The 57,671-nt window shown below is 45.3% G+C and carries 47 protein-coding genes (2 of these 47 only partly in view); 8 read left to right on the top strand and 39 right to left on the bottom strand.

Annotated features, from left to right (window positions below):
- The 5 genes from LX99_RS08105 to LX99_RS08085 all read right to left on the bottom strand — a co-directional run.
- Window positions 1–985, bottom strand: partial view of an ATP-binding protein gene (locus LX99_RS08105; protein WP_109607394.1) — the start only. It extends 1,964 nt beyond the left edge of the window; 985 of the gene's 2,949 nt are visible here — the first part of the coding sequence; it begins with the start codon at window positions 983–985; its stop codon lies off the left edge, out of view.
- A gap of 129 nt (window positions 986–1,114) precedes the next feature.
- On the bottom strand, window positions 1,115–1,936 hold the full coding sequence (locus tag LX99_RS08100) for a class I SAM-dependent methyltransferase (protein WP_109607393.1): 822 nt from the start codon (window positions 1,934–1,936) through the stop codon (window positions 1,115–1,117).
- On the bottom strand, window positions 1,933–3,396 hold the full coding sequence (locus LX99_RS08095) for a B12-binding domain-containing radical SAM protein (RefSeq protein ID WP_109607392.1): 1,464 nt from the start codon (window positions 3,394–3,396) through the stop codon (window positions 1,933–1,935). The genes LX99_RS08100 and LX99_RS08095 overlap by 4 nt, the downstream gene beginning before the upstream one ends.
- A 110-nt stretch (window positions 3,397–3,506) precedes the next feature.
- Window positions 3,507–4,559 (bottom strand): radical SAM protein, encoded by a 1,053-nt coding sequence (locus LX99_RS08090; protein WP_109607391.1) that lies wholly within the window; start codon window positions 4,557–4,559, stop codon window positions 3,507–3,509.
- Window positions 4,560–4,562: 3 nt separating this feature from the next.
- Window positions 4,563–6,065 carry a B12-binding domain-containing radical SAM protein gene (locus tag LX99_RS08085; protein WP_109607607.1) on the bottom strand — a complete coding sequence of 501 codons (1,503 nt, stop codon included), beginning with the start codon at window positions 6,063–6,065 and terminating at the stop codon, window positions 4,563–4,565.
- 195 nt (window positions 6,066–6,260) lie between these two features.
- Here LX99_RS08085 and LX99_RS08080 point away from each other — a divergent pair, with 195 nt between their 5' ends.
- From LX99_RS08080 to LX99_RS08055, 6 genes are all read left to right on the top strand, one after another.
- Window positions 6,261–6,497: a hypothetical protein gene (locus LX99_RS08080; RefSeq protein ID WP_109607390.1), complete on the top strand. Its 237-nt coding sequence runs from the start codon at window positions 6,261–6,263 to the stop codon at window positions 6,495–6,497.
- 61 nt (window positions 6,498–6,558) lie between these two features.
- On the top strand, window positions 6,559–7,311 hold the full coding sequence (locus tag LX99_RS08075; RefSeq protein ID WP_109607389.1) for a class I SAM-dependent methyltransferase: 753 nt from the start codon (window positions 6,559–6,561) through the stop codon (window positions 7,309–7,311).
- A complete protein-coding gene (locus LX99_RS08070) occupies window positions 7,298–8,455 on the top strand; it encodes an amidohydrolase family protein (RefSeq protein ID WP_109607388.1) in 1,158 nt (385 codons plus the stop codon). Before LX99_RS08075 ends, LX99_RS08070 begins: the two co-directional genes overlap by 14 nt.
- The gene (locus tag LX99_RS08065) at window positions 8,452–9,456 is read left to right on the top strand and encodes a polysaccharide deacetylase family protein (RefSeq protein WP_109607387.1); all 1,005 of its coding nucleotides are present in this window, start codon (window positions 8,452–8,454) and stop codon (window positions 9,454–9,456) included. The genes LX99_RS08070 and LX99_RS08065 overlap by 4 nt, the downstream gene beginning before the upstream one ends.
- A complete protein-coding gene (locus LX99_RS08060) occupies window positions 9,449–10,387 on the top strand; it encodes a GNAT family N-acetyltransferase (RefSeq protein ID WP_109607386.1) in 939 nt (312 codons plus the stop codon). Before LX99_RS08065 ends, LX99_RS08060 begins: the two co-directional genes overlap by 8 nt.
- Window positions 10,388–11,488: a glycosyltransferase family 4 protein gene (locus LX99_RS08055; RefSeq protein WP_109607385.1), complete on the top strand. Its 1,101-nt coding sequence runs from the start codon at window positions 10,388–10,390 to the stop codon at window positions 11,486–11,488. It begins immediately after the preceding gene.
- Between the two features lie 50 nt (window positions 11,489–11,538).
- Here the strand turns inward: LX99_RS08055 and LX99_RS08050 are convergent, their stop codons facing one another.
- From LX99_RS08050 to LX99_RS07895, 32 genes are all read right to left on the bottom strand, one after another.
- A complete protein-coding gene (locus LX99_RS08050) occupies window positions 11,539–12,594 on the bottom strand; it encodes a glycosyltransferase family 4 protein (protein ID WP_109607384.1) in 1,056 nt (351 codons plus the stop codon).
- The gene (locus LX99_RS08045) at window positions 12,587–14,248 is read right to left on the bottom strand and encodes an ATP-binding cassette domain-containing protein (RefSeq protein WP_109607383.1); all 1,662 of its coding nucleotides are present in this window, start codon (window positions 14,246–14,248) and stop codon (window positions 12,587–12,589) included. Before LX99_RS08045 ends, LX99_RS08050 begins: the two co-directional genes overlap by 8 nt.
- A 122-nt stretch (window positions 14,249–14,370) precedes the next feature.
- On the bottom strand, window positions 14,371–16,041 hold the full coding sequence (locus tag LX99_RS08040) for an alpha-amylase family protein (protein ID WP_146203078.1): 1,671 nt from the start codon (window positions 16,039–16,041) through the stop codon (window positions 14,371–14,373).
- Window positions 16,042–16,170: 129 nt separating this feature from the next.
- Window positions 16,171–17,469, bottom strand: a complete 1,299-nt coding sequence (locus tag LX99_RS08035; RefSeq protein ID WP_109607381.1) for a sensor histidine kinase — start codon at window positions 17,467–17,469, stop codon at window positions 16,171–16,173.
- On the bottom strand, window positions 17,453–18,826 hold the full coding sequence (locus LX99_RS08030; RefSeq protein ID WP_109607380.1) for a sigma-54-dependent transcriptional regulator: 1,374 nt from the start codon (window positions 18,824–18,826) through the stop codon (window positions 17,453–17,455). Before LX99_RS08030 ends, LX99_RS08035 begins: the two co-directional genes overlap by 17 nt.
- A 21-nt stretch (window positions 18,827–18,847) precedes the next feature.
- Window positions 18,848–20,032, bottom strand: coding sequence for an ABC transporter permease (locus LX99_RS08025; protein ID WP_109607379.1), 1,185 nt, complete (start codon window positions 20,030–20,032; stop codon window positions 18,848–18,850).
- A 25-nt stretch (window positions 20,033–20,057) separates the two neighbouring features.
- Entirely contained in the window at window positions 20,058–21,284 is a 1,227-nt protein-coding gene (locus LX99_RS08020) for an ABC transporter permease (RefSeq protein WP_109607378.1), read from the bottom strand.
- Between the two features lie 25 nt (window positions 21,285–21,309).
- Complete coding sequence (locus LX99_RS08015; protein WP_109607377.1) at window positions 21,310–21,975, bottom strand: ABC transporter ATP-binding protein; 666 nt, start codon at window positions 21,973–21,975, stop codon at window positions 21,310–21,312.
- Window positions 21,976–22,015: 40 nt separating this feature from the next.
- Window positions 22,016–23,473, bottom strand: a complete 1,458-nt coding sequence (locus tag LX99_RS08010) for a TolC family protein (protein WP_109607606.1) — start codon at window positions 23,471–23,473, stop codon at window positions 22,016–22,018.
- 330 nt (window positions 23,474–23,803) lie between these two features.
- Window positions 23,804–25,048, bottom strand: coding sequence for an efflux RND transporter periplasmic adaptor subunit (locus LX99_RS08005; protein ID WP_109607376.1), 1,245 nt, complete (start codon window positions 25,046–25,048; stop codon window positions 23,804–23,806).
- A 163-nt stretch (window positions 25,049–25,211) separates the two neighbouring features.
- On the bottom strand, window positions 25,212–25,991 hold the full coding sequence (locus tag LX99_RS08000; protein ID WP_109607375.1) for an NIPSNAP family protein: 780 nt from the start codon (window positions 25,989–25,991) through the stop codon (window positions 25,212–25,214).
- A gap of 31 nt (window positions 25,992–26,022) precedes the next feature.
- On the bottom strand, window positions 26,023–30,237 hold the full coding sequence (locus LX99_RS07995; RefSeq protein WP_109607374.1) for a hybrid sensor histidine kinase/response regulator: 4,215 nt from the start codon (window positions 30,235–30,237) through the stop codon (window positions 26,023–26,025).
- Window positions 30,238–30,444: 207 nt separating this feature from the next.
- Window positions 30,445–31,215: a 3-keto-disaccharide hydrolase gene (locus LX99_RS07990; protein WP_022831794.1), complete on the bottom strand. Its 771-nt coding sequence runs from the start codon at window positions 31,213–31,215 to the stop codon at window positions 30,445–30,447.
- 21 nt (window positions 31,216–31,236) lie between these two features.
- Window positions 31,237–32,112 (bottom strand): sugar phosphate isomerase/epimerase family protein, encoded by an 876-nt coding sequence (locus LX99_RS07985; protein WP_109607373.1) that lies wholly within the window; start codon window positions 32,110–32,112, stop codon window positions 31,237–31,239.
- A gap of 51 nt (window positions 32,113–32,163) precedes the next feature.
- Window positions 32,164–33,063, bottom strand: coding sequence for a hydroxypyruvate isomerase family protein (locus LX99_RS07980; RefSeq protein WP_109607372.1), 900 nt, complete (start codon window positions 33,061–33,063; stop codon window positions 32,164–32,166).
- 25 nt (window positions 33,064–33,088) lie between these two features.
- A complete protein-coding gene (locus tag LX99_RS07975; RefSeq protein WP_022831797.1) occupies window positions 33,089–34,312 on the bottom strand; it encodes a nucleoside permease in 1,224 nt (407 codons plus the stop codon).
- Window positions 34,313–34,326: 14 nt separating this feature from the next.
- A complete protein-coding gene (locus LX99_RS07970; RefSeq protein WP_022831798.1) occupies window positions 34,327–34,767 on the bottom strand; it encodes a c-type cytochrome in 441 nt (146 codons plus the stop codon).
- A 142-nt stretch (window positions 34,768–34,909) separates the two neighbouring features.
- A complete protein-coding gene (locus tag LX99_RS07965) occupies window positions 34,910–36,217 on the bottom strand; it encodes an MFS transporter (protein ID WP_109607371.1) in 1,308 nt (435 codons plus the stop codon).
- Between the two features lie 493 nt (window positions 36,218–36,710).
- Complete coding sequence (locus tag LX99_RS07960) at window positions 36,711–37,763, bottom strand: sugar phosphate isomerase/epimerase family protein (protein ID WP_109607370.1); 1,053 nt, start codon at window positions 37,761–37,763, stop codon at window positions 36,711–36,713.
- Window positions 37,764–37,790: 27 nt separating this feature from the next.
- On the bottom strand, window positions 37,791–38,942 hold the full coding sequence (locus LX99_RS07955) for a Gfo/Idh/MocA family protein (protein ID WP_245927871.1): 1,152 nt from the start codon (window positions 38,940–38,942) through the stop codon (window positions 37,791–37,793).
- Between the two features lie 142 nt (window positions 38,943–39,084).
- A complete protein-coding gene (locus tag LX99_RS07950) occupies window positions 39,085–39,651 on the bottom strand; it encodes a gluconate 2-dehydrogenase subunit 3 family protein (RefSeq protein WP_109607368.1) in 567 nt (188 codons plus the stop codon).
- Window positions 39,652–39,775: 124 nt separating this feature from the next.
- Window positions 39,776–41,203, bottom strand: a complete 1,428-nt coding sequence (locus LX99_RS07945; protein ID WP_022831803.1) for a Gfo/Idh/MocA family oxidoreductase — start codon at window positions 41,201–41,203, stop codon at window positions 39,776–39,778.
- 34 nt (window positions 41,204–41,237) lie between these two features.
- Complete coding sequence (locus tag LX99_RS07940; protein WP_109607367.1) at window positions 41,238–42,917, bottom strand: GMC oxidoreductase; 1,680 nt, start codon at window positions 42,915–42,917, stop codon at window positions 41,238–41,240.
- 165 nt (window positions 42,918–43,082) lie between these two features.
- Window positions 43,083–44,798, bottom strand: a complete 1,716-nt coding sequence (locus LX99_RS07935; RefSeq protein WP_109607366.1) for a GMC oxidoreductase — start codon at window positions 44,796–44,798, stop codon at window positions 43,083–43,085.
- 3 nt (window positions 44,799–44,801) lie between these two features.
- Entirely contained in the window at window positions 44,802–45,401 is a 600-nt protein-coding gene (locus LX99_RS07930) for a gluconate 2-dehydrogenase subunit 3 family protein (RefSeq protein WP_109607365.1), read from the bottom strand.
- Window positions 45,402–45,587: 186 nt separating this feature from the next.
- Window positions 45,588–46,502, bottom strand: coding sequence for a sugar phosphate isomerase/epimerase family protein (locus tag LX99_RS07925; protein WP_109607605.1), 915 nt, complete (start codon window positions 46,500–46,502; stop codon window positions 45,588–45,590).
- A 492-nt stretch (window positions 46,503–46,994) separates the two neighbouring features.
- Window positions 46,995–48,026: a hemin-degrading factor gene (locus tag LX99_RS07920; RefSeq protein WP_109607364.1), complete on the bottom strand. Its 1,032-nt coding sequence runs from the start codon at window positions 48,024–48,026 to the stop codon at window positions 46,995–46,997.
- Window positions 48,027–48,037: 11 nt separating this feature from the next.
- Window positions 48,038–48,829, bottom strand: coding sequence for a heme ABC transporter ATP-binding protein (locus tag LX99_RS07915; protein WP_109607363.1), 792 nt, complete (start codon window positions 48,827–48,829; stop codon window positions 48,038–48,040).
- Entirely contained in the window at window positions 48,826–49,875 is a 1,050-nt protein-coding gene (locus LX99_RS07910) for a FecCD family ABC transporter permease (protein WP_109607362.1), read from the bottom strand. The genes LX99_RS07915 and LX99_RS07910 overlap by 4 nt, the downstream gene beginning before the upstream one ends.
- Window positions 49,875–50,720 (bottom strand): heme/hemin ABC transporter substrate-binding protein, encoded by an 846-nt coding sequence (locus tag LX99_RS07905; RefSeq protein WP_245927870.1) that lies wholly within the window; start codon window positions 50,718–50,720, stop codon window positions 49,875–49,877. The genes LX99_RS07910 and LX99_RS07905 overlap by 1 nt, the downstream gene beginning before the upstream one ends.
- 78 nt (window positions 50,721–50,798) lie before the next feature.
- A complete protein-coding gene (locus LX99_RS07900) occupies window positions 50,799–51,407 on the bottom strand; it encodes an HmuY family protein (protein WP_109607361.1) in 609 nt (202 codons plus the stop codon).
- 26 nt (window positions 51,408–51,433) lie between these two features.
- The gene (locus LX99_RS07895; RefSeq protein ID WP_109607360.1) at window positions 51,434–53,524 is read right to left on the bottom strand and encodes a TonB-dependent receptor plug domain-containing protein; all 2,091 of its coding nucleotides are present in this window, start codon (window positions 53,522–53,524) and stop codon (window positions 51,434–51,436) included.
- Between the two features lie 97 nt (window positions 53,525–53,621).
- On the opposite strand from LX99_RS07895, the gene LX99_RS07890 reads away from it, so the two are divergent.
- Window positions 53,622–54,590, top strand: coding sequence for a helix-turn-helix transcriptional regulator (locus LX99_RS07890; protein WP_109607359.1), 969 nt, complete (start codon window positions 53,622–53,624; stop codon window positions 54,588–54,590).
- 274 nt (window positions 54,591–54,864) lie between these two features.
- Here LX99_RS07890 and LX99_RS07885 read toward each other — a convergent pair whose 3' ends face one another.
- Both LX99_RS07885 and LX99_RS07880 read right to left on the bottom strand, forming a co-directional pair.
- The gene (locus LX99_RS07885) at window positions 54,865–55,743 is read right to left on the bottom strand and encodes a YitT family protein (RefSeq protein WP_109607358.1); all 879 of its coding nucleotides are present in this window, start codon (window positions 55,741–55,743) and stop codon (window positions 54,865–54,867) included.
- Between the two features lie 13 nt (window positions 55,744–55,756).
- Window positions 55,757–56,332, bottom strand: coding sequence for an HD domain-containing protein (locus tag LX99_RS07880; protein WP_109607357.1), 576 nt, complete (start codon window positions 56,330–56,332; stop codon window positions 55,757–55,759).
- 183 nt (window positions 56,333–56,515) lie between these two features.
- Here LX99_RS07880 and LX99_RS07875 point away from each other — a divergent pair, with 183 nt between their 5' ends.
- Window positions 56,516–57,671 carry the 5' portion of a dicarboxylate/amino acid:cation symporter gene (locus LX99_RS07875; RefSeq protein ID WP_109607356.1) on the top strand. It continues 83 nt past the right edge of the window, so only the first 1,156 of its 1,239 coding nucleotides appear in the window; it begins with the start codon at window positions 56,516–56,518; its stop codon lies beyond the right edge, outside the window.

The following is a 57,671-nucleotide window of genomic DNA, read 5'->3' as shown; positions in this document are numbered from 1 at the left end:
AGTTATGCCATGTTTCCTGCCTTAAAACCCAATACTTAAAAATATAACCGCCCAGGTAAAAAACGGCAACGCCGGTTAAAACGATGATTCGCCATCGGGGCACCCGGCTGTAATTGAGCACATACAGCAGTATAACTGCCGAGCACATGATCAAAACTTTGCACACCGCGGTTATAAAGTCGGCAAAGTATTGTACCGTAGGATAAGGTGTAAGGTAAAAACTGTGAACAGCTATCCCGTTGATCCCGATCAGCAACACAAATAAGGCGTAATAGGCATTGAGCTTTTGCCGTGGATAAAATAAAAAGAAGAGAAAGTGGAGCAGCCCCAGGATCAGCTGCGCGGAAGCGAACATGGGCAAATAGTCCAGCAGCATTTTACTGTTACCTGCTCTTTTAGCGCGGGTTACATAATCGCCTATAGTGAGCTGAAAACCGGAAAAATTGGAATAAACATTGAAGAAGTTGGCGTAGTGGATTGCCAGCAGGTGTGGCCGCGTATCGGTAAACCAAACCGGGATCAGTTCTCTCGGTGCGCGGATAGCCTCCGTTTGCTGCGCGGATTTACCTACCTTACCGTAGCCGCCAATGGGTTTGCCGTCCAGAAATAATTCGGAAGCGCCATCGTGATTAATACTGATGAAAAGCTTTTTGTTTACCAGGCCGGTGTCGGCCCTTACCCATAGGCCAAACCAACCTATCCCCTGCCATCGTCTGGGCGCGTTGATCTTGCCGAAAATGGTGTGCCGCAGTGTATCCCAACCACTAGTATTGATGGCCGGTTTATTGCCACCAGGCAACTCGCCGGGGTGGTAATACCAAACCGAATCATCAAGGAATACCTGGTTATGCTCGCCAAAATCACTGCTGCGGATAACCACGGCCTGTTGCGCGGCAACGGGGCGGGCCAGGCACAATAAAACCAGGCATCCCAACAATACGCAATATCCCGAATAACGATATGAAAATTTGCTTCGCTTATCCATCAAAACACCGGCATAGGCTTGTTTCTCAAAAATATGATTTTTTAGATCAACAAAGCAGAGATCGTTTTCAATAGCAAGGAAGTAATTATCATGCTTATCTTATATGGTGGCACGGCCAACACATAGGTTCTATTTCTTCCTCAGGGAAATGATGTAATAATCACCCATATACTTCCAGGGCCACGATGTTTTAAGCTTATCCTCCCACTTTGTCAAAAGCCGGTACGCCGTGGGGTGTTTTTCGGCAAAGCCCTCGATATAAGATGGCGGAACGATAGTGCATAAACCCTCTGTACCTAACAGGTCAAAATCCTGCTTTAAACGTTTTTTGATATAGGACGGGTTGTAGTAAAAGCAATTAAAGTAAACACCCTCCACATGGGCCCGCCTGCCCTTGCTGCTAAAAAATCTGCGGAAAGCTGTTTTAAACTTCCCTTTAAATACCAACAGCGTTTCCCAAAGGCAAAATTTCGGCAGCACTACAAGGGTTACCGTCCCACCGGGGTTTAACAGATCGGTGAATGAGCCAAGTACTTTATCCAGCTCGCCGGTACAGTTGAGGCCCGCGAAATTGGAAAAAATCAAATCAAAAGGGCCTTTGTTTTTTAATTGCTCTAATTTCGTATACGAACACAATTCGTTGCTAACCAGGTTCTCAACACCATTCGTCACCATCTTTTCACGCAATTGCTGTTGCATACCTGTAGATATATCAGTAGCATGAACCTTAAACCCCTTTTGAGCAAAGTACAAAGCATCCTCGCCGGTGCCGCTGTTCAGTTCCAAAATGTAGCCCCCCGGTTTGACGTGTTGCAGGATATGCGCTCGCACCCGTTTCCGTTTATATGCTATAATGGTATCGGCCGAATAAAGTTGATCAAAAAACGCGGACTGGTTGCTGAAGGCTGCCCCGGCCAGTTGCTCGTTAATTTGTGGTGCAGCTCCGGTCATATGGCTTTTTCAAATTTATCCAGCTTCAGTTTCTCCAGATATGTAAGCGGCGTATAGTAAAACAATGACAAAGCCTTTTTCACATGATTAGCCGAACTGCCAAATGGGTTCTTGAGCAATTTACGCATGCTGTTTTTGGCCAGGTGCTTGTGATAATTGCGATGGACGTATTTGTGAAGTTGCTTGTAAAAAAAGGCGGGGTAAGTATTCTTAAACATCAGCGCCATCTCGTCCGAATCCGTCCAGTTGGTTTTCTTTTTCAGTTCGGTTTTCACGCGTTCGTAAAAGCCGGTGCCGGGCAACGGGTATGACACCGAGATACCTATTTCATAGGGAAGTAACTCGTTGATCATTTTAATGGTTGAGGTAATATCCTCCCTTGTTTCACCGGGATATCCAAATTGGATAAAAAAAGAGGGCCTGATACCATGCTTTTTCATCAAATGCGTGGCGGTATGGATCTGATTGATGGTGATTCCCTTATCCATAGCATCCAATACTTTTTGCGAACCGCTTTCGGCGCCTATCCAGGCATTTTCACAGCCTGCGGCTGCAAGCGCCTCAACGGCTCGTTCTTCAACCAGCAAATCGGCCCGCGACTGGATTTTGAAGCGGATGCTGACGCCCTCCTGTTTTAACAGCTCCGAAAACTCCTGTACCCAGCCCGGTTTTAAACCAAAAATATCATCGCAAAACCAAATATGGTCCATGCCATACCGCTGCTTAAGCATTTTTATTTGGTTTACAATATACTGCGGACTGTGCGAATTATACCGGTTACCGTAAATAGGCTTAGCGCACCAGTTACATTTAAAAGGGCAGCCACGTGTAGTAACCACATTGAGGGAGAAGTAACCGGCGTTTTCTAGCCACATTTCGCGATAGCTGCTGATATCCACCAGGTCCCAGGCAGGCAGGGGCAGGTTGTCCAGCTCTTTGGCTACCGGTCGCTGCGGGGTTTTGATAATCTCGCAACCATCCATATAGGCCAGGCCCTTGATATCAAAATAGTTCTCTCCGCCGTTTTTAAGCAGCGTGTTTAATTCAAGTAAAGTTTGCTCAGCTTCGCCAAGAATCACAAAGTCAGCACCTTCAGCTAAATATGCCGCATAACGATCTGTTGAATCTGAACTGGAAACAATTACCTTACAGCCCCTTGCCTTAGCCAGTTTAGCCATTTTAAAGGCCGCCTCGCGCATATTGGTCAGGCACATTTTAGTGAGGTAGTTGAAACCGTCATCGTAAATCACAAAAATATCGGGCTGCTGTTTATCGAGCTCCGGGATCAATTCATCCGCGCTTTTTACAAACATCGTATCAAACAGGCTTACCTTATAACCCTGCTCCCGCATCAACGCGGCGGCATATATGGTACCAAGCGGCGCGTAAGGCTGCCCTATCGACCATTGTTTAGGATCGAACCGTAAAAAATATGAATGTGAAAACAATATATTGTTCATAGTAATCAAAGTCTTTTATAAACTCCGCTCTTGAAAGAGGGCGCGGTAGTAACGATGGAGCAGGAATATGTTTGGAATCGCGCAATCCCCGCTTGTTATTTAAACCTTTACTAATCCAACCTCGCCAAGGGCGATAAATTCAACGAGCACACGCATTTAACACAGACTGGATCATTAGCCATATCCAATGTTTTGCGAAAATTGATTGCTCTTTCGCTGTTCAGGATCTCATCCAGCTTATTGTCACTGATATTGCCTATCCGCTCATGAAAAAAGCACGGCCTAACCTCGCCATCTGCTTCAATTACTGCGGATACCCATGGCGCGTTGCATTTTTTGAAAGGGAACGCGTTATGACGGTAAAACGCTGCGTAATAGCGGTAGATATCGTTGATCTTATCCCGGGATTCGGCAATAAAACAATTTTCAAAATATACCAGCCTGCTTAACACATCGGCTACAACCTGCTGAAATTCTACAAGTTCACCCTCGCCAGGCAATATCTCCTGCTGTTTTGGTTCGGCCCAGGCCGTTTGGCGGTTAAAGGCGTGGCTGCTTACATCGGCAGGCAAAAAGCTTACCTGGTCAATTCCCATTTGCCTTGCGGCCTCAATAATATTGGGCCAGTTTCTGAAATTAAGCCGGTGGATTACTGTACGGGCTGTAATTCGATATTGTGGCTGGATAGATTTGATATGCTCCACCCCTTCCCTCAATTTATTAAAAGCGCCGGGCACGTTGCGGATAGCATCATGCAGCGCTTCGTCTCCATCTATCGAAACTATTAAATCGTCAACCCATTTCAGGATATTGAGCGCGTGCTTTTTAATCGAAAGGCCGGTTGATAGCAAGCTAACTTTGATTTTTTCGGCCTTTAAAATTTCGCACAACCTGAAAAAGTTGGCATTAAGTAAAGCCTCGCCACCCGACATGAGCACCTGTTTGGTACCGAATTTCCTTAGCGCGACGAGCAAACCGGTTACATCAGCTTCGGTTAATTGTTTCAGGTTCCTGTTATCCTTCCAGATGTCGCACATTACGCAACGGCAATTACAGGCGCTATGCGGCATCAGAATAACAATGGGCAACGCGCTTATTTTGTGCGTTTGCAGCGTACGGAAACGCTTAAAAGTGTGCCATATAGATTGCGTTGTTAACTGCATAACTTAAAAACCTTGTATTTCGGGCTGCCTGTAGCGCCAAACCTTTTGCAGCAATTTAATTTCATACGGGTATTGATAGATGCTGGCCTTATAACGCATGGTAGCTATTAGCTTGATGGCCGCGCGTTTAATCATATTAAGGCGGATATCGGTAACGGTTGGATAAACCCCGTTCAGCACCGTCTCAAAATTCCTGATCTTATCAATCATCTCGGGTGTAAGCCATGGTGTAAGCGGGTTTTTACGCAGGTCGAAACTTTCCCAGGCCGGGCTGATCCAGTCTTCGAGTGTTTCGGGAAAACGGAAACCGCTTTTTATGACCTGTTTATACAGCTCTGAACCCTCGGTTGGTACGGGGCTATAGGTGTATATCACGATTTCGGTTTTAGGGTTAACCGCCTTCACCTTTTTGATAAAATCTATCTCAAAATCAATTTGCGATTGTACCTGCTCCGGCGTTGGCGCAGGCGTACCTAACACAAAGGAATATTCTGGAATGATATCGAGCTTTTTAAGGCGTTCGGCAAACTCAATGATCTGGTCCCCGGTTTGGGTGCCGCCCTTATCCATCTGCTCTAAGATGCTGTTGTTCCCGCTTTCCGCCCCAAAAAAAATGATCTTACAACCCGACTCGCGGATGGCGGCCAGCGATGAATCTTTAAATTTCGACATGGTATCGATACGGGCCATACCCCACCAGGTCATGTTTTCGGGTTTGATGAGGTTAGCAAACTCCACCGCACGTTTTTCGGATACAAAAAAGTTATTATCGTGAAACTCAATAGCGTCAGCACCCCATTTATCTTTAATGTATTTTACATCGTTATATACATTTTGTGCCGATTTAGCTTTCCACCGGGCCTCATAAATAGGTACTACGGCGCAAAACGAGCAGGTGAACGGGCAGCCGATACTGGAATGATAGGCCATTGTTTTTTCGCCCAGGTAAGTTTTGCCCAAAAATTTGGTGATGGGATAAAACGTATTAAGCTTATCATAAGGTAAAGGCGGCAGGGTATCCTGGTCAATCAAATCTTCTTTGGCAGTTTTGATGATCCTGCCGTCTTCGGCTTTATAAATCAGGTTGCGGATAAACTCATAAGGTGTACCGTTTTCCAAAGCATCAATCAGCAACGGAAAAGCATGATCGCCGGGGCCGTTGATAATAAAATCAACATAACCCGAATACAATACAGCGTTGGGCTGGTTAGACGGAAAATACCCGCCCCAGATCATTTTGGTACCGGGATATAGTTCTTTGATCTTTTTAGCGGCGCTGATAGCCTGCCTTAACTGCGGACCGGGCATTACCGTAAACCCGAAATATTTGAACCCGCCGGTACTTAAATAGCTATTTATTTTCACCATCGGGTCCAGCTCGCAATTGCCATCAACAATCACCCAATCGTATTTGCCCTCAACCGAAGCCGCAATGTTCAATATCGAATTAGGGATCCGGTATTTGTTATTGGCGCTCCGCGGGTTAAATAATAGTATTTTGTTCATCTGCATTTTTTTTAAAGTCTTAAGTCGATAGTTTTGAGTTTGAAGTCAAAAAAACATGCGGCTTTTGACTTATGGCTCACGACTTTCTTTTTTTAGTCTTAAGTTGATAGTACTGAGTTCTAAGTCAAAAAAAGAAAACATGCTACTTTTGACTTCCGGCTCAAGGCTTCAGACTTAAAATCAATCCCCCGGGCAATGGGTTTATCAGAAACCCCGGCGCCGTTAACACAACAGGATGTACATGGTACCCTGAATACCACATCCGGCTTTTTTATCGGCCAACAGTGTTTCAAAATAAATCCCATTACCAACACCCAATCACAAATGCGGGGGATTGCCCATCCAACAATTGGGTTCCGGATTTCACCTGATCGTTTTCACATCATCAATACGCCCGGTTTTCAATACAGGTTGCCTGCGATAAAAAAATAACGGGCAACCATTGGTAGTTATCGCCCGTAATTGAAGTATAACGTATTAAACCATCAGGGCCGTGATCCATACTGTTAAAAATTACATCAAGCAACGTTTGTTCCCTACCGCCATACCGGAAAAAGATCCGGTTGAGGCCTATGACATCTGGGCCGAAAACTATGATGAACAGCCAGGCAACCTGATGCTGGATCTGGATGAAATTCTCTTCCCGAAACTGGTAAGCAGCAACATCATTAGCGGCAAACTGGTTGCAGACATAGGCTGTGGTACGGGCAGGCACTGGAATAAATTAATGGCATTAAACCCCATGCGCTTAACCGGCTTCGATACTTCGGGCGGTATGCTTGCACGGCTTAAGCAAAAGTTCCCGGAAGCGGATACCTGCCAAATTACAGAGGATACTTTTGGCGGCATTGCCGACAGCAGTTTTGATACGATTGTATCTACGCTTACCGTAGCCCACATCCGCGATATAAAAACCGCATTGCAGGCCTGGGTACGGATCCTGAAACCCGGCGGCGCTATCGTAATAACCGATTTTCACCCGCATACGCTGGCCAACGGCGGTAAGCGTACCTTTAAGCATGGCCGTGATTTTATTGCGGTTGAAAACTTTGTACACCCGGTTAGCTTGATTAAAAACCTGCTGCTTACAAGTGACTTTACATTAATAACCGAAGAAGAGATAAAAATAGCGGAAAGCATGAAGCATTACTATGCCGATAAAAACGCGCTTCATGTGTATGAAAAATATAAAGGTTACCCCATTATTTACGGGTTACATTTAAAACGGAGCAATGGTACTGAATAATATTTTGATACCCGGAACAGATGGGGCGGTAAACATCAGGCTGGATAAGGGTATCATTGCAGACATCAAGCCTGCAGCGATGAACGATGCGGAGCAGGTTACTTTTGTTGAGGCATTGGCTTTTCCGGGGCTGATCAATTCGCACGATCACCTTGATTTTAACCTGTTTCCGCAACTGGGCAATAAAACCTATCAAAACTATACCGAATGGGGTAATTATATTCATGAGGTTTATGCTGATGAAATTGCTTCGGTACTAAAAATACCTGTAGCGCTGCGCGAGCAGTGGGGCGTTTATAAAAATCTGCTTTGCGGGGTTACCACCGTAGTAAACCACGGCGAAAATACGGTTATTGATCATAAGCTCATTAATGTTGTTGACCGATATCAAAGCATACATTCGGTACAATTTGAAAAGAACTGGAAAAAACGGCTCAATAACCCTGCTAAGATAGGGCGGCCCGCGGTAATTCATATTGGCGAAGGCACTGATGACCTGGCCTATAATGAGATTGATGAACTTATTAAATGGAATATCCTTGGCCGCAAATTGATAGGCATTCATGGGGTAGCTATGGATATTAAACAGGCTAAAAAATTTAATGCGCTGGTTTGGTGCCCCGAATCAAACCACTACCTGCTCAATAAAACAGCGCCGGTAGATGAGTTAAAAAAACAAACCACTATTTTATTTGGCACGGATAGTACACTCACCGGGCATTGGGATATATGGCAGCACATCAGGCTGGCACGTAAAACCGCCTTACTTACCGGCGATGAACTCTATCAATCATTAACAACCTCGGCGGCTAAGATCTGGAAGCTGAACAGCGGGAAACTTTCCGCCGGATTAGATGCAGATATCGTGGTGGCCAAAGCCAAACGCCAAACCGGGTTAAGCGCATTTTATGCTACAACCCCCGATGATATTTTAATGGTGGTGCAGGGTGGAGAAATCCGCCTTTTTGATGAATCGCTTTATCACCAGCTTAACGGCATATTAACCGTGCCTTACAGTAAAATATCTACGGGAGGGCACTTAAAATATGTTCAGGGCGATATACACCAGTTGATGAATGAGATAAAAAGGTACAAAGCCGATGCTGAATTTCCTGTATTTAAACCCGTACAACCAACCGCATGAATATAGTGCAAAAAATATGGCAACGATGCAAACGTAAGGCCGTTTACTTTGACGGCAACGCGCGCCATGCCCTGGGAATGAACAAAACCATCTATCAAAATGCGCGGTGCAAAAGGATCTTGCTTTATCACAACGTTTGCAAAACCGATCCGCATAAGTTTAACACGCTTTTCATAACCGTTGAACGACTTGAGGAGCATTTAAAGTTTTATAAAAAGCACTTTAACGTGATTTCGTTAGACGATTATTATGCGGGAAACTTTAGCGATGAAAAATATAATATCTGCCTCACTTTCGATGACGGGCTGGCCAACAATTACCGTTACATACTCCCCCTGCTTAATAAATATCAAATACCGGCCACGTTTTTTATCACCGGCATTCGCGATGCAGGTTTCGATATCTTATGGAACGATTTTTTAAGCACTGCATCAAAGTACGGCCCTGAAAAATTTAACTACAAAAGCTATAGCTGCCATAAAAACCGCAATGGTAAATACGTTACCGAAACCGGGCAGTTACTTGCTGATGAACTCAGGAAAACCGGCTTTGAGGAGAAAGCCGAACTGATGAGTTATCTCGAAACAATTGTTGATTTTAGAGCCAACAGCAACGACGATGACTACTGGCTGCAAACAACCAGCGATCAGATCAGGGCCTTATCCGCTTCTCCGTTGGTAACCATTGGCGCTCATGGTTATTACCATAACGACCTGGCAGGCATCCCGGTTACAGATGCTTTTGAAGAAATGCGGCGCTGCAAAGCTTATCTTGAAGAAATAACCGGCAAAGCTATAAAAGGCATAGCTTTTCCATATGGCTCTTACAATGCCGATGTTTTAAAAATGGCTGGCATGGCGGGATTCAGCCAGCTCCTGGCTACGGATTATTTAAACCCGCATGACGGAGCTAACCCGGGCATGCGCGAACGCTTGACAGTAAATCCGTTCATATCTACAGCTAACCAAATGAACGCCATAATAAGGGGGCACTATGCATAATAACGGTTATAGAATAGAACGCTTAACCGAAGAGCGACTGGCCGATCTGACCAGCCTGCATCAGGCCGTATATCAAAAAAGTGTCGCACCCGATTTTTTCAAGAGGAAATACAACACCGCCTTTACAGGCCTTATGCACGTTGGCTTTTTAGCCTATTATGAAGATAAACCCTCCGCCTTTTACGGGGTGATCCCCTGCTTTATCAAATTTAAAAACGAAAGCGTTTTGGCCGCTCAATCTGCCGATACCATGACCCATCCCAATCATCGCGGAAAAGGTTTGTTTATTGAACTGGCCGAACTCACCTACCGGCTTTGCCGTACCGAAGGGATCCGCTTTTTGTTCGGTTTCCCTAACCAAAATTCGTTGCCGGGCTTTTTGAATAAACTGGGCTGGCAGGTAAGCGCTAATATGGAGTGTTTTATTATCCAGGTTAAGGCCTTGCCTTTACAAAAAGCGGCAAACAAACTCCCCTTTTTAAAAGGCCTTTATGAGGCCCAGGTGAAACATCAGCTCCGGCCCTATTTAACAACCGGTAACGGCATTGGTAATTCTGTAGTCGGAGAAGGATTTGCCGGCCTAAAACGGGATGAGGATTACTTAAAGTACAAAAACGCTTACTCCGGCAGTTTCACCATTAAAGTGGGTACCACCATGGTTTGGTTTAAAATTAATGACGGTATAGTTATTGGCGATATAGACCCCACCCCGAACGATCTGAATAAAATTATCCCCCGCCTGCAAAAAATAGCACGGAATATTGGCTTACGAAAAATAGTATTCCAGGCCGACAAACGGACAATGCTGAATATGATTTTGAAAGAACGTGTGCAACCTATCCCTTCGTTCCCGGTCATTATAAAAAACCTTGGCGCAGACCTACAGCTTCACAACGTAGCCTTCACTTTTGCCGATATTGATATTTTTTAAATGAGATACGTTTTTAACAGTTATGTACAAATTCCTGAATTTAACCAGCCACAGGCGTGGTTTGAACGCACCCGGGCCTATGCGGGTATCCTGGAAGCGTTGGCGCACGGCAACGACGTGATCAGTATCGAACATATTGATTTTGAAGGCCGTGTCAAAAATAACGGCATCCAATATCATTTTAAACGTTTCACCGAAAACCCGCTGCGGTATTTACCCTGGAAGCTCAACAGGTATATTAAAAACCTGAATCCTGACGTTGTATTTATTCAAAGCCTGCATTTCCCGCTACAAGTAATTCAGTTGCGGCTTATAGTAGGCACTAAAGTGAAGATCATCGTACAAAACCACGCCGAGAAACCGTTTATTGGCTTAAAAAGACTCGCCCAAAAACTGGCCGATAAATACATCGACGCTTATCTTTTCGCTTCGCGGGATATGGGCTTGGAATGGATTAAGGCAGGCAACATATCCTCGCCCCGAAAAATCTTCGAGGTAATGGAAGTATCTTCTATATTTTCCACCATTAATCGGGATGAAGCGCTGGCAAAAACCAGCGTAACGGGTAGCCCTGTATTTTTATGGGTGGGCAGGCTAAATACCAATAAAGATCCGCTCAATGTGATCAGGGCTTTCCTCAGGTTTGCCGGAAAAACAGCCGGAGCAAAGCTTTACATGATCTATCACACCGAAGAACTGCTTGGCGAAATTCAATCACTGCTTGAAAAGCATCCTGCTAAATCCTCTATTCGGTTGATAGGCATAGTGCCCCATACCGATTTGCTTTACTGGTTTAACAGCGCTCACTTTATCCTGTCCGGCTCACATTATGAGGGCAGTGGCACAGCTGTATGCGAAGCCATGTCGTGCGGGTGTGTGCCGCTGGTTACCAATATCCAGTCGTTCAGGATGATTACCAACAACGGCGAATGCGGAATACTGTATCAACCGGGGAATGAACAGGCATTGTTTGAAGCGCTTATTCAAACCAGAAAAATGGATCTGGAGGAAAAGCGGAGGTTATGTTTAGCATACTATCGCAAGGTTTTATCTTTTGAGGCTATCGCTGATCGGATTGCCGGGATCGCGGCAAGTATTTAGCAAAAACCGCGATCATTTCCAGATGAACGCTACGCTAATTGAGTTATTATCTATTCAAACAGCTCCATCATCCTGCGCACATTATCCCTGATGTCAAAAGGTAAAACCGCTTCAAATTCCAACCCGGTATCTCCTAATAAACTGCCTATCGCCTGTTCAGCTTCTAAAAGTGTATTTACGATACGCCAGTTGGTAATTTCGTTATTCATCGGTTTAACAAAACTCACCACGCTGGCCCCGGCATAAAGCGCTTCCAAAAACACGGCTCCAAACCCCTCATACTCCGAAGGATGAAAAAGTATCTTTGAGCGTTGCATCATTTCCAGCAACTCACTGTGTGGCAATTCACCCATTAAGCGGATGTTGTTCTCAAGTTTTTTAGCAATAATTAAAGCCTGCAGCCTTTCCTGTTCCGGCCCGCTGCCGCAAATTGCCGTTTTGATACCGGGATAAGACTGTTTCAATAAAGCGACAACTTCAATAAACAAGCCGAACCTTTTTAAAGGGATCAATGAACCGGCGCCAATAATATCAATATCCCTGGTAACCGGCGCAAAATTAAACATCCGCGTATCAATGCCCACCGTGATCACCACCTCCGGCTTCAGCCCATAATTCCGGTTAAATTCTTCAACCATAAAATCCGACAAGGCAATCAGCTCGCCCGCTTCCGGCTTTATCCATTTTACATACCTGTTACCGGCCTTCGCGTCCTGCCCCAGCATCCAGCAGCGGTACCTGATCCTTTTAAATTTCGAAAAGTAATGTGCAATAAACGCGCATTCGTCAAGCCAAAAACTCAGCAAACCAACCAGTTGGTATTGGTGGTTAAGCCGTAACAGTGTATTCCATACTTTAAACCATAGTTTACGCCTGGTAAACCCATCACGGCCACCGCCGCCAAATGCTATTACCTTTACCCCATACCAATCATATTCAGATGCCGCGAAAGGGTACTGAAAGCTGAGCACAATGACATGCAATTGGGGATATTCGGCCTTTAATGATCGTACAAAAACCTGTTGTGGTGGCAAACAGGTTGTATCCTCTTCGTTTTCCGGAAAACCGGGACTAAGTATAACCAGTGTTTTTATACGTTCATTCATCGGGGCTTATAACTTTATTACAAATAGCCAGGCTGGCTTTGTTATGGGTGATAAGGATAACCATTTTGCCATGCGCGGCGAGGATTTGTAGTTTACCCAACAATTCGGTTTCGGTACCGGTGTCCATTTCACTGAAAGGTTCATCCAGTATCAGCAAATCATGAACGTGGTAAAGCGCCCGCGCCAGCATGATCCGTTGGCGCTGGCCACCGCTTAGATTTTTACCATTTTCGCTGATGATTTTATGAACGCCTTCGGGATATGCCGCTATAAGAATATTTAAGCCGCAAAACTCCAATACTTCGCCAAGCTTTTGTTCATCAACCTTAGCATCATCAAGGGTTATATTTTTGAGGATGCTATCATAAATAAAAAACGGCTGCTGCTTTACCAGCGACATGCGGCTGCGATAATGCTTAAGTTCCGCGCTATCCGTGACGACGTCGTTAATATAAATGGCCCCGGCGGTTGGCGCTAAAAACCCCATCAGCAGGTTGATAATAGTAGTCTTCCCGCGGCCCGAATCACCCGAGATGCCAGTAATATCCCCAGGAACAACCTCAAAACACAGCGCGTTTAAAACAGGTTTACCAGGATAAGCAAAACTTACTTTTTCAAACTTTAAAGATTTTATTCTATCCGCATCTGCGATAGTTTCTGATTGTAGATCGCCCGTCACCACCAAATCGGCCAGTATAAACTCATAGGTTTTCATCTGCCCGCTGCTGTTTAATATTTTCACTATTCCGGGGATGATTTTGTAGGCTGCCGCAACAAAAATACCGATCGTGAGAATGCTGATCCCCGGAACCTCGCCTGTAAGCTTGTTTACTGCAATCAGGATAAAAAAGCCGAGCACGGCAAATACCTCCATCAAGCGGGAGGGCAGATTTTGCCAGGTTTGCTGCGAAGCGATATGATAGTTTAGCCGCCGCTGATCGTTAACAAACCGGCTGCTGAAGAATTCATTTTTATGGTAGATATTGCTTTCCACGTAACCCGATAACGACTCATTTAAATGCTGCAGGGTTTTCTCGCTTACTGCTTTAATCTGCCCGCGTACTGATTTTAACCGTGTTTTAATGAACCAGCCCAAGCCAGCCACCGGCGGCAACAGCAAAATAAACAGCAACAAAAACAGTGTTGGATGATATAAGGTGATAGCCCCGATAGTAAATACTATCAGCACCGCCTGCGATATGATTTGCTGAAAATTAGTCAGGATGTAATGACTAAACTCGATAGGCTGCTGACTGATCCGCCTGGTTTGTATTGATGAATCAACATGAATATACTCGCTGTAAGTGGTATTGAGGTATCTGCGGATATTCCTTTCAGATAATCGCGAAGCTACACGATAAAAAAAATGGTGCTGCGCATTTTGGGTAAAGAAGCCGATACAATTTTTTACCGCGAAGAGCAACAGAAAAATGCCGATAAGCCACAGGGAATTGTTATCCGCCAGGGCACCAGGCAAAAAGGCGCTAACCCGTGCAGCAGCATTTTGCGTATAAAAATTTACGATAAGCAGCAACGCACCTAAAAAAGCAACATCAAGCAGGGCGATCACCACATCGGCGATAATAAGCCTGATTAATGTGTTTTTTTCCTGCCGGTTAAGGATCAGGCCTATGCTTTTAATAATCTGTTTCAAACGGTACTAACCAATAAGGCCCGGTTTGTTCCGGCTTTATTGGTTAGTACGATGATTTTAGATTGACGGTTGCCTCAGCGGATAGCTTGGCATAATATTCGAAGATTTGTTAAAAGCCTTGTCTAACTCCAGTCAAAATCCACCACTCTGTTGTTCAGCTTCCATTTAGACGGAGTTAAAGTTTCCATCCAGTCTAAAGGCTTGCCCAGGGGCTGTACTTTAGCTGCCTGCGCGAAGGCGGTTTTAACCGCTTTCTTTTGTTCTTCGCCCATGGCTTCGGGCTGACCCGAGACAAATAGCGGCGCGCCGCTCTCGGCAAGTAACTGCAACCATTGTTTATTGCGTTTCCATTCAATTTTTGTGGTGATGCCCACGCAATCACCATCTACGGCATAAAACGCGTTGTGCTGCGGCAGCCTGAAAGCCAGCGTGTTTACCCCCATTTTGCGGGTGCGTTCCCATTCGTTGCCGCTGGTATCATCGCCAATGCGGCAAAGTTCAAATATTCCTGCGGATAGGTGGCTCATGGTGTTACAGCCAATCACATAAATATTTTCGCCAGCCGCCTGGCGGATGGCACGGTACAGCCCCAGTATAATCTCGGCATTTGTTTTCGACCTGTCGTTAAAATGCCAGCCTGGCGAAGTGAAACTGTTGTTCATATCAAAACCCCAGCGGCCGGCAATATCATAGGTAGAAAAATCGTGCTTTACCATTTCATAGCCCCATTGTTTGTACACATCAAAATTGTGTTGGATGTGGGCAATGTTTTCGGGGATGGTTGGATCGAGCGTTGGGTTTTTAGGGTCATCCCTGCCGGGGATTTTTGGTGCAAGCAAACTTGCTTTTTCATCATGCCTGGCGCAAAGCGGGCGCATCCACAAACCTGGGCGCATGCCCATCTTTTTGATGTCGTCGCCCAGGGCATGCATGTCTTTAAACTTATCGTTAGGCTTCGAAAAATCATCGTTCCAACCGCCGTCGCCGGGTAATAAAGGCGAATAGGTGGCCCAGCCGGCATCTATAACCGAAAAGGGTTTATTGCTGTGATCAGTAACCAGCTCGGCCATCATGGCGGTGGTTTTCCTGATGAGATCGGACGAGTTATTGCCGTAGGCGAAATACCAGTCGTTAATACCATAAACCGGTTGTTTTGGGAGGCGAGGTTTATCGCACATCATTTTACAAAAGCGGTGCGTTGTCATAAACGGGTCCTCGCCGGTTTGCGCGTTGGTCGTAATCACATCGGCAGCATGGAGTTGCCTGTCGCCCAGCAACACGCCTACCCCGCCAGATGTGGTATCTAAAGTAAGTTCAATGCTATCGTCGTTAACTCCCCACCAGCAAATACTGTTAGCACCGGTTTTTACACCAAAGCAGGCGGTTTGTTTGTCGTCATGGATAATTACATACCAAGGGTTTTTAATTCCTGCCGGGATGCTTTTCCATTGCAAATCGCCATATGAGCGTTCCCAATGATCGCCTAAAAAATTAGCGGAGGCTGAGGTAGTGTGTTTCCATTTGAGACGAATGGCGTTCAATTCCTGTTTAGGCGACGACGCATAAATGCCGAGCGCACCGCCGTTTGCTTTCAGGCTTACCGCTATTTCCCGATAAGTATAACGCGATCCGTTGGAGGCACTTAGCTTTACCCATTCGGAGCCGGATTGTATCCAGATTTCGTCGGGAGAATTTATTAACGAGGCACCGTTGTCAATTGCGTGGGTGAGTTTACTGAAAAGTAAGGCGGCAGCAGTTGTTGCCGAAAGTTTAAGAAAATGCCGTCTTTGCATGGTTAAGGTAATTGCAGTATTACTATGTGTTAATTTACGTTTGAATTGGTTCACAACGTTACTAAAAGGATTAAGCAAAAACTAATATGATTTCAGGAATTATTTAGCCGCCAGTTGTAAACCCACAAATTAAAAGTAAACCACGAACTCTGTTTGCCGGTCTGCAACCGTTTTGAGTGAGAACTCAAACCCGTGGTTCAGCATAATTTCGCGTACCAGGGTAAGGCCTATCCCCTGCCCATCCTTTTTGGTGCTGAAAAAAGGTGTAAAAAGGTTAGCCTGTTGTTCGGGGCTAATGCCTCTACCTGTATCTGTAATTACTAATTTCCTTTGTTTAGCATTCATAGCAAAGCTTACTGATCCGCTACTCTCAATAGCCTCAATAGCGTTTTTGGTAATATTGATAAAAGCCTGCTCCAGCTGCTGTTCATCAGCCGAAATTGTAATTGGAACTTCCGGTAAATGTAGCAGTAATTCAACCCCTTTTTCTGCGGCACGGATAGCCATCAGCTTAACAACCGAGCCAATAAGCTTTTGCAGTATAACCGGCTGCTTATTGGCAGGGGGCAATTTTACCAAATCGGCAAAATTGCGCATAAACAGGTTCAGGTTCTGGTTTCTGTCCATAGCAACCTGCAGGGCATCTTTTATCTCGTCAAAATCATGCCCCTGCCAAAGCCGGTCGGTTTTCATGGCCGATTGCATGATGGAATTTACCGGACCTATGGTATTGTTCACCTCGTGCGCCATCATCCGGATCACCTTGCCATAAACCTTTTTTTCAGCGGCCAGAATCTCGGCGGTCAAATCCTCCAGCATAATAAAATGGCGCGAAAATCCCCTGTCGATAAAATGTGACTTCTGAAGTTTGAAGGAGTTGATACCATCAAGTTTAACCACCGCTGTCTCGCCGGATTTAAGCGACTTAATATGGGCGAATATGGGATGAGCTAATTCACTTATCAGTTCGCCAACCAACGCTTTTTCATTCATACCAAGAGCCTGCAAGGCTTTAGGGTTTACCTGTTGTATCCGGTCATCAAAATCGAGGATAATGATGCCGGTTGGCGAGGTGTAGATCAGCTTTTCTAAAAAAAAATGCTGTTGTTCCTGCCGGGTGCGTTCGGTTCGCAATTCGTCCATCATCTGGTTATACACATTAATCAGTACATCAACTTCCAGCTTACCGGTTGTTAAAAATTTAACGTTAAAATCTTTGTCTTTTATGGCCTCCACACCCTGCATCAGCATTTTTATGGGCAATACAAGCTGACGGTAAAGCTGGATAGCCACCGCTGCCGAGATCAATACAAAAGCCTCGGCTATAATGAAATAAATCTTATTGTTAATAAAAATGAACCATGCAAGCACCAGGGTAAGCAGATGCAGCATCACCACAAATAAAATATATTTAGTCCTCAGCTTCATCGTAAGGGATCTGGTACTTCTCCAATCGCCGGTACAGGGCGCTGCGGGTAAGGCCTAATGCCGCGGCGGCTTTGCTTATTTTGTTTTTATGATGATCAAGCGCGCGCCTGATCATCTCTACCTCCACCTCTTCTAAAGTTAAAGTACCCACGCCCGGCAACTGGATATTCCCTTTTTTAACCGGCGACGTTTCCAGTTGTGAACGGAAATCCTCCACGCTCAATTCATCCCTCCTGCTCACCAGAATAGATCGCTCCACCAGGTTTTTCAACTGCCTGATATTGCCGGGCAAAGGTAGCTGCTGTAACCACTTCATGGCCGATGGCGCTACCGAGAGGTTTGGCCGGTTGTAGATCTGCTTTAAATTATTAATAAAAAAACTCACCAGCAAAGGGATATCACCAGGTCGCTCACGCAGGGCAGGCAGGTAAACGGTGATCAGGTTAATACGGTAAAGTAAATCCTCGCGGAAGGTGCCGCGGGCCACCATCTCGTTCAGGTTTTTATTGGTGGCGCAAACCACCCGGGTATCAACGGTTTTGGTGCGGCTACTGCCTAACACTTCGTAAGTACGATCCTGCAGTACCCGGAGCAGTTTTACCTGGCTGCCGGCATCGAGGTCGCCTATCTCATCTAAAAAGATGGTGCCTTTGTTGGCCATTTCAAAACGACCAACCCTGTCAAACCGGGCATCGGTAAAGGCACCACGGATATGCCCGAACATCTCGCTTTCAAACAACGATGTCGAGATCCCGCCAAGGTTTACCTTAATAAAAGGTCTATTTCTGCGGAGGCTATTCTGGTGGATAGCCTCCGCGATGAGTTCCTTCCCGGTACCGCTCTCGCCCATAATCAGCACAGATGCATCTGTGGAAGCTACCCGGCCAATGGTTTCAAGGATATCCAGCATACGGGCATCTTCGCCTACTATGTTTTCAAAATTGTAGGTTTTATCCAGTTGCTTGCGGGTGCGGTGCCCTGCTTTTTTATCCTGCAGATCGAGCAGTGTTTTTACCGATTGCAGTAGGTGCTCATTTGTCCATGGTTTATTGATAAAATCGTTGGCACCTAATTTCATGCCTTTCACCGCCAGTTCAATACTTCCCCAGCCGGTAATCAGGATCACCGGGATGGCGCTGTTGATAGCCTTGATCTTCCCGAGCAGATCCATCCCCTCACTGCCCGAAGTATCTATCGAAAAATTAAGATCAAGAATGATCAGCTCGGGGGCTTTTTTCTTAATAATTTTCAGCGCTTCGGCGGGTTCTTCGGTACTCACGGCATCGTAGCCCTCGCTTTTTAACAGCAGAATAAGCGAGGTGCGTACGGCAATATCATCATCAATAACCAGTATCATAACAGGCGGGTAATATCGTAATTATTCTTCGTGTAAAGCAACAGCCGGATAAATAGCAGCCGCCTGTTTGCCGGGATATAACGAACAGATGAGTACCAGCAGGTAAACAAATAAAACAGAAAGCAGGATCCCTTCAATATAAATTGAGGCAGGCAGATCAAACACATTGAGTAGCGGAAACTGCACCGCGAAAAATGCACCTACGATAAGTGCCAGCGTGGCCAGGATCATGGATTCGGATACCAGTTGCGCTGATACTGAATTACCTGTAGCCCCTATCGCCCGGCGCAAACCTATCTCACCTTTTCGTTTGTTGATGTTGTACCACAATACCCCAAAAAGGCCAAGCGCAACATTAATAACCAGGAAGGTACTTACAATGCCCAATACAATCATCGGCACCAAAGCAAAATAATTAGTGGTCCGCAGCTTATTGGTAAGATGTTCAATTTCTACGTTGGAGTTTTTCATGTAATTGGCCATGGTTTTGTACAGTTTACCCTCAAACGCGGCATCAGATCCGGGATCAACTTTTACCAGGATCTTGTTCAACCACCTGAACGAACCCGTGTCAGTGCGAAAATATTCTCCCGGGCCGGGATTACTATAGTTACCATCCTTTTTTACAGCCTGAACAACGCCAATCACCTTCATTTTAACTTTGTCATCATCATTGCCCAAAAGCTGGCCCACAGCAGATTGTTTCCCAAAGGCGGCTTCCTTTAAATTGTTATCGATGATAACCGGGCGGATTTTACTCACTGCATCTTCTTTGCTATACCAACGGCCTTCAAGCAGTGTTAGGCTCAACACATCTTTATAGCTATCTTCAACCGTATAATTATTAATGCCATCAATATGCTTGCCCTTAATGGTCATGCCACCATTATTTGTTTGCTGCGAAAAAGGGGTATTACCGCTTGTAAAACTTATTTCGCGCACGTGCGGTAACGATTTAATGGTTTTACGCAGGGTTTCGTAATAAAGGTTAAGCGAGTCGGTATTTTTAGATTGATAGGCATTGCCATAATTGATAACCCAAACGTTTTCGTACTCCAGGCCCATCGGCTTTTTGTAGTTATCGTAGTAATACATCATCAGCGTAAATACCGCGAACAATACAAGGAAGGATACCAGCATCTCGGTCATGAGCAGGAAATTCTGCTTCTTTTTATTCCAGATGAGTTTAAATAAATGCTTAAACATAATATTTTGATTTAAGAATGATTAATTATTGTGCCTTAAGCGCCGTTACCACATTTAGTTTAGACATGCGCCAGGCAGGATAAACACCCGAGATAAAGCCAAAAACAAGGCAAACCAGCAAACCGATAAACAGCACCGAAAAGTTGATGCGCAGTTCGAGGTTGGAGATCAGATCGGCCCCGTTAATAAAAGATAAAGCCGCCACTGAAAGTACCACGCCAATAATGCCACCTAACAACGTAAGGATGAGGTTCTCGACAATAAACTGGTAGACCAGCGTTTTTGACGATGCGCCAAAAGCCTTACGTACACCAATCTCCGATGAGCGCTCCATAATGCGTGTAATATTAATATTGACCAGGTTAAGCGTTGGCAACAACGTAAAGATGAACACAAAGATGCTGATGGCGGTAACTACGATGAACACTCCCGATTTATCCTCTCTCCCGGTATCAACATAACTTCTGAAAAAAGTATTGGCATGGCTGTAAACATGTTTAAAATCCTTACGCTCAACGGGTACTCTTTTTATCAGATCCTCGTATTCGGCCTGCATTTTGGGTACGTCGGCAGGTGTGGCTGCAAGCAGAAAAGCCATGTACATACCGCTATAACTTTTATCCTTATAATCGGCTTTTGATACGGTGTATGGCAGGTAGATATCGCTATACATCATATAGTTGGTTACCGGCACATTTTTTACTACACCAATTACACGGTAGCTCACGTTATCAGCCTCGAAGTATTTGCCCACCACCGATTGAACATCGCCAAAGTATTGCTTTTTCATATCTTCAGATATTACCACTACCCTATCAGCATTGGTTACCTGTTGCTTATTAAAAGGTTTCCCTTCAATAAAATCATGATCAAGCACATCCCAGAAATCGGCATTGGTGTATTTATAGTTCACCGATATTTTTTGGTTATTAACATAAGTATTGGTACCGTTAAAGATAGATGAAATGCCCACCTTAACAGGCGTTTTCATCATGCCGGTATAGTGGCTCAGAAAGTAATACGATAAAGTTCCCGATTGCATGTTTCCATCCCCAACCTGGGCAATACGGTTAATGTACAGCATACGGTCGCGCTTTTTATCGGGGTAATTATCGTTTATCACTTTATCAATAAAGGCGGTTAACACCATCAGTATGGTAAGCGTAAAGCTGATACCAAACAAACTGATAAACGTAAAAAACTTGCGGCGCTTCAATACCGCTATGGCTATTTTAAAATAATTTTTAAGCATGGTTATAAATTTTAAAACAGTGTAATTACAAAACCTGGGCACCATCAAACAGCCGCACCAAACGGTGGGTTTTATGGGCCATATTTTCATCGTGCGTTACCATTACAATCGTGGTACCGTCGGTACGGTTCAGGTTAAGGAGGATCTCCATAATTTCGTTACCCATGGCGCTGTCCAGGTTACCGGTAGGCTCATCGGCCAAAATAATTTCAGGGCGGCCTACAATTGCCCGGGCAATAGCTACACGTTGCCGCTGGCCGCCCGATAATTGTGTTGGAAAGTGTTTAAGGCGGTTAGCCAGGCCAACCTTTTCCAATGCCTCGGCGGCCAGTTCGCGGCGTTGCTTGGCGGTGGTGTCGCGGTAAAGCAGGGGCAGTTCTACATTATCCAGCACCTGCAGATCATTAATGAGGTGATAACTTTGAAAAATAAAACCGAGTTTTTTGTTGCGAAATTGTGCCAGCTGCTTATCGTTCATGCCCCCGGTTTTCTGGTCGTCAATCCTGATCTCGCCTTTTGAGGGCGCGTCCAGCAGGCCCATAATATTAAGCAGTGTGCTTTTGCCGCAGCCCGAGGGGCCCATGATGGATAAAAATTCGCCTTTGGCTACATCAAGGCTTACGCTGTTGAGGGCCAGGGTTTCGATGGTATCGGTGCGGTACACCTTTTCGATGTTTTGTAAACGGATCATATCTTTAAGCTTGAATTATTGAGTTAATGAATTTATTGATTTAGTTATAGGTAATTTTTTTGTTGGTTTCAAAGTCGTAGAGCGAAAGGTAGCGCAATTGATAATAAGCTCCCCAAAAATCGCGCAGGGCGGCCACATAATCGCGTTGGGCCTGGTCATTTTCGCGGAAGGCTATGCCGAGGTCAGTAATGCTCAAATCGCCCAACACATAGCGTTCGCGGGCTATCTGGTATTTTTCGCCGGCAATGCTGTCGGCCTTAGCAGTGTAAACCAGTTGCTCTTTCATCACGTTAAACAGCGATACCTGGGTAACTATCTGCTGTTTAAAGGTTTGTTTATCCTGTTCAACGGCATATTCGGTAAACTGCTGATTAGCCAACGCCGTTTTAGCGCGCGATTTTGATCGTCCCCAATCCAGTATAGGGATGGAAAGCTGTACCTGCAACTGCTGCTGGTTTTGCGGGTTTTTATAAACATCCGGAATATTGGTAGCCGTATTTGAAAAGCCGAGATTGGCTGTCAATGTAGCTGTTAAACCATTTTGCCCCTTAGCCTTTGCCACATCGCGGGCGGCTTCGGCCAGCCTCCGCGAAAACGCGATGGCATCCGAGCGGTTGGCATAAGCTTCGGCCAGTACCTTATCTGACGAGACGATCATCCTGCTGATATTTTTAGGCGCCTCCAGTACAATTTTATCGTCTCCTTCCTGCCCGGTAAAGCTGCGCAGGTTAAGGGTGGCTATCTCCATGTCGCGCCGGGCCGTTCCAACGGCTTTTTGCGCATTAATCTGCTCCAGCTGCAGTTGCAATATCTCGTTTTTAGATACTTTACCCAACTGGTATTTCAGGTTAGCCACTTTCAGGATCTTTTCGGTATTGGTTAAATTGGTTTCGGCAATTTTAAGGTTCACCTGGGCCAGCAACAGATCGAAAAAGTATCCTTCCACGTCGATAGCTATTTTTTCCTGAGCTTCGATGTAAGCCTGCTTGCTTTCGTTGTACTTTAAAGGTTCGATCTTTTTGTTCCATTTAAGCTCGTTAAACTGAAATAAAGGCTGTTTATAACCAATACCGTAAGGTATGCCGTTGTACAGCACATTTTTCCTGTCAAAATCGTCAAACCTTTGTAGTTGCGTGGTACCATAAATGGTACCGCCGGTTGCAGTGATGGTTTGGCTAAAATCAAGCTCAAGCGACGAGTTATCGTTATGAACCGGCTGAAACAGGATGGTACCGTCGGGCTGCTGCACCTGGGTAAATGTTTTGCTGTAGCCAGGCAAAATACCGCTCAGGGCCAGTTGCGGCTGGTAGGCTGATTTATAAGTACGGTATTCCCAGTATTTGGTTTCGCGCACCGTTGCGGCCTGCTTGGCCGCTATAGAGTTGGCTTTAGCCAGTTCAACCACCTGCTGCAGGGTTAGCCGCAGGGTATCGCTACCGCTGCGGGCTAATGCAGTTGTGGTTAAGGTTGATAGTAATATGATGTATAGATATTTCATTGTTAATGTCTTTTTTTTGATAACCTTCATCACGTGAACGGCAATCCCCGGGGCTGAATAAACAAGCCCAAACCTTGCATATCCAGTTTGTAAACCGGCGATTGCCCCGTTCATCGCAATGACGCTTTTTGTTTATCGCCGTTGATGGTGTTGTCACCAACAAGCTTAAACCGCACAATTGACATTTTTACCGTAAAACCATTGTCAAAAGCCGGCTTATAGCTGTTGGCGACAACAACAGCAGCGGCGAAGCCCCCTCTAAATCTCCCCCGGAAGGGGAGACTTTAAAACTCCTGAAGCCCTCCCTTCCGGGGAGGGTTTGGGTGGGGCTTACTTCACCATCACTTCTTTCGAGTTTTTGTACTCACTCATATCTGATGTGATCACCACATCACCGGGTTTTACCCCGCTTTCTATTTCTACAAAATCAAAATTGGTTAGGCCGATATGTACCGTACGCCGTTCGGCTTTGCCGTTATTAAGTACAAATATGTCCTGCACGGTTGGCCCTTTAAATGCAGGTCCGTTGGCTACCCGCATTATTTTACTGTGCATGGCGGTTACCAAAAATACGTCCACCTTCATGTTGGGGCGCAGCAGTTTGCTGGCCCTGTTGTCCAATTGCACCTCGAACGAAATGATGCTGTTTTGCACCGATGGTGATACATTGCTTACATGCCCCCGTAACAGGGAATCGTTAACGCGAACTATCACCGGCAAACCGCTATGCACCTCGTCGGCCGAATTATCAGAAATGCTCCCCTGAATTTTAAAGCTGCCCAGATCGGCAATACGGGCAAGGGTTTCGCCCTCGTGAACAGTAGCGCCAATGTTTTTATTGACGTAGGTTACCACACCCGCGCGGGTAGCCACCACATTAGCCAAATCCAGTTTACGTTTAAGCGCGTTCAGGTCATTTTGCTGAATATCGGCAGCAATCTGCGCCTCCCTGATCTCGATCTGCATGGTTTGCTGCTTGCTTTTGATCTCGTTTTCCAACTGCTTTTTTTCAAGTTGTGCCACTTTCAGGTTCAGCTCGGCCTGTTCAATGCCTTCGCGGGTGCCGCCGCCGGCTTTGTACAGGCGTTTGGCGTTTTCAACAGCATCGGCAAGGTTGCTGATGCGCAGTTGTTTAATATCATTATTGGATTTGATATCGTAGAAACTTTTGTCGAGGTCAAGTTTTGATTTGGCAATCTCGGCGCGCTTGGTTTCGAGCTGAAATTTCTGTTTTTCGAAATCGGTTTGGGTAGCCGACTTATCAAGCGTTAACAGCGACTGGCCTGGTTTTACCTTGTTGCCAGCATCGGCCAAGGCGCTTTTAATTGAGGCGTTGATGGGGCTGGTGATGATCTCCTCAAACTCGGGCAAAACCTCGCCGCTTGCATTGAGGGTATTTTCAATATTGCCAACCTCAACAGTAGCAACGGTGATTTCTGAACGGTTGACGGACGATTTGATGTATCCGCGTAAAAGCCATACAGCAAACATCAATACCGTGACAATTATAAAGATGGCAAGCGCTGTTTTTTTGCGTTTGGCCGATGTAACTTCAAGTGCAATTTCCTTATCCATTGTGATAATTTTGGATAAGAGTTTGCAAGAGCTATACCAATCACAAAATACTAAATATCAGTGAATTAATAATATTCAATTTAAAAAAAGTGGTCGATATCGGACAAAAAAGCCGATATCGACCATATCTATTTAAGAGCGCGTGTAGTGCTGATAATACAGATTAAAAATCCGAATATTCTGCCGGGCGAAGAAAAATAATATCAGCATGTGATACATTGTGCTGATACTCCGGCTTAGCCGATAGGGTTTTCCAGTAAGCATCCTTACCAAAAGCGTCCCAGTGTTTATCGCGGTCGTCCATGCTGTTAAAGGTGGTCATATACATCAAATTGGGCATGTGGCTGCCGGCAATAACTTCCGAATAAAACACCGCGTTGAAGCCCAGCCGTTTAAAAAGACCTATTTCATCGCCTACGTTAAACATGGTTACCTTGTTGATGTTGTATTTTTCGGTCGGGCTTTCGTAGCTGCGCAATTCATATACCCTACCGGCTTTACCGGCAGTTAAATTGGGTACCTCTGCTGAGGGCATACCCGGGAAGGCCTGGAGAATAATGGTTTCTATGCGGGTATAGGGCTGCTCGTTATAAGCAGCATCTATGTAGTCTTTTCCATCGGCCAGGTACGCCGCGTCGCTTTGTAATTTCTGATCAATCGTCATCAGTTTATCCCACGATTGAAAAGGCGTAAAAACATAAATAAGTCTCGCGGTATCTACCTGTTTCAATGGCTTAAATACACCCACACTTTTTATACCCGCGCTGTGTACCGCCGGAACGTAGGCCTGCTGTAAATAGTGTTCAATTTTATCTTCCTGGGCCTGGGTTTTATAATGATAAATTTTAAGCTGGTAGTAGCTGCGCGGCGGTGCAGCAAACGCCGTAGCTATAGTTAAAAAACAAGCTACAAAAGCCAATAAAGGTTTAAAAAATCGGTTCATAGTAAATGGTTGTTAGTTTGTAAATATAGGCTCAATTAAGCAAACTTGTATTTTGTCCGTTTATGTATTTACCCCATTTTTCAAGCATTTCCATCAAATCGGATAATTTCATGGGTTTGCTCAAATAATCGTTCATACCGGCGTCGAGGCAGGCCTGGCGGTCTTCGGGCATCGCGTTTGCTGTCATGGCTATAATAACCGGCTGCTCATGCATATTACCGCGAATAAAGCGGGTTGCCTCCAGGCCATCCATTTCTGGCATCTGCACATCCATTAATATCAAATTATAGTGCTTTGTTGCCATAGTGTTCAGGGCAGCATGTCCGTTTTCGGCAATATCAGGGTGATAACCCATTTTAGTAAGCATATGTACGGCCAGTTTTTGGTTAATCAGGTTATCCTCGGCAATAAGGATCTCCATCGGATAATTTTTCGCGAACCCCGTGGTAAACGCTGTTTGAACAGGCTGATAATCATTTTTGATGCCGCTGCCGGCTTTTAACTGTTCAACAATATGCCTGCGTAGCAGGTTATGCTTGGTGGGCTTTGTTAAAACAGCATTAAATATCTTATCCCCTCTTTTACTTTGCTCGCTGCCTATCGAACTTAATAATAAAATCGGCATGTCCGGAAATTTCTCCCTAACTCTTTTTGCCAGTTCCAAACCGTCCATCCCGGGCATATTCATATCGGTTATCAGTAAATCAACCGGTTGATTTTTGTCGAGTTCGTTAAGCGCTTCCGCTCCTGTAGCCACAACTACCGGATCGTACTTCCATTGTTTTAGTTGCGCGCTTATGATATCGCGGTTGGTGGCATTATCATCAACAAATAAAATGCGCTTATTTTCCAGTTCGGCAAGATTGAGGTAAACATAATTGCGTTTCACCCCCTGCCCGGGTTTGGTTTTGACGGTAAAGATGAATACCGTGCCCCTGCCAACCTCGCTTTCTACCCAGACTTCACCGCCCATCAGCTTGACTAATTTGCGGCTGATGGCAAGGCCTAACCCGGTGCCGCCATATTTGCGCGTAGTGCCCGAATCAACCTGCGAAAAGGGTTTGAACAGGCGCTCCAATTTATCCGCCGGGATACCTATGCCGGTATCACGCACCCTGAATTCAAGTTCCAGCTCATCCCCCTCCTGTCCCTTTACGCCGACACTAATAAATACCTCGCCCCGGGTTGTAAATTTAACCGCATTACCAACCAAATTAATCAGGATCTGCCTCAGTCGCAATGAATCTGACACTACCTGAACGGGTACATTGTGCTCAACCTGGTAAACCAGGTCGAGGTTGAGGCGGGAAGCTTTTTCGGCAAATACATCCAATACGCCTTCAATACAATCGCGCAGGTCAAAATCTTCCTTCTCTAACTCCATATTGCCCGATTCTATTTTCGAAAAATCAAGAATATCATTGATCACGGTCAATAGCGCGTCGCCGCAGTTTTTAATTGTTTCGGTATATTCTTCCTGTTCGGGGCTAAGACTGGTGCTGGCGAGTAAGGTAGCCATACCAATAACGCCGTTCATCGGTGTACGGATCTCATGGCTCATGGTAGCGAGGAAAACGCTTTTGGCCCTGTTGGCGTTTTCGGCTTCCTCCCGTGCTTTTTCGCTGGTTTCGCGGGCAAGGCGCTCATTCGCTGTCATCTGAACCAGGCTCTCCGTGCGTTCTTTTACAAGGCTTTCCAATATCGTTTTCTGATCTTTGAGGTACTTTACACGGTATCTGAAAATAAAATACAACAACGCGATTACCAAAACGGCACCTGCCAGTTTAAACCACCAGGTTTGCCAAAAGGGCGGTACGATAGTGATCTTTAACCCCGACGTAACCGGCGACCACAGGCCTGCCGAGTTTTGATATTTTACCTTGAAAACATAATCGCCAGGGGGCAAATTGGTATATGATGCCGTATTGCGGCTGCCTACGTTGTTCCATTCCTTATCAAATTTGTCCAGCAGGTAGCTGTAGTTCTTTTTATCGGGCGATGAATAATCAAGCGCGGCAAACTGCAGGGTAATAACCGACTGCTTATAGGAAAGCCTGAGCGAGTTTGTAGAAGAAATGTCCTCCTTTAAAGGAGAAGGGTCATGGGCATCGCGGGCTATTTGTACCGTTTTGTTAAATAATTCGAAATTGGTTATTACCAATGGCATAAACCCCGACGGTTTCAGGATATTTCGCGGATCGACCAAATTAAAGCCGTTAATGCCGCCAAAAAAGACCCTGCCATCCCTGGTTTGTAAAGCCGAATGCGATTTAAACTCCTCGTTCTGGATCCCTTCCTCTACCGTATAGTTTTTAAAAGTATGTTTAACAGGATCATAATTTGATAAACCATTATTAGTGCTTATCCACATAGTTCCCCGCTTATCTTCGCGCACTGCATAGATCACATCGCTCGGCAAGCCATCTTTGGTAGTGAAAACGGTAAAATGTTTGGTAATCGGATCGAGCAGGTTTAAGCCCGACAGGGTACTTACCCAAATGCGGCCTTTGCTATCCTCAAACAGATCGGGGACAGTATTATTGCTGATGCTGTTCCGTTTTTCATCGTGCTGAAAGCGGGTAAACTTACCGGTTTTCCTATCCATCAGGTTTAGCCCGGCATCAAACGTGCCCACCCAAAGGTTACCGGCCTTATCCTCAAGCAGGGCATAAATCCGGTCGCTGCTGATACTTTTAGGATCGTCAGCGTCGTAATTAAAAGCCGAAAAGGTATTCGATTTTTCATCGTACAGTTCCAAACCACCATTATAGGTACCTACCCATAGGCGCTTATCTCGGGTTTGGGTTAGCGCATAAATGTTGTTGTTGCTCAGGCTGCCCGGTTTACCGGCGTTGTGCCTAAAAGCGGTAAACTTGCCTGTAGCAGCGTTATACCGGCACAAGCCATCGGCCCAGGTGCCAATCCAAAAATCGTTTTTATAATCCTGTATAATATTTAACACGTAGTTTCCGGCCAGGCTGTTGGCGTTACCCGGCTGTCGCGTAAAATGTTTAACGGTACCATCTTTATTAAATACATCAACACCTCCGCCGTCTGTACCAACCCAGATATTGCCGCCCCTATCCTCATGCAAACAAAGTACAAGATTGTTGCTCAGGCTGTTTGGCGACGAATTATGCCGGTAATGCGGAAAACTTTCGGTGCTGCGCTTATAAAGGTTAATACCGCCGCTAAACGCGCCCAGCCACATGTTTCCGATCCTGTCACGGCAAATGCTGTAAATGGTGTTACCGTTAATGCTGCTCCTGTCAATATCATCATGCTTATAGCTTGATATTTTACCTGTTACCGGGTTAAGAATATTAAAGCCGCTGTTCTCGGCCCCGATCCATAAATTATTATTCAGATCCATACCAAGCGCTAAAACGTTGTTGCCGGATATGGTATTCGGATTTTGATCATCGTGCCTGTACCATTTGAACTTTCTTTTATCGGTATCGAATAAATTAAGGCCGCCATCTTGTGTACCAACCCAAATGCGGTGCGCGTTGTCTTCGTAAATAATATTTACAAAAGTTCCCGAAAGACTGCTGTTATTGCCGGGGATATTGAGGTACCTGGTAAAGGTGCCTTTATCCCTGTTTAAAAAATTAAGTCCCGCGTTTAAGGTGCCTATCCACAATCTATGCCTCGAATCTTCGGTTATAGCGGTAACATCATCATCACTTAATGACGATGGATCGGCGTCATTGTGCTTATAATGTGTAAACTTGTTGCTGCGGATATCAAGTTTATCCAGGCCGCCCTTCTGGCTGCCAATCCATAAAAAACCCTCATGATCAAATATAATTTTGTTTACAAAATTGCTGGAAATACTATTGGGATTAGCACTATCATGAAAGTAATGAACAAAACGCCCCGTTTTACGATCGAGCTTATTAAGGCCGGAGAGCGTGGCCAGCCAGATATTGCCGTCTTTATCTTCGGCAATATCCGATACCATGTTGTTGCTTAAAGAATTGTTGTCCCGGATATTGTGCTTGTAAACCACAAAGCTATAGCCATCATACCGGTTAAGCCCATCGCGCGTTCCTATCCACATAAAGCCTTTGCTATCCTGTTTAATAACGCTCACATTTATCTGCGATAAACCCTCACGTGTACCGATATGCTCAAACTTAAGGTTCCGTTCCTGCGAAAAAACGCTTTGAATACCCAAAACGGAAACCGCGATAAATAGATATTTAAAAAAGTAGCCTAATGGGCTTATATTAATTTTTAACAACTATGAAAATTTATTTCGTAAATAATGGCCGAGCCTGGTTTATACTATGCTTATACGGCTATGGTTTTTATAAGTTTAAGATATATAATAAATTAGCTAAAATCAAGAAAAGCATTATTTTATCATAAAATGATAAAATAATATCAAATAAAAAACCCTCCGGGGGTAATTCGGAGGGTTTGAAAATAATTTAATTATAAATAACAACTACAACTCCCTTACCCAGATATTCCGGAAGCTAAGCGGCTCGCTCTTATCGCCGTGAGCTTGTAGTTTGATTGGAGACGGACCGTGTTTCTTACCCTCGTAAGACGGTTTGCCGATATATTGGGTTGGACCAAGCAACTCAAAATTATTTTCCACCAACACGCCGTTAAAAAATACGGTAGCACGGGCGGCGGATTTTAATGAACCATCCTCGTTAAATACAGGGGCAGTCCAAATCACGTCATAAACATTCCACTCGCCGGGTTTACGGCAAGGGTTAGCCAACGGAATAGCCTGTTTGTACAAGCTGCCGGCCATACCATTAACATAAGTTTTATTTTGGTACGAATCCAGTACCTGCAGCTCGTAACCGTCGTCACCTTTACCTATCGAGGCTAAGAACACGCCGCTGTTACCGCGGGCCTGGCCGCTGCCGGTAATATTGGCAGGCACTCTCCACTCAATGTGCAACTGGTAATTGGTAAAAGCTTTTTTTGTTTCGATATTGCCGGTTGATTTATTTACGGTAAGCACATCGCCCTTTACCAGCCATTTGGCCGGGGTTTTATCTTCTACCGAAACCCACTCGTCAAGGCCTTTGCCATTAAACAAAACTATAGCATCTGAAGGGGCATCGCCTAAATTTTTGCCGGGGGTAACTACTTTGGGTGCCGGTTCCCAAATCTCGGTATCTTCGGGTTTAGCGTTTTGAGCGTTAGCCATCAGGCAGCTTCCTGCTAAAAGGGCGGTTAGTATTAAAGGATATTTCATTTTTATTCGGGTTTGATTGGTTTAAACGTGAAGGGTATCTTTCAAATACGCAGCACTTTTGGCGATGCTTACATAAGGATCGATATTGGTAAAGTTTTCCTGCTCAACAATAAAGTGCTTAATGCCGGCCAGTTTGGCTTTACCTAATATGGTTTTAAAGTCGATATCACCGTTGCCAACTTCTGTATTCAGTTCGGCGTTGGTTTTATCACGGTCTTTAATGTGTACAAACTCAAAACGGCCCGGGTGCTTGCTGAAAATTTCAACCGGGTTTTTACCTGCACGTACTACCCAGTAAATATCCATTTCCATAGCTACCAGTTTAGGATCAGTGTTGTTCAATACCACATCATAAAAAGTAGTATCACCAACCGGTGCCCACTCAAAATTGTGGTTATGGTAACCTAATTTCAGTCCTGATTTTTTCAGGATCTCAGCAATTTTGTTCATCTTATCAGCAACCCCTTTACAATCATCAACCGTTTTAATAAAGTTGTGATTTAATGCCGGGATAATGATATGCGATTGACCGATGGTGTTGGCCACTTCAATGTAAGCATTCAGATCGTCGGTTTTGCCTGAGCCTAAATACTCATCCAAACCGTAGTGGCCGCTTGGGGTGGTTAAGCCGTTATCTTTTAACAACTGGCCAAATTCCTTCCCTTTTAAGCCCCAATAACCTGTTTCCTTGTTAAAGCCGAAGGTTTCAACCTCTTTATAACCGGCTTTAGCTACCTCTCCAATAACGCCTTTTACATCTTTTGGTAACTGATCGCGCAGGCTATACAATTGCAGGCCTACTTTATTTGAAGCTTTGGCCGAAACCAACTTCGGTGCAAGCATTGCGCCTGCTGCCATTAATCCGGCCTGTGCTAAAAATGTTCTTCTGGTTGTCATGTATTTGTTTTTGTTAGTTTAGCTTTTTAGAGTGATAAGATGATGTAAGGTTTAAACATCACAAATATGCACCGCCTTTTTAAGCGAAGCTAATTTGTCTTTTTGTTTGGGGATGAACTCCTGAGCAACAAAACCTTTATGCCCTACTTCAACAATGGCACGCATAATTGCCGGATAGTATAGTTCCTGGGTTTCGTCGATCTCGTTCCGACCGGGAACACCGCCTGTATGGTAATGCGCTATGTACTGGTAATTAGCGCGAATATTGCGGATCACATCGCCCTCGTCTATCTGCATATGATAAATATCATACAGCAGTTTAAAATTTTCTGAGCCCAGGCGGCGACATAATTCCGCGCCCCACTCTACCCTATCGCACTGGTAATCTTTATGATCAATTTTGCTGTTCAGCAATTCCATTACCAGTACCACGTTGTGCTTTTCGGCAAGGGCAACCATTGGTTTCAAGCCTTCAACACAATTGTTCCAGCCTTCCTCGTCGGTTTTACCCCGGCGGCTGCCGCTAAAGCAAATCAGGTTTTTATACCCTGCCTCTGCAACCAACGGAATCATTTTGGTATAGTTTTCATGCAGTTTGGCATGAAACTCTTTATCGCCAAAACCATCGGTCAGGTTAATTTCGGCACCGTTGCACATGGATGAGAACAGGCCGTATTTTTTAAGGGTGGGCCAATCTGACGGACCAACCAGGTCGATACCTTTGATGCCGATTTCTTTGGCGGCAGCGCAAAGCTGATCGACAGAAATATCGCCGTAACACCAGCGGCATACCGCGTGGTTAATATTGCCTTTCAATTTATCAGCAGCCTGCATATTTTGTTCTTCGGTTTCGGTTTTGGTAAATGATGATAATACGCCCGACGCGCCGATGGCGGCCGTGCCCGCGATCATGCTTTTTATGGCCGAGCGCCTGTTTTGGTTTGATGACATGGTTAAATTCAGTTTATGCTGGTAATTATACAGTCTTTTCCCTTTTTTCTTTAAACGACAGGAAGAACAACAGGAATACAGCCCCTGCTATAGATGCCGGGATCAGCCAGATCATTTTCCAATCGTGCCCGGCAGGGCCGTTATAGTTATCAGATATTTTACCGGCCACATAAAAGCCAATCAGCATACCAACGCCATAAGTAGCAAGGGTGATCATACCCTGTGCCGCGCTTTTGTATTGTACACCGGCTTTCGAATCGGTATAAATTTGACCTGATACAAAGAAAAAATCGTAACAAACGCCATGTAGCGCAAGCCCAAGGATCAGCATAAAGCTCAGGTCGCCAGCGTTACCGTAAGCGAATAAAATATACCGTACCGTCCAGGCCAGCATACCAACCAATATTGTCCATTTAAATCCTGCTTTTTTAAAGAAAATAGGCAAACAGAGCAAAAACAACAACTCGGAAATTTGTCCGATGGTCATTTTACCGGTGGGGTTATCCATCTTGATATCGGTAAGGAAACTATTGGCGTTCTGATAGTAAAAAGCCAACGGAATACAGATCAATATCGAGGCGAGAAAAAATATCGCATAGTTTGTATCCTTAAGCAATTTTAACGCATCCAGGCCAAGCACCTGGCTAATAGTCACTTTTTCGCCTTTAGCAACTTTTGGTGGAGTTGCAGGCAAAGTGAAACTAAATACACCCAGTACAGCCGAAGCAATACCCGCCATCAGGAAGGTGTTTTTTAACATCCCTTTACCTATACCATCCGGCGAATCCCAATGGAAAAGATAACTGATAGCTAAACCGGCTATGATCCAGCCGGCAGTGCCGAATACCCTTATCGATGAAAATTCCTTTTCAGGATCAGTCATCTGGTTAAACGATACCGAATTTACCAATGCCAGCGTTGGCATATATAAAACCATGTAACCTAACACATAGGGATAGAATACAGAAACATCGGCTGCCGAATACATTTGATACATTAACACTGCGCCAATTAAGTGGAGTACACCTAATATTTTTTCGGCATTGAAATATTTATCGGCAATTAAGCCAATGATAAACGGGGCAATGATAGCGCCCCATGACTGAGTAGAAAATACATCGCCCGATTGCGCACCGGTGGCATGCAGCGTTTTATCTAAAAAAGTACCTAAAGTTACAAACCATGCGCCCCAGATAAAAAATTCCAGGAACATCATGAACGATAGTTTTGATCTGATCCCTATGGTCATGAAATTTTATTTGATTATTTTTTTAATGATAAAATGTATTGTACAATTTCTTTGGCATCGCTTTCTGGCAATGAAGGGTGCGGGGTCATGGCAATGTTGCCCCAGTTACCGCTGCCGCCGCTGATGATCTTTTTAGCCAGCATATCGATATTGGCTTGAGAGGCATCATATTTTTTCGCGATGTCCTGGAACGCAGGGCCGATAACTTTGGTATCAACTTTATGGCAGGTGCCGCAATCTAAAGAGGCTATCAGTTTTTCGCCTGTAGAAGAACCGGCAGAACCACCGGCCGACTCAGTGCCGGTTTTAGTTACAACAGTATCAGCATCAGAATTTGCCGCTTTTGCGGTTTCATTTGCCGCTTTGGTGCTGTCGCTTCCGCCAGTGTTTGATGAATTTCCGCCGCAGGCAGCAAATACTGCACTGATACCAAGAATAAAGAATACTTTTTTCATAAAAGTTTAATTGTGGTTTGAATAATAACCTAACAGAAAAATCTGACTATTAATAAAATCTGCTTCGGCCATTATCCTATAATTTTAATTGGATTGGTTAATCAGGCGAAAAATACAACTTTTTATCATAAATAGCACCTTGTTAAACCGATATAGCACCTAATGAAGCAGTTTTTTTACGTGAACGCATGTAAATTACCAGCCCGATAAATGCAATGATTAATGCAACCGGAATAACGAGCGTAGTATTCAACACCTCCGGCCCTGCAGCCGACCGTGCAGCATCAAAAGCTTTTGCCATCTCCGAACCCGCCGGCGCCGAACGGTAGGCATCCAAACTTGCACCTTGTGGTAATTTTGATGCCATGATATTATCATAGTATCCACCCATAAAGATCATATAAATAGATACACCGAACATTCCTGCACCCCCCATCAGGTTTAAACCTACAGCACCGGTACGGGGCAGGTTCTCGGCTACAAAACCTATCATACATGGCCAGAAAAAGGCTACGCCCAAACCAAACACAACCGCGGCAAAGTAAATGGCATCGCCGTGCAGGTGTACCATCAGGTAAATGCCTAACGCCGATAATATGGCAGAGATCAGCAATACTCCCTGTGGCGCCAAACGGTGTACAATGGGGCTGGCAAAGGCACGGCCCAACACCTGTACCGAGGCTACAAAGGTTAATATAAGGATGGCGTTATCCGTTACTGTTTTAAATAATACGTCCGTCCACTGGTTGGTGAACAACTCGGTGATAGCAGTGCCGAACATACAGATAATCATGAACAGAAACAGCGGATTGATCAGCGCTTTGTACATATCTTCGGTACTTACACCAGCTGATACACGCTCGGTAACCGGAAAATCCAGTTTTGAAAAAAGGAAGCCATAAGCTATTGTTGGGATAAGCATCAGGGCTATCTCTACCTGCGAAATCCAGTATGGCTTTGGTGATACGCCGTGTGCCAGCGTGGTGTCCAAACCAAACACGATCAGCGTACCGATCACGATACCTGCCGGGAACCAAAGGTGAAAGTGGTTAAGCTTGGTGGTTTTATTATCGGTATATAATGATGCCACTAACGGGTTACAGGAAGCCTCTACCGTACCATTGGCTATACCTATCATTAAGGTAGAAAGGAACAATGACCAGTAACCGTTGGCGAAAATGGTGAGCAGGATACCTACGAGGTGAAAGATAAAAGCAGATACCAGCAATTTTTTCATACCGATGACATCTACAATAAAGCCCCCGATAATAATAGCCAGCGGGAAACCCCAAAAGGCCGTTGCCGCGATAGTACCCAGTTGCGAAGCGTTTAAGTGAAACCGTACGCCCTGATCATTCAAAATACCCGCGCGGATACCAAATGATAATGAAGTTACCAACAGCGACAGGCAGCTTGCCCTGAATAACTGTGATCGGTTGATAGTTTGCATTTTTTGTTAATTAGGTTATTTGATAATTGGTTAATTGGCTGTTTTAAAATGGATTTTGCCGAATTGCTTCGGCGGTTGTTTTATCCGCCTTGTGAATTCCATCTTCACGTGGGCGGAAGTAATAATAGCGAATACACGTTGCGCTCATTTATAATGAGCGCTTAATATGGTTTGGCGATTGCATCGCCAGTCGCGTTACAAACGCGAAGCCATGTTACGCACTCGTTATAAACGAGCGCGAGACGGCTGGTTTGGCGATTGCATCGCCAGTCGCGTTACAAACGCGAAACCATGTTACGCACTCGTTCAAAACGAGCGCGAGATAACTTTTAATCACGTCATTGCGAGGTACGAAGCAATCGCGAACTATTCAGGCGACCTTGCACCTATGCGATTGCTTCGTACCTCAATGACGTTTTAGAAGAGACTCTCTGCGGAGGCACTCCTTAGCTTGATAAATCCGAAATCGAAAATCCGACTTCCGAAATCAAAATTATATCCCCAACGTTTTCCTGTTAAACGCGTCATCACTGCCTGATGCCGCAAAATCATCGAAAGCGCGTTCGGTTACGCGGATAATATGATCCTTGATAAATTGGGCACCTTCCCTGGCGCCGTCTTCCGGATGTTTGAGCGCGCATTCCCATTCCAACACGGCCCATCCCTTGTAATCATATTGTGTTAACTTGCTGAATATCGATTTAAAATCAACCTGCCCGTCGCCCAGTGAGCGGAAACGGCCCGCGCGGTCAACCCAGTTCTGGTAACCGCCATAAACACCCTGGCGCCCGGTTGGGTTAAATTCAGCATCCTTAACATGGAACATTTTGATGCGTTCATGGTATAGGTCGATATACTCCAGGTAATCCAGGCACTGCAGTACAAAGTGAGATGGATCATACAGTAAGTTAGCACGCTTGTGGCCTTTTACATGATCCAAAAACATCTCATAAGTAATACCATCATGCAAATCCTCGCCCGGATGGATCTCGTAGCAAAGGTCAATGCCGTTTTCTTCGTAAACATCCAATATCGGTGTCCAGCGTTTAGCCAGTTCCTCGAACGCTGTATCAACAATGCCGGCAGGGCGTTGAGGCCATGGATACATCATCGGCCACAACAATGCACCGCTAAAAGTAACCGAAGCGTTCAAACCTAAATTTTTTGAAGCCTGGGCAGCATATTTTAATTGCTGTACCGCCCATTTTTGTCGCTCGGCAGGTTTACCGCGCAAATGTTCAGGAGCGAAACCGTCAAACAGCGCATCGTAAACCGGATTAACGGCAACCAGCTGGCCCTGAAGGTGAGTGGACAATTCGGTTATTTCTAAACCGGCTGCATTAACGATGCCTTTAATCTCATCTGCATAAGTTTTGCTTTCAGCGGCTTTTTGCAGGTCGATGAAGCGTGTATCGTTAGTTGGCAGCTGCACGCCTTTGTAGCCTAAACCCGCGGCCCACTGGCAGATGGATTCGAGGTTGTTAAACGGTGCCGCATCGCCTATAAACTGTGCTACAAATATGGCAGGTCCTTTTATAGTGGTCATGTTTTTATATTTTAAATAGATGATGTATTAAATAGTGAAATCGGTCCATTTAGCATCTGATTTACCCGATGCAATCACGTTTTCGATAAAAGCCATTCCGCGCACACCCTCTTCAATGCCCGGAAAATCCAACTCCTCAGGAGTTGCTTCCCTGCCCTCTAAACCTGCTTTAACCGTTAATGCAAAGTTGCGGTACAGGTTAGCAAAAGCCTCGAGGTAGCCTTCGGGATGCCCCGGAGGGGTACGGGTGTTGTGCTGAGCGAACGAACTGGTATAACCGGCTCCCGCACGCCAGATCTCGGCAGGTTTATCAGTATACATTACCGTTAGCGAGTTGGCATCGCTTTGGTGCCATTCTAAACCGCCATTTTCGCCATATACCCTGATCTTCACATTATTTTCTTCGCCGGCAGCAATTTGCGTTGCTGTAAGGACGCCGCTTGCACCGTTGTTAAACTTCAATAAAGCGGCGCCATCATCATCCAGTTTACGGCCTTCAACCACAATGTTGATGTCGGCGCAAATTTTGGTAACCTGCAAACCGGTAACATATTCAGCCAGGTTAAAGGCATGGGTACCTATATCGCCCATGGCACCGGCAATGCCGCTTTTACCCGGATCGGTGCGCCAGGAGGCTTGCTTGTTATCCTCTCCTTCTAAAAAGCTGCTCAGCCACCCCTGCGGATACTCCACATAAACTTTTCTTACTGTTCCTATTTTTCCGGATTTGATCAGTTGTTTAGCCTCTTTTACCATCGGGTAGCCTGTGTAGGTATGCGTTAGGCAAAACAATTTGCCCGATGCGCTAACCACTTTCTCCAGTTCTTTAGCTTCTTCTAAAGAAAAAGTCATCGGTTTATCCAACACCACGTGGAAACCGTTTTCGAGCGCCATTTTGGTTGGGGCAAAATGCACGTGGTTAGGGGTTACTATGCTGATCACCTGCACGCGTTCGTCTTCGGGCAGTTGTTTTTCCTTTTCAATCAGTTCCTGGTATGAGCTGTATGAGCGGCTGGCCGGTAAGCCAAGCAATAAACCGCTGGCCTGCGATTTTTCGGGGTTGGAGCTAAAAGCGCCGCAAACCAGTTCGTACTCGCCATCAATACGGGCAGCTATACGGTGTACGGCGCCAATAAAGGCACCCTGACCGCCGCCTATCATTCCTAATCGTAATTTCATTTTTGAGGTTGATGTTTTATTGAGGTTAAATTTTACTCAATCGATTGTAAACACCAAAAACAGCATTAACTTATAATGCTGTTTTTGATAATAATTTAATTTGGATTGAAAACCAAAGGCGTATCAATTGGTATCGCAATTTTTAGGTTGCCCAGGCTTTGTCGCCTTTTTTATACGGCAGGTTGCCATCGTATTTTCCCGGAACGGCAATATACCGCAAAGCCTGTGTAGCGCCCGGTTTTGAAGTAAAGAAACCTAACAAGGTCAATTCCTTCAGCATCCTGAAGTAGTGGTTCGGATCTTCTGGTTTCTTGTTTTTGGTATAGTCTTTTTGCTCCTTATCCAGGTCGGTTAACAGTTCGGTACGTTGCTGGGGCGTAGCCTCCAGGAATTTTTTACCGAATTTTTTATCGCTGGCATCGTTCAGATCATTCAAACCCTTGGTAAAAATCTTCTGATCGTCAGGTGTATAGCAATCCTGTACCATTACGGTCATAAATTTACCTACCTGGGCATCTTTAGCGCCCGGTGTTGATGTTTTAGGCAAAATGGTTTCGCCAATTTCATCCAGCAGGGCAAGGTCATCCTGCGTAAACAGGTCGTTTACTTTTGGCGAAGATGATTTACATCCCGAGATGAAGAACTCGGCACCGATAATGGTACCGCCAAGGATCAGGCCCACCCTGCTTATCGCTTCTCTTCTATTCATGTTTAATTATTGATTTACTGAATTATTGAATTATCGAGTTATTTGATTTTGTAATTATTGATAAATTATGAGTTAGCGTTTTAATTCAATAATTCACTAACTCAATAATTCAATAATTATAAAACTATGCTTTTAACACGAAACCTTCGCGGTAATCGCGTTTGATGTATTGGTTAACGGCATCAAAGTTGGTAACCTTCATGGCTTTGTTATCCCACTCCAGTTTTACCCTGCCGCCATTTAACTCATGGCCGCGAACCGCCAGGTTTGCCATTAGCAAAGCCTCTGTAAGCGGACCGGCCTTATCAAATGACGAGCTTAATTCTGTTTTACCGTAACCGGCAATACAGCCTTCAACCCACTGTGCATAATGCCCGTTTGCACCCCCGGGAACACGCGCCCATTTTTGGGGCGCTTTAGCGCTTTTGGTAAGTGATTTTGGCAATAACGTAGCCGCGTCAGAATAAGTGCTGGCGTACATTTTACCTTTAGTACCGATAAACAATGTACCGTTGCCTTCTTCGCCGCCAAAGTCTTCGCTGGCTAACAACTCGTTTGGCCTTTCAGGCTGGATACCGCCGTCCATCCAGTGCAGGGTAACATCGCCTTTGGTTTTAGCCGATTTAGGGAATGTTAAGGTGATGTGGCTTGACGGAGGGCAGCTTTCAGGGAAGTGACCTTCTTTAAACTCATCTACATAAACACTGCCAACGCTGGCCTGAACATCTTTTGCATACTGGATACCCAACACGCGGAAAGGCGCTTCTACCAGGTGGCAACCCATATCGCCAAGGGCGCCGGTACCGTAATCCCACCAGCCGCGCCAGTTAAATGGTACCAGTTTATCCACATAATCTTTTTTAGGCGCTGTACCTAACCACAGGTCCCAATCCAATTCTTTAGGGATGTTTTGCTGTGGCGGGGGCCAGGCGATACCTTGCGGCCAAACCGGGCGGTTGGTCCAGCAGTAAACGGTGTGCACATCACCAATCAGGTCGGCATCGTACCATTCTGACATTAAGCGTGTGCCATCGTTTGATGCGCCCTGGTTACCCATTTGTGTAACCACTTTATATTTTTTGGCAGCCTCGGTTAATAAGCGGGCTTCCCAGATATCATGCGTTAACGGTTTCTGAACATACACGTGTTTGTTCAGCTGCATGGCGTTGTAAGTAATGATTGCGTGGTTATGATCGGGAGTTGAAACCGATACGGCATCGAAGTTTTTATGTTCTTTATCAAACATTTCGCGCCAGTCTTTATAATACTTGGCTTTAGGGAAATTTTTACGTGATGTAGCCGATCTTCTGTCGTCCACATCGCATAAAAAGGCAATTTCGGCTTTACCGCTTTTGTAAAAATTAGCGATATCGCTTTCGCCTTTACCACCCGCACCAACGCCGGCAATTAACAATTTATCGCTCGGGGCGATGAAGCCCTTACCGCCCAATACATGGCGCGGAACGATCATAAAGCCTGCCGCCGCTACAGCGCCGGTTTTGATAAACTGCCTTCTCGACGGATTAGGGTTTTGGTCCTTTTCTTCAGTCATGGTTTTTTGTTATAGGTTTTTGTATGTGATACTGTTAAATTTCGCCTTTTTTAAGTGAATCAACGGCATAGTTAGCTGCACGGGCCGTTAACGCCATATAAGTAAGCGACGGGTTCTGACATGCTGCCGATGTCATACAGGCGCCATCGGTAACAAATACGTTTTTAGCATCCCAAACCTGGTTCCATTCGTTTAGCACCGAAGTTTTCGGATCGCGGCCCATACGCGCGGTACCCATTTCGTGGATACCACGACCCAGGAACGGATTAGCGCTATAGGTTTGTACATCTTTACAACCCATGGCCTCTAACATTTCCTTACCGTCCTTCTCCATGTCGATACGCATTTTCAGCTCGTTATCCTTCAATTCGGCATCAATGGCAACAACGTTAAGGCCCCACTTATCTTTTTTGGTTTTATCAAGCGTGATCTTGTTATCGTGGTAAGGCAGTGTTTCGCCGAAACCGCCCATACCTACATGCCATGCGCCCGGTTCGGTCAAGGCATCTTTAAACGCGCCGCCGATGTTCATTTCGGCTATATCACGGCTCCAGCCTTCGCGGCTTGCAGAACCCTGGTAACCGAAACCACGGATATAATCGCGTTTTTCGCCGTTGAGGTTGCGGAAACGCGGAATGTAGAAACCGTTGGCCCTGCGACCGAAATAATATTTATCCTCATAACCTTCAAACCTGCCCGAAGCGCCTACATTAAGGTGGTGGTCCATCAGGTTGTGACCAAGCTCACCGCTGCTGCTGCCTAAACCGTCAGGCCAGATATCGGTAGCCGAGTTCATGAGGATCCAAGTACTGTTGATGGTTGAAGCGTTCAGGAAGATAATCTTAGCGTAGTATTCGTAAGTTTTGTTGGTTTCTGCATCCAGGATCTCAACACCTTTGGCTTTTTTGGTGTCTTTATCATACAAAATTTTGGTTACGATAGACCATGGGCGCACTGTTAAATTACCGGTAGCCATAGCCGCAGGCAAAGTAGCCGATTGTGTACTGAAGTAAGCACCAAACGGACAACCTAACCAGCATTTGTTACGGTACTGGCAGTTGGTACGGTCATAATGCGGCACAGTGATATTTGCTGTACGGCCGATGATCATGTGGCGCGCTTCTTTATAATATTCTTTTAAGCGTTTAGCAACGTCTTTTTCTACTACGTTCAGCTCCATTGGCGGCATAAAATCGCCATCAGGAAGGATAGCCAGCCCATCCCTGTTACCAGAGATACCCGCAAATTTCTCGGCATAGCTGTACCACGGGGCAATATCTTTATAACGGATAGGCCAATCCACGGCGATACCGTCTTTCAGGTTGGCCTCAAAGTCAACATCGGCCCAACGGTACGACTGGCGGCCCCACATTAACGAGCGCCCACCCACATGATAACCACGGAACCAGTCGAAACGTTTGATCTCGGTATACGGACTGTCTTTATCACTTGCCCAATAGTCAAGGTTGGTTTCATTCAGCGGGTAATCGCGTTTCAGAACCGGGTAATCATCAATCATTTTCTGGGTACGACCTCCCCTGTGTTCAAACTCCCAGGGATCCTTGGTAGCGTTCACATAATCTTTGATGTGCTTGATATCACGACCACGCTCCAGCATGATGGTTTTCAAACCCTTTTGTGTTAGTTCTTTGGCAGCCCACCCGCCTGAAATTCCTGAGCCAATGACTATTGCGTCATAAGTGTTTGCAGACATACGAATATTACGATTAGTTTATTTTGTTTAGTACTTGGTTGTGTTGTTAAATGTATGAATAAAATTCGTTTTACAAATATTGCATTGTGTTTTTTACACACATTAAGCCCCCCGGGCACCCTAAAGGGGGTGTAACAGAAAGCTTCCCCTTTAGGGGGCTGGGGGCTAAATATTCCCCTTCTTCATTTCACTCATCGCGTAATCGGCAGCTCTTGCCGTAAAAGCCATATAGGTTAGGGACGGGTTTTGGCATGAGGTTGAGGTCATGCTGGCGCCATCGGTAACAAATACGTTTTTAACGCTGTGCACCTGGTTCCATTTATTGAGTATCGATGTTTTAGGATCATTACCCATGCGTGCGCCTCCCATTTCATGGATGTCCAATCCGGGGGCACGCCTGTCTGTAAATGCCTGGATATTGGTGAAACCGGCGCTGGTAAACATTTCTGTAAGCTGCTCGATGTAATCCTTCTTCATCTTTTCGTCGTTATCATCATAGTCAACATTCATCTTCAGTAAGGGTACGCCCCAGGCATCTTTCTGCTTATCATCCAGGCTTACAAAGTTGGTTTCCTTCGGGATGGTTTCGCCCATCATGTGCGAGCCTACGTGCCATGGCCCAAGTTCTTTATTGGCCAGGTTATTTTTCAGGCTGCTGCCAACACCGTCCCAGCTGCGTTCAGGGTAACGATAAGCGCTGAAGCCGGCTGCGTAACCACGCAGAAAATCAGTTTCCTGCCTGTAAACGTTCCTGAACCGTGGGATATAGCCGCCGCCGGCCGGGTTACGGCCATCGGTTGTCCATTCCTTTGCGCCATCATATTGAGCGCCGATATGAGCCGAATAATTATGGAAAGCCACGTATTTACCCAACACACCGCTATCGTTGCCCAAACCATTAGGGAAACGGTGCGATTTGGAGTTGAGCAAAATTAAATTAGTATTTAATGCCGCCGCGTTTACGAAAATCACTTTGGCGTGGTATTCAATCGCTTCTTTCGTATTGGTATCAATAACCCTTACACCGGTAGCCTTGCCCAGCTTATCATCATAAATAATTGATTCCACAACCGAGAACGGCCTCAACGTAGCATGGCCCGATTTTAATGCCCAGGGAATAGTACTCGCGTTGGCACTGAAATACCCACCAAAAGGGCAGCCACGCTCGCAGATGGTCCTCCGCTGACATTGTACCCTGCCCTGATCCAGATGAATTTGATTAGGGGTTGATAAATGCGCGCAACGGGCGCTGATCACGTAGCGGTTTTTATAGGTGCTTTTTACGTGGTTGCTGAAATACTCTTCAACGGTATTTAAAGGGAAGGCGGGCAAAAACTCACCATCGGGCAATTCGGCAATACCGTCACGGTTGCCCGAGATACCCGCGAACTTTTCTACATAGCTATACCATGGCGCGATATCTTTATAACGGATCGGCCAATCCACCGCGAAACCATCGCGGGCGGGGCCTTCAAAGTCAAAATCGCTCCAGCGCTGGGTTTGGCGCGCCCAAAGCAGGGATTTACCGCCCACCTGGTAACCACGGATCCAATCAAAAGGTTTATCCTGGATATAAGGGTGCTCGGCATCTTTTACAAAAAAGTGCGCGGCGCTTTCGCCAAAGGCATAGCAGCGGTTCACAATCGGGTTAGCCTCCTGAACACTCATCGGCAATTGGCCGCGGTGCTCAAACTCCCAGGGGTACATATTGGTGGTGGGATAATCCTTAATGTGCTTTACATCGCGGCCACGCTCCAGGATCAATGTTTTTAATCCTTTATCGGTAAATTCTTTGGCAGCCCATCCGCCGCTCATGCCCGAGCCTATGACGATGGCATCAAAAGTGCGATCCTTAACGCTGTCGATATTTAAATTGGCCATCGTTTAAACTGCCTGCTTTAGTTTATAAGGGAAACGCGCGTTGTACCTGCCCGGCACAAGTTCGTAAACCACAATATTGGTCATGAAATATTTTGAATTGGTGTACCCGTTGATGGTTTGCCTTTTTACCATACTGTAAAACTTCTTCAATTCAGGTGAGTATTTACCTTTATATGGAGGAATTGGATTATTATCCTTTTTAGCGGCCGCTGCCTCTTCCGCCTTACCTTCTTTTTCTATGTCCAGCAAAAATGCTTCGCGGTTTTTAGTATCGAGCTGATTAAACGTTTTACCATATTGTTGCTGAACAACATCGGCAAAATGCCCCATTCCGGTTAAAAATGCTTGCTGATCATCCTTTTTATAGCAATCATCAACCATCTTAAGCACAAACAAATGCAACTGCAGGTCTTTAGCTCCCGGGGTTGTGGTTTTAGGAATAAAAGTTTCAGAAACCTCGCCTATCAGTTGCTCCTGAACGACACTGATATCAATGTTTTTAAGGGCGACTTTTGATTTTGCTTCATCCTGCGAGCATGCAGGGAGCAAAGCGGCCCCTCCTATTATCAAAGCCAGGTTTTTAATGACGGTACGCCTGTCCATTTGTTAAATAAAATGTTTTAGCTAATAAGCCCGTGTTATTTGTCTTTTCATTTTTAGCGCGATTGGACAAACAGCCGGAACACTTTTTATGATTTATAATGTATTTCCAAACTTAATCATTACAAATTAAAATACAAGGCCTGGAAAATTTAAAACTTTATGATGGCGTAAGATAACTTTATACTGTTAATACCCCCACTTTTTCATGATTTGTAAATCAATTTTTACACAATCAACCGGATCCATTCCCTGGTACGATTCCTGTTCGATGATAAACAGGGAGGTGCCGCCTTTTTTGGCCGCCGCAGCCACAATATCCTTAACGGGTAAAATCCCTTTGCCTAAAATGGTACTTTCTGTATCGTCGCCATCATGCGGCGGAACCTTGATCTCGTCTTTAACGTGCATTGACTGGAAACGGCCCGGATATTTATTGATAAACTCCAAAGCCATACCGCCGGTGCTGTACATGTTACCAATATCTATTTGCTGGACAACAAGTGCCGCATCGGTATTTTGAATGATATAATCGTAAAGCGTAATATCACCAACTTTGGTGCTGATCTCGAAGTTGTGGTTATGATAACCAAACATCATGTTTGATTTTTTGCAAAGCTCGCCGCTTTTGTTAAACTGCTCCATCGTGCGTTTCAGGGCATCGGTATCGGTACGCACCTTTTCGTCCATCCAGGGACTGATCACGTATTTCTGACCGAGGGTAGCGGCATCCTCCACGGTATATTTCCATTCATCGGTAAAATCATTTTTTGACGCATCCCAATGCCGCGGTGTCATTACGGTGTGCCCGCTCGGCATTTTCAGGTTCAAATCATCCAGTATCTTTTTAAACTCTTTGGCGGTGTAACCGTAAAATTTCCTGTCGATATAATTGGCATGTTCCACGTGAACATAGCCGACATCGGCGACCTTTTTAAGCGTGCCCAGCGGATCGGCCTTCATGGCATCGCGTACGCTGTACAACTGTAAGCCTACCCGCTTTAACTTATTACCGGTAGCTGCAAACAAACTATCAGGAAGCAAAGCGGCACCGGCCATCGCCATGGCGCCGGTTTTTAAAAATGATCTGCGTGATGTATACATTGACTGTAATTTAAGGTTATTGTATAATTGGAAACAGTGAATCATAATTCCCGCAAAAGCCAGGTGCCTGCTCAGCCGGCAACCGGCATGGGGTATTGATAGAACCCTGTCGGTTATAAAAGTAAGCAATGATTTTTGATTGTTTACCGGCAAAGGGTATTATCCGTAAAAAAATACATGTTTATAAAAGGATAATTGCCGGGAAGGTTTTTTTGGGAAAACGGGATCCGAACCGACAGATCACAAATCGGCTCAAATGGCTTAGGCTTACTTAGTATTAACTCCGTGAAATTCGGGAGATTTCTTTAGTTAACAATCGCAATCTCGAAGGGCGAAACGCAGCATCGGATTTTGATGTAGAATTTATTATAACGCTTCGATTATCTCCTTACGCTTAGGGATCATATGATGGTTACAAACATAACGATATTGGTGCCTGTATCACCTGCGGCACATGCTTACGATACCGCAGGAGACCAGGACTTTATCCTATCAGTTATTGCCTATGCTTTTTGTAATCAAGCCTCTCCAGCCTTCGCTTTCGGGGATACCCGGTTTGCGCTTGCCAAAAAACTGAACGATGGTATTACCTTCTTTATCAAACACTTCAATACTATGTACCCAGCCGTCGCTTGTAGGTTTTTTAACCAGCCAAACAGTATCGATTCCATCAAGCCTAAGGTGCATGTTAAAATCGGGATCGAGCACGTTGAACCAGGGACCTGTTTCTACCAGATTAACAATCGGGCCGGTGTGGATCTGGATACACCCAGAGCTGCCGTTAAAAACCATAATTTCCTGCTCCACCGCAGCCGCATTTTTTAACAGAAGTTTGAGGTCGCTGACGTCTATTTTTTGCGCATAGTCCGTAGGCGCCAGGCGTAAAGCCTGGGTACGGGTAAGTTGGTACTTCTTTAATAAGGGATGGAAGTCATGCGTATCCTGTAAAGCTCTCCAGCCTTCCTGAAACCCGCTGATGTTTATCTGGCTGTCGGGCAGTTCGGCCGATGGAGCAGATGCAGGTACTATGGTTAAGGTTTCCCGCTGATCTTCCGATTTGTACTTGTTGACAAGGTTATGATATGCCTGTACGTCGCTATCCTCAACCAGGTAAATCTTATGGACGGCCACTCCGCTTTGATCAAAAAACTGCAGGCTATGGCGCTCCGCTTCATTAACCGCGAAACCAAATGCCCAATGGCTCATAAATAAACGCAGGTCGATGTCAGGCGTAACTACCAGGCCTACCTGGCCGTTAAACGTTGCTTTTTTGTAGATGCCCTTACGCTCATGTACGCAGTAATCGTTACGGGTCAGGGCCATCACTTTGCCAAGCGTATTCGCTTCCTGTAAAAGTTCGGCAAACCTGTTGCTTAATCTAACCACGTTTACGCCGATGCCTGTATTTAACAAATCAGCCTCGCTTACACCTAATTTTTTAGCGGCGTCACGGATCCGAACTTTGGGATTTTGTTCTTTGAAAGCGTCCCATTGCGCTTTTATAGTTTGTGTTGTACTTTCCATATTCTATTAGTTTAAGAGTTATATTTAAATCGCCCGGTGGTAATTACCAGCGGACAGTTAAAATTTTCGTTTTTCATCAATTCTACCTTAATTCCAAAGGCGTTATGGATATTCTCGCAGGTTACCACCTCTTTAGGGCTGCCTAAAGCCTGTACTTTTCCTTGTTTCAGGATCATGAGCTGATCTGCGTAAGCGGCTGCAAGGTTGATATCGTGCAGGATGCAGATGATGCCGAATCCATTGTCGGCCATATTACGCGCCTGGATTAACAGCTGTTGCTGGTGTAAAATATCAAGTCCGTTGGTAGGCTCGTCCAAAAACAGCCAGCCATTCGGCACATCCTTTACCTGGGCAATAACACGCGCCAGTTGTACCCGCTGCTGCTCGCCGCCGGACAGGGTTTCGTAGGTACGTGCGGCCATCATGCTAACGCCTGCTGCCAGCATGGCTTCATCTACCATCTGCAAATCGTGCCCGGTTGGCTGCCCGTTAAAATGAGGGTACCTGCCCATTAACACCAATTCCCTGACGGTGAATGAAAGGCTGAGGGTGTTATGCTGGGTTAAAACCGAACGCTTTCGTGCAAGTTCATTCAAAGGGTAATCTTTAAGACGTTTACCGTTAAACTCTATATGCCCTGCTGATGGCATCATCTCGTTACAGAGTAACTTGAGTAAAGTACTTTTACCTGCGCCGTTAGCGCCGATAACGGCCATCACCTCGCCCGGCCTGGCCTGGAATGAAACATCACTTAATATCTCCTTCTTTCCAACTGAGTAAGCAATACCGTTAACCTTGATCATACCTGTTGTTTTTTAATTTGTACGCTGATCATGTAAATAAATACCGGCGACCCGGCCAGTGCAGTCACAATACCAATAGGTAATTCTGCAGGCGCTACCACACTACGCGATACGAGGTCGGTAAGCGTTAAGGTTGCCGCACCAAGAATGGCAGAGCCGGGTATAACCAGCCGGTTATCGGCACCAAAACCTATCCTGATCATATGAGGCACTACAAGCCCTGCAAAACTGATCATACCGGCAACGGCCACAGAAGCCCCTACACACATTGTAGCCAGTAAAAGCACGGTACGCTTTATTTTATTCACATTAAAGCCCATGTGTACTGCTTGCGTTTCGCCAAGGGATATGGCGTTTAATGCTTTGCCCATAAATGGCAATACTATTAAAGGGATTAACACAAAAGGCAAAATACTACCGGCAGTAAGCCAGCTCGAACCACCAAGGCTCCCCAGGCTCCAGAAGGTAAGGTTGCGCAGTTGCTCATCGGTTGAAATATAAGTTAGCAAACCTGTAAATGAAAAAGCTAACGCGTTAATAGCTATACCGGTTAACAGTAAAGCGGTAATCATGGTGCGGCCTTTGCGCATAGCCAATTTATATACCGCCAATGAGGTAATAAACGCCCCGCCAAATGAAGCTACAGATAACATATAGTAGCTATGGGAACTGCCCATGATGCTTAACAGTTTCCCGCCGAAAACGATACTTAAGGCAGCGAACAAGGTAGCGCCGGATGAAATACCGATCAACCCCGGTTCGGCCAACGGGTTACGAAACAGCCCCTGTACAGCCGAACCCGCAATACCCAATGCAGCACCGATCAGTACACCCGATAGTACCCTCGGTAACCTCAGGTTAAGCATCACCGCCAATTGCTGTGAAGTAAACGTGGCCTCGTGGCTTAACCCCATGTGGTAGCTAATCATTGACCATAGCTGGTTAACCCGGATATGCACCGCGCCGATACATACGGAGGCAATAACGGCCAGCATTAACAGAACCGATAAGCCGACAAGCACGTAATTATGGTTTTTGATATCCATTATTTAATCTTCTGTGCCAGTTCGCTAACCGCCAATCCCAATCTCGGCCCAAAGCTGCTTACCAATTCGCCATCCATGGTTACAAACCGTTTATTTTTACCTGCATTGGTTTGAGCCACACCCTGTACATTCATTAACCCGGCTGCGCCTCCCAGGCTATCCATACCACTACTGAAAAGTAAGATCACATCAGGATTAGCGGCAACTAATGCTTCGGGGGTTAGCGGTTTAAAATCTGAAAAACCGGTTACGGCATTAGCGCCACCTGCCATTTGTATAATTTGCTGCATCTGCGTACCCTCGCCGGCTACCATCATGGTACCTGTACCGCGGGCGTAAATGAACAATACTTTTGGCTTACTACCCTTGTTAATTTTTGCTGCGGCGGCCAGGTCTCCGTCTAACTTTTTGATCAGCAGTTCAGCTTTTGATGGCTTGCCGAATGCTGATGCTACTTCTTTAATAAGTTTGCGTGTGCCATCGGCAGAGTACGTTTGGGTAAATAAAACAAGTTTAATACCCGCGCTTTTAAGCTGTGAAACAAGCTCCGGCTTCAATTCGGTAGAAAGCCCGGTTACAATGTCGGGCTGCAGGGCCAAAATGCCTTCGGAACTCAGGTTGCGGTTGTGGCCTACCTTGGGTTTACTTTTTAACGATGCCGGATAATTACTGGTAATATCGGTACCGATGATATTGCTTTCCATACCAATACCTGCCAGTATTTCGCTTATAGTACCATTTACCGACACAATTTTGGGCGAAGTGTGCGCCATGGCTTGCGGCACATAGCTTATCATCACTACAATAAAGCTTAATAACAATTGTTTAATATTTCCTTTTACCATGTTATTGGGATTTAATATGTTTCGTTACCCCCGGGATAGCGGACTACAAACCGGAGGTCATGATCCTTTTTTTTTGAGTTATTGTAAGCTGGTGGTACCGTTTGCCTGATAGGAATAACGGAAGGTGTAAAATCTTGATGCCGGCCGGGTAGTTAAATCAGCAAAGGCAGGCGTGGTGGTGTCAGGGTTACCTTTGTAATAGCTTTTCATTTCTATTTTAGCATAGTTACCGGCACTGGTTTTTACCACAATAATTTTACCGGGAACCATTAAAATGGCATGTTGCGGAGCTGTGGTAGCGGTATAGGTATACCAGCCGGTAATAGCAGCGGCGCCCGTTGCATCAGCTTTATAGCCGCTTGTTGGCGCGGTAGTCAAATCGGCAAAGGTGCTGCTCACTACCTGGGCCTGTGCTGTGCCTGTGCCTGACGAACCACCGTTTACAAAAATGCCGGTGCCCGAAAATTTAATATCCCATTTTGTACCGGTGGTATCCGCGCCGGTTACCACCGAGTTACCGGCCAGGCTATAATACACCGCGCCTTTGGAACCATCAAGATCGGCAACTGTATTTGTTTTTATTGTTGCCGCAGGTGCAACGGTATTATCGTTGTTTTTACTGCATGCACTCATCAAAAGTACCGGGGTGCTCATTAATGCTAAGGCTAAAGTTTGTAGTTTGTTCATTTTATTTATCTGTATCTGTTGGTGAATTATTGTTTGCTGAAATTATAAGTGAAGCCGACGTAAAGCAATCGTCCGGGCAGGTTGCTGATGGTGAGCGGTTGTTTATAATCGCCCAGGTTTTCGCCGGTTAGCTGGAAGCGGAATTGGTTATGATAGAACAGCTTGGATACCGATGCGTTAAAAAGCACATAACCCTTCACATACTCATCGTCGCGGTTCACTATGCCGTTACCGTCCAGGTCAGAAAAACCATAGCGGCCACGATAAATAGCGCGTACCGACGCGACGATACCGGTTTTATCATCCTGGTAACTGATCCGCGCATTGGCCATGTTTTTTGAACGGTTTAACAAACCTCCGTACATCTGCCTGGTAACCTTTACTGTTTCACGTATTTTTGGGTCGATACCGAACACCTGCCCGGCCTTGATCTGATGGAGTACCTTATTGTCATAAGCTTGCAGGTATTGATACCCGCCGGCCAATGTCCAGTGGGTTAGGAAATGATAACTTAAGTCGGTCTCGGCTCCCTGCGTGTACACACTGTGGATATTGAAGTATGAGTAAACCGATTGCCCGTTTGTTTTGATGGCGATCGCCTCGGCATCAATCAAATCGCGGATATTGTTGCGAAAAAAATTAACTGTCCACATGAATGATTTTACCGGGCGATAGCGATAACCTAAGTTGTATCCCGTGGAGCTTTCCGCGTTTAAAGGCCGCAGCGTTGACGGATCAATCAAAATGGTTTGGATTTGCCCCTGCTGCTGCAGCTTTGCTATCTGGGCGGCCACTTCTTCGTAACCAAATACGCTGTATCCCACCACCGCGTTAGTAAAATTGAGGTAAAGCTGCCTGAAATCGGGCGCTTTATAACCCTTGCCCGTTGAGCCGAGCACCACGAAGTTATCTGATAACCGGTAGCTTAGCGCAAGTTTGGGGCTAAATTGCGACAGGTAAACGCTGTGTGCATCAAAGCGGCCGCCTGCAATCAGGTTTAGTTTCTTGAAAGGGGTCCAGTCTCCCTGCATGTAAGCGTATCCCGAGGTAAAGGATTGCCTGGTATCGTACCGGGTGGCATCCACTGTTTCGTACTGGCCTCCCGCTCCTGATGTTAATCTGAGTTTAGCGTAAGCCTGGTAATCGCCTTGCACCTCGGCGCGGTTAAAAGCCTGATTAAAATATGTATCATCATAAATGGCGTTAGTTGCTGTATAATTAAGTAAGGATGTTGTTCGATAGGTAGACCGGTACAGCCTCAGTTGGCCGGTTAACTTTTCTGAAAAACGGCGCGTAACAGACGGTGAAATGCTGAAATTACTTTCAAACCCCTTGCCTGCAACCTGGCCGCTATCCACACTGTAATTATTGGTGGTAGTATTTGTGTAATTTCTGATTAACAACAGCAGATCGGTATTGGCATTCAGCTTATAAGTGATTCTTCCGTTAACGGTGTAACCGTGATATGGCGACACCGTTGGGCTTCCGGAACCCGGAACGAGCGAATAACCACCCGTACTATTACGGTTTACAAAGCCGGAAACGGATAATTTATCCGTAGCATAAGCCGCGTTAAAGTTCAGATCGGCATTTTTATTGGTACCGTACCGCGCTGCAACGGAAGATGAAAAACCCAACGGAGGCCTTGCCGAAATAAGGTTAACTACTCCGGCCATAGCCTCGCTGCCATACAAGGATGATACCGGGCCTTTTACTACTTCTATACGGTCAACGCCGTTGGTGGTAATGCGGGTAAGATCCAATATCCCCGTAGTACGGCCTATAACCGGCATGCCATCGAGCATGATCATTGTATAATCGGGCGCAAAACCCTGTACCTGGATTCCCTGACCATGCGCATCGGGCAGTACAGATAGGCCGGTTTGCTCATTTAACACCTCGTCTAATCTTACCAATCCCCTGTTTTTGATTTCCTTATTGCTGATGGTACTAACAGGCATTGGCACCGACATCAACTCCTTTGCCGACCGCGTAGCTGTTACTATTACTTCCTTTAATTTTTTAACCTTACCGGTATCTGTAACTGCAGTATCTATCTGTTGCGCGCTCACCCTGGCCGAAAGCAACAGCAACACATAGACTATTTTTTTATTCATTTATTTAGACTAATTAAAAACAATGATGCAAATTTGCGGGATAAGTCAATCAGGCGGTTAACGCAAAACGGATTGAAAACAACGCGAAAGGGATTATATGCAAATAAACTTTACCTCGATCATTAACAAGGAACCACAACTTAACCTGGCCTACCCTAAAGAATTTAACGGAGCCACTCCCATAGAATACCGTACCTCATCAACTGCGGCAGAATGGGGAGATATGCAGATCAAAGAGTTGTGGTTTGAGGGCGTATGTTTACTGAACAGCCGCTTCAATGTAAACACCGCCTCGGCATTGACGTTACAGTGCGATAGCTTTTGCTGGGTGATGAATTTTGTGTTGGATGGCGAACTGGCCGTGCATTCAAATACTGAAGATCTTGAGATCACCTTGCAGACCGGCCACTATCATACCTTCTATTGCCCGGCATTAAATATTGGGTTAATGGTAAACGGTACTACCGAAGCGTTTACCATATGCCTTACCAAACGCTTCATCCGCAAATTGTTGGGCAAAGATATTTTGCCCGACAATTTTGAGGGCGGTGGTCAGGAACCCTTAACCCTCGTAACTACCGGCGCATACCACGATAGCCGGTTCAAAGAGCTACTCAAAGAAATGGAACGAGCCGACCGACCAGATTATATCCGCCGGATTTTCCTGGAAGCTAAAATATTGGAATTGCTCTCGCTGCAATTGGAACGGCTGGAAAGCGAGCGGCTTTCGCCAGGCAATCTTAGTAAAGAAGATGTTTCCCGATTAAAAGAAGCCAAAGCTTTGGTAGAGCAAAACCTGCAAACCCCTTGCTCGCTGATTGAACTGGCCCGCAAAACCGGCTTAAATGACTTTAAGCTAAAAAAAGGTTTTAAAGAACTCTTCGGCCAAACCGTATTTGGTTATCTGTTTGATCTGCGGATGAATTCGGCCTATCAGTTGCTGAAAGAAGGCAAAACAGTTGGGGAAGTATCAGAAATGGTAGGTTACAAAAATGCACATCACTTTACCTTCGCTTTTAAAAAGAAATATAACTTACTTCCCAGCCAGATTGGCAAAGTGCGGTAAAGCCGGTAAGTACTTTATTTAAGCCATATTTGTAAGTTAGACGGTTGCGTTACAAATGCAAACCCGGTTAAGCGCAGTTGCGTTACAAACGCAAACCCAAGTTAAGCACTCATCACAGATGAGCGCAAGAATTTAAGTTAGGCGGTTGCGTTGCAAACGCTAATTCAGGTTAAGCACTCATCACAGATGAGCGCAAGGGTTTAAAATGTTTAAACACCCAGAAAAAATGAGCGGCAAAGTTATTTTGAACTTAAAACTTAAGACTTAGAACTTATCAATGATCGCGCACCTTCTTCTTTAACACCCCACCGGCTGCTTCTTTAATGCTGTTTGTAAATACGAAGGCTTTAGGATCGATGCGGTGTACCAGGTTTTTTAACCGGCGTACTTCCAAACGGGTTACTACCGTAAAAATGATATCAACGGGCTGATGAACATCAAAGCTCTCCTTCATAAAACCACGTTCGCCTTTGTAAATGGTAATACCGCGGCCAAGCTCCATTACCAGCTTCTCTTTAATAATTTCGCTTTGACCCGAAATGATGTTTACCGCGGTATACTCCTCCAAACCATCAATAACAAAGGTAATTGTGCGGGATGCGGTATAATAGGTCAAAATTGAATATAGCGCTGTAGGCAGGCCCAGCTCAACGGCAGCAATCAGGAAGATGATAATATTGATGCCTAAAATAATTTCGCTGATGGTGAAACTACTGCGTTTGAGGGTATACAATGCCAATATCTCGATACCATCCAGGGCGCAGCCTCCGCGGATGGATAATCCTACGCCCAGGCCCATAAACACGCCACCGAATATGGATACCAGCAATTTATCGGAAGTAATAACGGGATATTCGATAAACTGCAAACAAAGGCCCAAGCCAATTACGCAAGCCAACGTTTTCAGCGCGAATGACTTGTTAACCTGGAACATCCCCATAATGATAAAAGGGATATTAGCGGCTATAATCACGTAGGCTATATTAAAGTGATACAACTCATGGAGCAAAAGCGAAATCCCGGTTACCCCGCCATCAAAGAAGCTGTTGGGCACCAAAAATCCTTTTAAAGCGAAACCGCAGAATAAAATACCGATAATTACGGTTACTACATCTTTGATAACTTCTTCAATTTTTAAACCCGGCTGTGTCATTAATAGCAGTATTTTATAATCGTTGTGTGATAGTTGTTAAATGTTCGTTTTTACATTTATCCCTGAGCCTTAGGGCTGTTTGAGTGAAGTAGCAGTGATTCTGCAGAAATTTCACCTGCTGTTTGTCCCATGCCTGTTCGTCTTCAAGGTGATCTGTAATTACAAGTTCCGAAAATAACCTTTTACTGAGGATAAAAAAATCATTTCGGCCCAAATAATCCAAATCGGCGTCACAAATTATTTCCCCGAGGTGGTTATGAGGGTTTTGCGGAATTTTTGTTGCCATAATGATATCGCAAACCTGTTCAATCTCATTATCAGTATAACCAAAATCCGGCAGATATTGCCTTGCATTTTTGCATGATCCGGTTTCATGATCAACCTGTCCAAATAAAAAACCAGAGTCGTGATAGTAGGCCGCGGTTAATAATAATTGTGTTTCATGCTCACCTATCCCCTCGCCTGCAGCAAGTTGTTTGGCGGCGTTGTAAACATCCAGCGCATGATCGGCATTGTGGTAATGAAAGCAATCGGCTAATTCTGTTTTTATTTTGGCGAGGATAAAGGCCCCGGCTTGTTCTACCTGCATTTAGTATTATAATGGGATGCGAAGATATTAATTTAGGAGAGATGAATAGCACGCGTAAGTAAAATCAAGCGGCGGCGCTTATATAACACGAGGCAGGTCGTCTATTGCTATTCACCGGTCACAATCATCATTGGCGGCGTAATTATCTATCCCAAAACAAAACCTAACAATTATCTTAGCACAATGAACAGCTGGTTTAAAAATTACAAAGGCATCATCCTGCTGATAACAGGTATCATTATTGGCAGTATTGCCGGTGCTGTTTTGGGGGATAAGGTAGAGGTGATCAAACCCATTGGTGATATTTTCCTTAACCTGCTATTCACTGCTGTGGTGCCATTGGTGTTTTTTGCCATCGCGTCGGCCATTGCAGGGTTGGATGGTTCGCAAAAGCTCGGGAGGTTGTTAGGTATTACCTCGCTGGTGTTTGTAGGGACTGTATTGGTTGCCGCCATTGTAACAATCATAGCCATCCGGATTTTCCCGATCCATCAACACCTCGTGGCCAGCCCTATTACCGAAGCCATCACCAAAAAACCTCTCGGCGATCAATTAACCAGCCTGTTCACTACCGGCGAGTTTTACCAACTACTATCCCGCAAAAGCATGCTGGCCATGATCATCTTTGCGGTAATTACCGGCTTCGCCATTTTAAACGCGGGCGAAAATGGTAAACCGTTCGCCGCGTTTATCCATAGCGGCAACGAAGTTTTTAAAAACATTTTTGTGCTTATCATGAAAATGGGGCCGGTTGGCTTGGGGGCTTATTTCGCATACCAGGTTGGCGTATTCGGACCGCAATTATTCGGGGGATATGCACGGTCGATGGCGGTTTATTATAGCGTTGGCGCTTTTTATTACCTGGTAATGTTTAGTTTATACGCCTTTATTGCAGGCGGCATTGGCGCGTTTAAGCGTTACTGGCGCAACAACATTATTCCATCGGCCACAGCTGTGGGTACCTGCAGCAGCATTGCTACCATTCCGGCTAACATGGATGCTGCGAAAAAAATGGGCATTTCAGACGCCATCGCCAATATCACCATTCCGTTGGGGGGAACACTGCACAAAGAGGGGTCAAGTATCTCGTCTATTGTAAAAATGGCTGTGGTTTTCGCGTTGTTTGGTAAAAGCTTTGATAACCCTCAAACTGTTATACTCGCCCTGGGGATGACAGTTTTGGTGAGCCTGGTGGAAGGCGGCATCCCTAACGGGGGCTATATAGGAGAGTTACTATTTATTTCGGCCTATGGTTTTCCGCCCGAGGCGCTCCCTCCTGCTATTATTATCGGCACATTGGTTGATCCGATGGCCACTTTACTGAACGCTACCGGTGATA

The sequence above is a fragment of the Mucilaginibacter oryzae genome, assembly GCF_003148845.1.
GTDB classification, from domain to species: Bacteria; Bacteroidota; Bacteroidia; order Sphingobacteriales; family Sphingobacteriaceae; genus Mucilaginibacter; species Mucilaginibacter oryzae.
Note: the sequence above shows the minus strand (reverse complement) of the source record. Positions and strands in the feature narration are given on the sequence as shown.

Bases quoted from the DNA above. Each gene is read 5' to 3' on its own strand.
- LX99_RS08100 (WP_109607393.1), bottom strand. From the start codon at position 1,936: ATGACCGGAGCTGCACCACAAATTAACGAGCAACTGGCCGGGGCAGCC.
- LX99_RS08095 (WP_109607392.1), bottom strand. From the start codon at position 3,396: ATGAACAATATATTGTTTTCACATTCATATTTTTTACGGTTCGATCCT.
- LX99_RS08090 (WP_109607391.1), bottom strand. From the start codon at position 4,559: ATGCAGTTAACAACGCAATCTATATGGCACACTTTTAAGCGTTTCCGT.
- LX99_RS08085 (WP_109607607.1), bottom strand. From the start codon at position 6,065: ATGAACAAAATACTATTATTTAACCCGCGGAGCGCCAATAACAAATAC.
- LX99_RS08080 (WP_109607390.1), top strand. From the start codon at position 6,261: ATGGGTTTATCAGAAACCCCGGCGCCGTTAACACAACAGGATGTACAT.
- LX99_RS08070 (WP_109607388.1), top strand. From the start codon at position 7,298: ATGGTACTGAATAATATTTTGATACCCGGAACAGATGGGGCGGTAAAC.
- LX99_RS08065 (WP_109607387.1), top strand. From the start codon at position 8,452: ATGAATATAGTGCAAAAAATATGGCAACGATGCAAACGTAAGGCCGTT.
- LX99_RS08060 (WP_109607386.1), top strand. From the start codon at position 9,449: ATGCATAATAACGGTTATAGAATAGAACGCTTAACCGAAGAGCGACTG.
- LX99_RS08055 (WP_109607385.1), top strand. From the start codon at position 10,388: ATGAGATACGTTTTTAACAGTTATGTACAAATTCCTGAATTTAACCAG.
- LX99_RS08050 (WP_109607384.1), bottom strand. From the start codon at position 12,594: ATGAATGAACGTATAAAAACACTGGTTATACTTAGTCCCGGTTTTCCG.
- LX99_RS08040 (WP_146203078.1), bottom strand. From the start codon at position 16,041: ATGCAAAGACGGCATTTTCTTAAACTTTCGGCAACAACTGCTGCCGCC.
- LX99_RS08035 (WP_109607381.1), bottom strand. From the start codon at position 17,469: ATGAAGCTGAGGACTAAATATATTTTATTTGTGGTGATGCTGCATCTG.
- LX99_RS08030 (WP_109607380.1), bottom strand. From the start codon at position 18,826: ATGATACTGGTTATTGATGATGATATTGCCGTACGCACCTCGCTTATT.
- LX99_RS08025 (WP_109607379.1), bottom strand. From the start codon at position 20,032: ATGTTTAAGCATTTATTTAAACTCATCTGGAATAAAAAGAAGCAGAAT.
- LX99_RS08020 (WP_109607378.1), bottom strand. From the start codon at position 21,284: ATGCTTAAAAATTATTTTAAAATAGCCATAGCGGTATTGAAGCGCCGC.
- LX99_RS08015 (WP_109607377.1), bottom strand. From the start codon at position 21,975: ATGATCCGTTTACAAAACATCGAAAAGGTGTACCGCACCGATACCATC.
- LX99_RS08010 (WP_109607606.1), bottom strand. From the start codon at position 23,473: ATGAAATATCTATACATCATATTACTATCAACCTTAACCACAACTGCA.
- LX99_RS08005 (WP_109607376.1), bottom strand. From the start codon at position 25,048: ATGGATAAGGAAATTGCACTTGAAGTTACATCGGCCAAACGCAAAAAA.
- LX99_RS08000 (WP_109607375.1), bottom strand. From the start codon at position 25,991: ATGAACCGATTTTTTAAACCTTTATTGGCTTTTGTAGCTTGTTTTTTA.
- LX99_RS07990 (WP_022831794.1), bottom strand. From the start codon at position 31,215: ATGAAATATCCTTTAATACTAACCGCCCTTTTAGCAGGAAGCTGCCTG.
- LX99_RS07985 (WP_109607373.1), bottom strand. From the start codon at position 32,112: ATGACAACCAGAAGAACATTTTTAGCACAGGCCGGATTAATGGCAGCA.
- LX99_RS07980 (WP_109607372.1), bottom strand. From the start codon at position 33,063: ATGTCATCAAACCAAAACAGGCGCTCGGCCATAAAAAGCATGATCGCG.
- LX99_RS07975 (WP_022831797.1), bottom strand. From the start codon at position 34,312: ATGACCATAGGGATCAGATCAAAACTATCGTTCATGATGTTCCTGGAA.
- LX99_RS07970 (WP_022831798.1), bottom strand. From the start codon at position 34,767: ATGAAAAAAGTATTCTTTATTCTTGGTATCAGTGCAGTATTTGCTGCC.
- LX99_RS07965 (WP_109607371.1), bottom strand. From the start codon at position 36,217: ATGCAAACTATCAACCGATCACAGTTATTCAGGGCAAGCTGCCTGTCG.
- LX99_RS07960 (WP_109607370.1), bottom strand. From the start codon at position 37,763: ATGACCACTATAAAAGGACCTGCCATATTTGTAGCACAGTTTATAGGC.
- LX99_RS07955 (WP_245927871.1), bottom strand. From the start codon at position 38,942: ATGAAATTACGATTAGGAATGATAGGCGGCGGTCAGGGTGCCTTTATT.
- LX99_RS07950 (WP_109607368.1), bottom strand. From the start codon at position 39,651: ATGAATAGAAGAGAAGCGATAAGCAGGGTGGGCCTGATCCTTGGCGGT.
- LX99_RS07945 (WP_022831803.1), bottom strand. From the start codon at position 41,203: ATGACTGAAGAAAAGGACCAAAACCCTAATCCGTCGAGAAGGCAGTTT.
- LX99_RS07940 (WP_109607367.1), bottom strand. From the start codon at position 42,917: ATGTCTGCAAACACTTATGACGCAATAGTCATTGGCTCAGGAATTTCA.
- LX99_RS07935 (WP_109607366.1), bottom strand. From the start codon at position 44,798: ATGGCCAATTTAAATATCGACAGCGTTAAGGATCGCACTTTTGATGCC.
- LX99_RS07930 (WP_109607365.1), bottom strand. From the start codon at position 45,401: ATGGACAGGCGTACCGTCATTAAAAACCTGGCTTTGATAATAGGAGGG.
- LX99_RS07925 (WP_109607605.1), bottom strand. From the start codon at position 46,502: ATGTATACATCACGCAGATCATTTTTAAAAACCGGCGCCATGGCGATG.
- LX99_RS07920 (WP_109607364.1), bottom strand. From the start codon at position 48,026: ATGGAAAGTACAACACAAACTATAAAAGCGCAATGGGACGCTTTCAAA.
- LX99_RS07915 (WP_109607363.1), bottom strand. From the start codon at position 48,829: ATGATCAAGGTTAACGGTATTGCTTACTCAGTTGGAAAGAAGGAGATA.
- LX99_RS07910 (WP_109607362.1), bottom strand. From the start codon at position 49,875: ATGGATATCAAAAACCATAATTACGTGCTTGTCGGCTTATCGGTTCTG.
- LX99_RS07905 (WP_245927870.1), bottom strand. From the start codon at position 50,720: ATGGTAAAAGGAAATATTAAACAATTGTTATTAAGCTTTATTGTAGTG.
- LX99_RS07900 (WP_109607361.1), bottom strand. From the start codon at position 51,407: ATGAACAAACTACAAACTTTAGCCTTAGCATTAATGAGCACCCCGGTA.
- LX99_RS07895 (WP_109607360.1), bottom strand. From the start codon at position 53,524: ATGAATAAAAAAATAGTCTATGTGTTGCTGTTGCTTTCGGCCAGGGTG.
- LX99_RS07890 (WP_109607359.1), top strand. From the start codon at position 53,622: ATGCAAATAAACTTTACCTCGATCATTAACAAGGAACCACAACTTAAC.
- LX99_RS07885 (WP_109607358.1), bottom strand. From the start codon at position 55,743: ATGACACAGCCGGGTTTAAAAATTGAAGAAGTTATCAAAGATGTAGTA.
- LX99_RS07880 (WP_109607357.1), bottom strand. From the start codon at position 56,332: ATGCAGGTAGAACAAGCCGGGGCCTTTATCCTCGCCAAAATAAAAACA.